Origin of the sequence: Bartonella sp. AP331QHHD, assembly GCF_042195905.1 — a bacterium.
In the GTDB taxonomy this organism is placed as follows: Bacteria; Pseudomonadota; Alphaproteobacteria; order Rhizobiales; family Rhizobiaceae; genus Bartonella.
In genome coordinates this window covers 115,344-173,014 of sequence record NZ_JBHIPG010000031.1, presented here as the reverse complement: position 1 = coordinate 173,014, position 57,671 = coordinate 115,344, and the positions used below count along the sequence as shown (strand labels likewise).

The 57,671-nt window shown below is 37.5% G+C and carries 40 protein-coding genes and 1 tRNA gene (2 of these 41 cut by a window edge); 22 read left to right on the top strand and 19 right to left on the bottom strand.

What is annotated here, in order from left to right; translation table 11 throughout:
- From ACFIMS_RS04065 to ACFIMS_RS04045, 5 genes are all read left to right on the top strand, one after another.
- Positions 1-434, top strand: partial view of a metal ABC transporter substrate-binding protein gene (locus tag ACFIMS_RS04065; RefSeq protein ID WP_375630541.1) — the 3' portion only. Its footprint begins 475 nt before the window's first position; 434 of the gene's 909 nt are visible here — the last part of the coding sequence; its start codon lies off the left edge, out of view; it ends in the stop codon at positions 432-434.
- Entirely contained in the window at positions 431-1,261 is an 831-nt protein-coding gene (locus ACFIMS_RS04060) for a manganese/iron ABC transporter ATP-binding protein (protein WP_273790252.1), read from the top strand. The genes ACFIMS_RS04065 and ACFIMS_RS04060 overlap by 4 nt, the downstream gene beginning before the upstream one ends.
- Positions 1,258-2,124 (top strand): metal ABC transporter permease, encoded by an 867-nt coding sequence (locus ACFIMS_RS04055; protein WP_375611406.1) that lies wholly within the window; start codon positions 1,258-1,260, stop codon positions 2,122-2,124. The genes ACFIMS_RS04060 and ACFIMS_RS04055 overlap by 4 nt, the downstream gene beginning before the upstream one ends.
- The gene (locus ACFIMS_RS04050; RefSeq protein WP_273790250.1) at positions 2,121-3,026 is read left to right on the top strand and encodes a metal ABC transporter permease; all 906 of its coding nucleotides are present in this window, start codon (positions 2,121-2,123) and stop codon (positions 3,024-3,026) included. Before ACFIMS_RS04055 ends, ACFIMS_RS04050 begins: the two co-directional genes overlap by 4 nt.
- 408 nt (positions 3,027-3,434) lie before the next feature.
- Complete coding sequence (locus ACFIMS_RS04045) at positions 3,435-3,821, top strand: YbaN family protein (RefSeq protein ID WP_375611405.1); 387 nt, start codon at positions 3,435-3,437, stop codon at positions 3,819-3,821.
- A 1,560-nt stretch (positions 3,822-5,381) separates the two neighbouring features.
- Here the strand turns inward: ACFIMS_RS04045 and pncB are convergent.
- The 5 genes from pncB to aroA all read right to left on the bottom strand — a co-directional run bounded on the left by pncB (position 5,382) and on the right by aroA (position 19,420).
- Entirely contained in the window at positions 5,382-6,686 is a 1,305-nt protein-coding gene (gene pncB / locus ACFIMS_RS04040) for a nicotinate phosphoribosyltransferase (RefSeq protein WP_375611404.1), read from the bottom strand.
- Positions 6,687-6,818: 132 nt separating this feature from the next.
- Positions 6,819-15,389 (bottom strand): GH36-type glycosyl hydrolase domain-containing protein, encoded by an 8,571-nt coding sequence (locus ACFIMS_RS04035; RefSeq protein ID WP_375696404.1) that lies wholly within the window; start codon positions 15,387-15,389, stop codon positions 6,819-6,821.
- Positions 15,390-15,615: 226 nt separating this feature from the next.
- Positions 15,616-17,316: a 30S ribosomal protein S1 gene (gene rpsA / locus ACFIMS_RS04030; protein ID WP_026500132.1), complete on the bottom strand. Its 1,701-nt coding sequence runs from the start codon at positions 17,314-17,316 to the stop codon at positions 15,616-15,618.
- Between the two features lie 131 nt (positions 17,317-17,447).
- Positions 17,448-18,095 carry a (d)CMP kinase gene (gene cmk / locus ACFIMS_RS04025; RefSeq protein ID WP_375611402.1) on the bottom strand — a complete coding sequence of 216 codons (648 nt, stop codon included), beginning with the start codon at positions 18,093-18,095 and terminating at the stop codon, positions 17,448-17,450.
- Positions 18,092-19,420, bottom strand: a complete 1,329-nt coding sequence (aroA, locus tag ACFIMS_RS04020) for a 3-phosphoshikimate 1-carboxyvinyltransferase (RefSeq protein WP_375611401.1) — start codon at positions 19,418-19,420, stop codon at positions 18,092-18,094. Before aroA ends, cmk begins: the two co-directional genes overlap by 4 nt.
- Positions 19,421-19,607: 187 nt before the next feature.
- On the opposite strand from aroA, the gene ACFIMS_RS04015 reads away from it, so the two are divergent.
- Together ACFIMS_RS04015 and ACFIMS_RS04010 are read left to right on the top strand one after the other, a co-directional pair.
- Complete coding sequence (locus ACFIMS_RS04015; protein WP_375611400.1) at positions 19,608-19,988, top strand: TIGR02300 family protein; 381 nt, start codon at positions 19,608-19,610, stop codon at positions 19,986-19,988.
- Positions 19,989-20,105: 117 nt separating this feature from the next.
- Positions 20,106-20,181 (top strand) — tRNA-Ala (locus ACFIMS_RS04010).
- A 1,598-nt stretch (positions 20,182-21,779) separates the two neighbouring features.
- On the opposite strand, the gene ACFIMS_RS04005 is transcribed toward ACFIMS_RS04010, so the two are convergent.
- Positions 21,780-22,367 (bottom strand): hypothetical protein, encoded by a 588-nt coding sequence (locus ACFIMS_RS04005; protein WP_375612813.1) that lies wholly within the window; start codon positions 22,365-22,367, stop codon positions 21,780-21,782.
- A 111-nt stretch (positions 22,368-22,478) separates the two neighbouring features.
- Entirely contained in the window at positions 22,479-23,660 is a 1,182-nt protein-coding gene (locus tag ACFIMS_RS04000) for a DNA recombination protein RmuC (RefSeq protein ID WP_375681208.1), read from the bottom strand.
- Positions 23,661-23,750: 90 nt separating this feature from the next.
- On the opposite strand from ACFIMS_RS04000, the gene def reads away from it, so the two are divergent.
- From def to truA, 3 genes are read left to right on the top strand one after another with little or no spacing between them, the layout of a single operon-like run.
- Positions 23,751-24,287 carry a peptide deformylase gene (gene def / locus ACFIMS_RS03995; RefSeq protein WP_375620854.1) on the top strand — a complete coding sequence of 179 codons (537 nt, stop codon included), beginning with the start codon at positions 23,751-23,753 and terminating at the stop codon, positions 24,285-24,287.
- Entirely contained in the window at positions 24,287-25,216 is a 930-nt protein-coding gene (gene fmt / locus ACFIMS_RS03990) for a methionyl-tRNA formyltransferase (RefSeq protein ID WP_375620855.1), read from the top strand. The genes def and fmt overlap by 1 nt, the downstream gene beginning before the upstream one ends.
- Position 25,217: 1 nt before the next feature.
- On the top strand, positions 25,218-25,961 hold the full coding sequence (gene truA, locus ACFIMS_RS03985; RefSeq protein ID WP_375682588.1) for a tRNA pseudouridine(38-40) synthase TruA: 744 nt from the start codon (positions 25,218-25,220) through the stop codon (positions 25,959-25,961).
- Positions 25,962-25,993: 32 nt separating this feature from the next.
- Here truA and ACFIMS_RS03980 read toward each other — a convergent pair whose 3' ends face one another.
- On the bottom strand, positions 25,994-26,857 hold the full coding sequence (locus ACFIMS_RS03980) for an LOG family protein (RefSeq protein ID WP_375611394.1): 864 nt from the start codon (positions 26,855-26,857) through the stop codon (positions 25,994-25,996).
- 106 nt (positions 26,858-26,963) lie between these two features.
- On the opposite strand from ACFIMS_RS03980, the gene dapD reads away from it, so the two are divergent.
- Positions 26,964-27,812, top strand: coding sequence for a 2,3,4,5-tetrahydropyridine-2,6-dicarboxylate N-succinyltransferase (gene dapD / locus ACFIMS_RS03975; RefSeq protein WP_375696403.1), 849 nt, complete (start codon positions 26,964-26,966; stop codon positions 27,810-27,812).
- Between the two features lie 578 nt (positions 27,813-28,390).
- Here the strand turns inward: dapD and lepA are convergent.
- The 5 genes from lepA to dnaK form a co-directional block, all read right to left on the bottom strand.
- The gene (gene lepA, locus ACFIMS_RS03970) at positions 28,391-30,196 is read right to left on the bottom strand and encodes a translation elongation factor 4 (protein WP_375611467.1); all 1,806 of its coding nucleotides are present in this window, start codon (positions 30,194-30,196) and stop codon (positions 28,391-28,393) included.
- A gap of 1,537 nt (positions 30,197-31,733) precedes the next feature.
- Positions 31,734-32,648, bottom strand: coding sequence for a DMT family transporter (locus tag ACFIMS_RS03965; protein WP_375617501.1), 915 nt, complete (start codon positions 32,646-32,648; stop codon positions 31,734-31,736).
- Between the two features lie 32 nt (positions 32,649-32,680).
- Complete coding sequence (argB, locus tag ACFIMS_RS03960) at positions 32,681-33,586, bottom strand: acetylglutamate kinase (RefSeq protein ID WP_375696402.1); 906 nt, start codon at positions 33,584-33,586, stop codon at positions 32,681-32,683.
- Positions 33,587-35,317: 1,731 nt separating this feature from the next.
- Positions 35,318-36,460, bottom strand: coding sequence for a molecular chaperone DnaJ (gene dnaJ / locus ACFIMS_RS03955; RefSeq protein WP_375611466.1), 1,143 nt, complete (start codon positions 36,458-36,460; stop codon positions 35,318-35,320).
- Between the two features lie 158 nt (positions 36,461-36,618).
- A complete protein-coding gene (gene dnaK / locus ACFIMS_RS03950; protein WP_273790233.1) occupies positions 36,619-38,511 on the bottom strand; it encodes a molecular chaperone DnaK in 1,893 nt (630 codons plus the stop codon).
- 959 nt (positions 38,512-39,470) lie between these two features.
- On the opposite strand from dnaK, the gene ACFIMS_RS03945 reads away from it, so the two are divergent.
- Positions 39,471-40,025, top strand: coding sequence for a copper chaperone PCu(A)C (locus ACFIMS_RS03945; RefSeq protein WP_375611390.1), 555 nt, complete (start codon positions 39,471-39,473; stop codon positions 40,023-40,025).
- A gap of 110 nt (positions 40,026-40,135) precedes the next feature.
- Here ACFIMS_RS03945 and lysM read toward each other — a convergent pair whose 3' ends face one another.
- Positions 40,136-40,591 carry a peptidoglycan-binding protein LysM gene (lysM, locus tag ACFIMS_RS03940; protein ID WP_375611389.1) on the bottom strand — a complete coding sequence of 152 codons (456 nt, stop codon included), beginning with the start codon at positions 40,589-40,591 and terminating at the stop codon, positions 40,136-40,138.
- A gap of 386 nt (positions 40,592-40,977) precedes the next feature.
- On the opposite strand from lysM, the gene ACFIMS_RS03935 reads away from it, so the two are divergent.
- From ACFIMS_RS03935 to thpR, 6 genes are all read left to right on the top strand, one after another.
- Positions 40,978-41,700, top strand: coding sequence for a response regulator transcription factor (locus ACFIMS_RS03935; protein WP_005774392.1), 723 nt, complete (start codon positions 40,978-40,980; stop codon positions 41,698-41,700).
- Between the two features lie 39 nt (positions 41,701-41,739).
- Positions 41,740-43,524: a stimulus-sensing domain-containing protein gene (locus ACFIMS_RS03930; RefSeq protein WP_375611388.1), complete on the top strand. Its 1,785-nt coding sequence runs from the start codon at positions 41,740-41,742 to the stop codon at positions 43,522-43,524.
- Between the two features lie 23 nt (positions 43,525-43,547).
- Positions 43,548-44,012 carry an HPr kinase/phosphatase C-terminal domain-containing protein gene (locus ACFIMS_RS03925; RefSeq protein WP_375612806.1) on the top strand — a complete coding sequence of 155 codons (465 nt, stop codon included), beginning with the start codon at positions 43,548-43,550 and terminating at the stop codon, positions 44,010-44,012.
- Positions 44,013-44,148: 136 nt separating this feature from the next.
- Positions 44,149-44,547, top strand: coding sequence for a PTS sugar transporter subunit IIA (locus tag ACFIMS_RS03920; protein WP_375611386.1), 399 nt, complete (start codon positions 44,149-44,151; stop codon positions 44,545-44,547).
- A gap of 17 nt (positions 44,548-44,564) precedes the next feature.
- The gene (locus ACFIMS_RS03915) at positions 44,565-44,858 is read left to right on the top strand and encodes an HPr family phosphocarrier protein (RefSeq protein ID WP_012754483.1); all 294 of its coding nucleotides are present in this window, start codon (positions 44,565-44,567) and stop codon (positions 44,856-44,858) included.
- A gap of 626 nt (positions 44,859-45,484) precedes the next feature.
- Complete coding sequence (thpR, locus tag ACFIMS_RS03910; RefSeq protein WP_375611385.1) at positions 45,485-46,024, top strand: RNA 2',3'-cyclic phosphodiesterase; 540 nt, start codon at positions 45,485-45,487, stop codon at positions 46,022-46,024.
- A gap of 106 nt (positions 46,025-46,130) precedes the next feature.
- Here thpR and grpE read toward each other — a convergent pair whose 3' ends face one another.
- Both grpE and hrcA read right to left on the bottom strand, forming a co-directional pair.
- Entirely contained in the window at positions 46,131-46,793 is a 663-nt protein-coding gene (grpE, locus tag ACFIMS_RS03905) for a nucleotide exchange factor GrpE (RefSeq protein WP_375611384.1), read from the bottom strand.
- 124 nt (positions 46,794-46,917) lie between these two features.
- Entirely contained in the window at positions 46,918-47,988 is a 1,071-nt protein-coding gene (hrcA, locus tag ACFIMS_RS03900; RefSeq protein ID WP_273790224.1) for a heat-inducible transcriptional repressor HrcA, read from the bottom strand.
- Between the two features lie 514 nt (positions 47,989-48,502).
- Between hrcA and rdgB the strand changes: the two genes are divergently transcribed.
- Together rdgB and hemW are read left to right on the top strand one after the other, a co-directional pair.
- Complete coding sequence (gene rdgB / locus ACFIMS_RS03895; RefSeq protein WP_375606138.1) at positions 48,503-49,150, top strand: RdgB/HAM1 family non-canonical purine NTP pyrophosphatase; 648 nt, start codon at positions 48,503-48,505, stop codon at positions 49,148-49,150.
- Positions 49,147-50,346 carry a radical SAM family heme chaperone HemW gene (gene hemW / locus ACFIMS_RS03890; protein ID WP_375638155.1) on the top strand — a complete coding sequence of 400 codons (1,200 nt, stop codon included), beginning with the start codon at positions 49,147-49,149 and terminating at the stop codon, positions 50,344-50,346. Before rdgB ends, hemW begins: the two co-directional genes overlap by 4 nt.
- Before the next feature lie 1,605 nt (positions 50,347-51,951).
- On the opposite strand, the gene dapE is transcribed toward hemW, so the two are convergent.
- The 3 genes from dapE to ACFIMS_RS03875 form a co-directional block, all read right to left on the bottom strand.
- Positions 51,952-53,124, bottom strand: a complete 1,173-nt coding sequence (dapE, locus tag ACFIMS_RS03885) for a succinyl-diaminopimelate desuccinylase (RefSeq protein WP_375611380.1) — start codon at positions 53,122-53,124, stop codon at positions 51,952-51,954.
- A 221-nt stretch (positions 53,125-53,345) separates the two neighbouring features.
- Positions 53,346-54,092 carry a M48 family metallopeptidase gene (locus tag ACFIMS_RS03880; protein ID WP_375611379.1) on the bottom strand — a complete coding sequence of 249 codons (747 nt, stop codon included), beginning with the start codon at positions 54,090-54,092 and terminating at the stop codon, positions 53,346-53,348.
- A gap of 31 nt (positions 54,093-54,123) precedes the next feature.
- Complete coding sequence (locus tag ACFIMS_RS03875; protein ID WP_375681205.1) at positions 54,124-54,903, bottom strand: alpha/beta hydrolase; 780 nt, start codon at positions 54,901-54,903, stop codon at positions 54,124-54,126.
- A gap of 196 nt (positions 54,904-55,099) precedes the next feature.
- On the opposite strand from ACFIMS_RS03875, the gene infC reads away from it, so the two are divergent.
- Together infC and ACFIMS_RS03865 are read left to right on the top strand one after the other, a co-directional pair.
- Entirely contained in the window at positions 55,100-55,618 is a 519-nt protein-coding gene (gene infC, locus ACFIMS_RS03870) for a translation initiation factor IF-3 (RefSeq protein WP_375617486.1), read from the top strand.
- Positions 55,619-56,215: 597 nt separating this feature from the next.
- Positions 56,216-57,671, top strand: the 5' portion of a protein-coding gene (locus tag ACFIMS_RS03865) for an ABC transporter ATP-binding protein (protein ID WP_375628498.1). It continues 311 nt past the right edge of the window; only the first 1,456 of its 1,767 coding nucleotides appear in the window; the start codon lies at positions 56,216-56,218; its stop codon lies beyond the right edge, outside the window.

The window sequence follows — 57,671 nt, the reverse complement described above, 5'->3', positions numbered from 1 at the left end:
AGAATGCTGAAATTTATAAACAGAAAATTCGTGCAACGATTGATCCAATTAGGGCTGAATTAGAAGCTGTACCGCAAGACAAACGTTGGCTTGTGACAAGTGAGGGGGCTTTTAGCTATTTGGCGCGTGATTTTGATCTAAAAGAACTTTATTTATGGCCCATCAATGCTGACCAACAAGGAACACCACAGCAGGTCAAGCATGTTATTGATATGGTTCGCAAATACAATATTCATGCAGTTTTTTCTGAAAGCACTATTTCCCCTGCGCCTGCTAAGCAGGTTGCCAGAGAAACAGGGGCTAAATACGGTGGTGTTCTTTATGTTGATTCTTTAAGTGAGAAAAATGGTGAGGTACCCACTTATATTGATTTATTACGTGTCACGAGTGGGCGTATTAGCAATGCTTTAGTAGAGGGAGTAAAAAGCCAATGACGGAATGTGGAATATTTGCCCAAGGAGTAACGGTAACATATCGTAATGGACATACAGCTTTGCGCGAAGTGAATTTTGAAAGTCCAAAGGGTTCTATTACGGCATTGGTTGGTGTTAATGGATCCGGTAAGTCAACGTTATTTAAAGCGATTATGGGGTTTGTACGCCCCTCAAAGGGAAAAATTCGCATGTTTGATTTACCTGTTGATATAGCTTTGAAAAAAAACCTCATTGCTTATGTTCCTCAAAGTGAAGATGTTGATTGGAATTTTCCTGTCTTGGTTGAAGATGTTGTATTGATGGGGCGGTATGGTCATATGAATTTCTTTCGCTATGCCCGTACACAAGATTATGAAGCCGTTCGTATTGCCTTAGAACGCGTTGATATGTTGGCTTTTGCCAAGCGCCAAATTGGAGAACTTTCTGGTGGACAGAAAAAGCGTGTTTTCCTAGCGCGCGCTCTTGCACAGAAAGCAAAAGCTATTTTATTAGATGAGCCGTTTACAGGGGTTGATGTTACAACAGAAGATAAAATCATTGCTTTGTTACAAGATCTTCGTAAAGAAGGAGCAGTGATCTTGGTTTCAACTCACAATTTGGGTTCTGTTCGCGAATTTTGTGATCATACAGTTTTAATAAAAGGGACCGTTTTAGCTTCTGGGTTAACAGAAAAAATCTTTACAAAGGAAAATCTGGAGAAAACTTTTGGAGGATCTTTGCACCACCATATTTTTGATCTTCAAACCACAAAAAAAAATGATGTTTTCATGGGAAGAAAGCAGTCTGCCGTTTGTGAAGATATTGAAAGAGTGGAGCACGTTGCATGATTTCTTGGTTGCTTGAGCCACTGAGCTATCAATATATGGTGAATGCAATGTGGGTTTCTGGGTTAGTTGGGTGTGTTTGTGCCTTTCTTTCGGCTTTTTTGATGTTAAAAGGTTGGTCATTGATTGGTGATGCACTTTCCCATTCGATTGTTCCTGGTGTAGCAGGAGCTTACCTTTTAGGGTTACCTTTTTCACTCGGCGCTTTTTTTTCTGGTGGTCTTGCAGCAGCAGCAATGCTCTTTTTTAACCACCGGACAAAGCTTAAAGAAGATACCATTATTGGGCTCATTTTTTCTTCCTTTTTTGCCTTTGGGTTGTTTCTCAAATCATTAAAACCAATGGCTGTTAATATTGATACGATTGTTTTGGGAAATATTTTAGCAGTGAGTTCAACAGATATTCTACAATTGGCTTTTATCGGCTTTGTTTCGTTGCTTATATTGCTTTTGAAATGGAAAGATCTTCTTGTTTCGTTATTTGATGAAACGCATGCGCATGCCATTGGATTAAACGTAAAATTTTTAAAGATTCTCTTTTTCACATTGCTTGCCGCTTGTACCGTTGCTGCGATGCAAACCGTTGGAGCGTTCTTAGTCATTTGTCTTGTTGTGACACCTGGGGCAACGGCCTATCTTTTAAGTGATCGTTTCGTAAACATCTTGGTTATTGCAGTTGTAATTGGAACCTTCACAAGTGTCTTGGGTGTTTATGTGAGTTATTTTTTGAATGCACAAACGGGGGGGGTTGTAGTGCTTTTTCAAGCATCTTTATTTGTTTTGGCTTTTATTTTTGCTCCTAAACATGGGTTTATTGCTGCGCGCTTACGCATAAATGCGGCAAAAAAGGGTGTAATATTATCATGATTGATCAATTACTGCTTCCGTTTCAGTTTTCTTTTATGCTTAAGGGTATGCTTATTGTCATGATTCTTTCTATTCCCATGGCGATGCTTTCCTGTTTTCTTATTTTGAAAGGATGGGCGCTGTTAGGCGATGCCATTTCTCATGCAGTTTTTCCAGGTGTTGTTGTTGGTTATATGACAACACCATGGGTAATCGCATTTTTAACTTCTTTGCCATTTGCTTGGTTTCAGCATATGCGTCCAGAGAATATTACAATGACTTTGATTACTTGCGGTGCTTTTGTTGCAGGAATGGTGTGTGCACTATTAACGGGTTTTTTAGGGAGCAATAGCCGTATCAAACAGGATACGGTGATGGGCGTGGTCTTTTCTTCAATGTTTGGTTTAGGGCTTGTTTTAGCCACGTCTATTTATAGTAGCTTAGATTTGAATCATATTCTATTTGGTAATCTCTTGGGTGTTAACTGGCTTGATATAACGCAGACGGCAATCATTTCTGCTGTTGTCACTTTTATTTTAGCAGCAAAATGGCGCGACTTTATGCTGTATATTTTTGACACAGTTCAAGGACGTGCAATGGGGTTACCAATATCTCTACTCCACTATACCCTGCTAACGATGATTTCTCTTACAATTGTTGCGGCTTTGAAAGCTGTAGGTATCGTACTCGTTATTTCTTTACTGATAGCACCAGGAGCAATTGCCTATCTTGTCACAAAGCGGTTTTCTTTTATGTTAATGATCGCGATACTTGTTGCAGCTTTTTCTGGTTTTTTAGGGATTTATCTCAGCTTATTTATCGGCTCTGATTCTGCTTCCACAATTGTGTTGATCTTGACGTTGATTTTTATGGCTATTTTCATGATGATTTTCTTTCGTCGAAACACAGTTCAAGAGACTTGAAAGTGTTAAAATTCATGCATATCAGCCATGCATTTTTATATATTGTTTCTCATTTTTATTTTAATTAGAGTTTGGGGTGCTAGGTTATTTTTCCTCCTAATATCTAGCAGGTGAATGCAGTAAATTTTCTCCCCCCCAACACTGCATTCTTAATTAAGAGGCTGCATTGATTTCTTCTGCAGCCTTTTTATTTTTTTGTTTTTCTAAAATCTCTCCTCTTTTCTTGAAATCATTTAAAATGATTATAATATTGTGTAAGCTATTCGGTATTTTCAAGGAACTTATAACAGCAAAGACACTTACGCATGAAGGGGTAGAGCGTAATTGTACACTCAGACATGTAAACAGAAAAAAACAGATACAATGTTTTTGTATAGGGTTTTGCGTAGAGGAAAATAGTACGAGAAAATGAAAAAAGATTTGAAGATATCGCACCCTTTACGTATCTGCTATTATATAGCAGGGTGGGCGATGGTTATATTAGGTATTATCGGTGTCGTATTACCTATTATGCCAACTGTGCCTTTTTTATTGGTTGCCTCATGGTGTTTTACGCGTTCTTCTCCACGTTTTCATCAATGGTTGAATAATCATCGTATTTTTGGTCCCCCTATTAAGCGATGGGAAGAAAAAAAAGCAATCTCTCCATTCGTTAAAGTTTTTGCAATGATGAGTATGACAGGAGGATTTTTATCCTTTTTTGTAATGCTACACCCTCCTTTGTGGATTTCTTTACTTGTTGCGGTTATATTATTGCTGATTGCCATTTATATTGTAACACGTCCATCTTCCTAATGATAAAAAAGGCTTTATGGGATACTCTTTTTAGCTTCAACTTATTTGTAAAAACTATGAGAACTTTTAAGTTTTGAATATAAGCTCTCCATTTCCAAAATGCATATGAAATAGCAAGCTTTTTGAACGCAATTAATTAATAATATGTTTGTGAAATAATTTTTATGAACACTCAAAATGTTCTCACTTGGTAAACAATGATAAATCACATTCATGGAAGAGAGTCATTATTTTTGTAAAGCATGTTTGTATGAATCTCTACATATACATCATTAAAAAGTCATTGATATGATAGTCATTTCTTTCTAAAAGACATTTCGTTTGTTTTCATATCTCTTAATGAGGATATAATACAAAGCTTACTAAACACCATCATTTTTATACTTATACAGTTAAGAAGCCGGTCTATTATATCAATCTTTAATGTTACATCTGTTATTAACTTAAGAATAATTCATAAGAAACAACAGAGTTTTTCAAATGGTTTTATATATACACGCATTCTTATTATAATATGCGAATAAATAATTTCTCTGTCTTTGTATAAAGCTTATTCGAAATAAAAATATTATTGCATTCTCTGTTTTTTAATGAAGTCATGCCCCTCACGTAAAACAAAAGGTCTCCCAAATCATGTTATTTACACATTTATTTTTAATGAAACATTTCTCAACGCTTTACTCATTTCATAATAGCAGACTATACATGGATAAAGTAAAATCTCCTGTAACATGTATAAAATCTATTTGAGCACCATCATCCTTGCCTTTCAAAATGCACACCAATAGTCACCATGCTATTTGTCATCCTCCAATTTTGCCTTAGTAATTCCTAATGCTACAATTATAGCTTGTCATCTGGTTTTGTATATTTTGACACTAGATTTTGTACCAATTTATTTTTTTCAAAGAGTTTAAAGATGTTCTCAAAGGGTTTTGAAAGCCTTTTCTCATTTTTACTTATGGAAACGCACTTTTTTCTGATTTTCGGTAATTTTTGCAATTTTAGGTGTCAAAATCTATTTTGATAAAACGCGCATTGAATGGTCAAAATTGTACATAAAAACAACAAATTACCACGTATTCCTACTTAATCCAACCTCTTCCCACTTAGTATAAAACCTACTGTCAAACTACAACAATAACCCTTAGAACTTGAAAACCTTCATACATGCAAGGAGATGAGTGTGCTTGATTTAACAGGGTTAAAATGAGAAAAATTTATGATATTCGCGCGCGCTCATTCAACATGAAAAATGATAGTATCTTGTTATGCCGTATAGCACCGTTATTTATGACAATGATATAAGAAAATCTCCTTGGCTAAACTTCCTTGGCACGTTAAGTATTTTTTTAATGCGTCGTAAATATTTTTAAGTCTTATCTATCGCGCCTTATGTAAGTGAAGCGTATGCGTGGTAGGCCAAGTAGAATCTGCTCAAAAACAGCCGAACTGTTTACAGACCAGCAAAGGTTAAGAATCCTCGTCCTTAGGGTAGGACAAAAATCAATCTTATAAACAATATGATGGATCAATATACTTGTTTTAAAGAACCGGAAACTATGTCTTTATAGGTCTAGCAATTCGCTTTTTATTACCAAAAAAATTGAGATAACGTTGTACTTCTTTTGAATCACCGATCGTTTTTTCAGGATTATCTGAAAGTTTTACGGCTGGTCGACCATTGGCATAGGTCACCTTACAAACAAGGGAAAGAGCATCAAGAGTTTCGATTTCCTGAGGTGCACAGCCTGTAAAATCATTGGTAAGATCCGTGCCCCATCCAAAACTCATGCGCACTTTACCATGGAAATGATGATAGGTTTTTTCAATTGTATTGACATCAAGAGCATCAGAAAAAATTAAAAGTTTTTTGCGTGGATCTTTTCCTTTTTCTTTCCACCATTGAATAATACGTTCACCACCTTCAATAGGAGGCGCACTATCGGGTCTGAAACCCGTCCAATCAGCGACCCAATCTGGTGCATTGCGTAAAAATTCTTCTGTACCAAAGGTATCAGGTAATACAATGAGAAGATTTCCACCATAATAACGATTCCAATCTTGCAAGACTTGATACGGAGCTCTGCGTAATTCATCATCATTGTTGCTGAGAGCCGCAATAACCATAGGCAATTCGTGTGCATTGGTTCCAAGAGCTTCTAAATCCGTATCCATGGCAAGAAGAACATTAGAAGTTCCAGTAAAAGAATGACCAATGCCTTCTTTTAATGCTTCCACACACCAGCGCTGCCATAAAAAAGAATGGCGACGCCTTGTCCCAAAGTCAGATATTTTAATATCAGGCAATTTTTTGAGACGTTCAACTTTACTCCACATTTTTGCTTTAGCACGCGCATAAAGTACATCAAGAGCAAAACGATCTAGTTTTTTGAGAGCAGCACGTGAACGTAATTCACTAATAATAGCAAGGGCAGGAATTTCCCACATGGAACTATGGGCCCAGGGTCCATGAAAATGAAGGATATATTGGCCATCTTTGCGGGTGAGTTCATATTCTGGAAGTTGAAAATTCTCAAGCCACTGAAGAAAATCCGGTTCAAAAATTTGTTTGCGTCCATAAAATGTATTACCAGCAAGCCAAATCATTTCTTTTTTTGTAAAGCGCAAACTAAGAGCATGATCAAGTTGGGCACGCAATTCACTCTCATCAATATCGTCGGCAAGACGTATTGTTTTAGAGCGATTTATGAGGGAAAAAGTAACATTAACATTAGGATATAACCCCCAAATCATCTGCACCATTAGAAGCTTATAAAAATCCGTATCAAGAAGTGACCGAATAATGGGATCAAGTTTCCAAGTGTGATTGTAAACACGTCTAGCAATATCCGGATGATTCATAACCTTTTTCTTTCATTTTCATAAAATCTAAAATATTATGCACCAACACGGCTAATATAGGCGGTGCAATATAACAACTCTACAGTTTTGGACAAGAATAAAAAGTCTGCTCTCTTTTTTCATCTTTAATCTTTAAGATTTGACAATACGTATAATTTCATGCTGACCTGTTTTTTGTAACTTTATCCCTATATGAACTTCGGTATATTCTTTGCTATTAATATAGAGCATATTTTTAGGTCCCCATTTTACTTTAATGCAATAAACGGCATCATAAAACTTCATTGTTGCTTCATATTTTGGCCAAATAAAGGGTAAATGTGGCTGCAAAAACAATAGGTCTCCCTGACGCTGTATTCCAAGAATAGCTTGTGTTGCGGCGCGATAAAACCAACCGGCTGAACCTGTATACCAAGTCCAACCGCCTTGACCACATCGTGGTTCAACAGCATAAATATCTGCGACCATTACATAAGGTTCAACACGATAAATTTCAGGATCTTGTCCATGGGTAATTGGGTTTATCATAGAAAATAAAGCATAAGCTTTATCGTTTTGTTCCATTTCAGCCAACGCAAAAATACTCCAAATGGCACCATGCGTGTATTGACCACCATTTTCTCGAATTCCTGGAGGATAACCTTTTATATAACCAGGCTCGAGCGTACTTTTATCAAAAGGCGGCCAAAAAAGGCGAATGAGTCCGCCTTTTTTATCATAGAGATGTTCCAACATTGATGTCATTGCTTGTTTTTGACGTTCAGGCGATGCCATTTGAGAAATGATAGCCCAAGATTGAGCAATGGTATCAATTTGACATTCATCATTGATTTTAGAGCCAAGAGGTGTTCCATCATCAAAATAACCACGTCGATACCAAGCACCATCCCAACCATTTTTCTCTAGGCATTTTGTTAAATGTTCAAGGTACGTACTCCATATTTGCATATGGCTATTGTCAGCACGTTTTTTGGCTAAAGAGATAAATGCTTGTAATGTGTACCCAAGAAACCATCCTAACCAAATGCTTTCGCCTTTTCCTTCCACACCGACCAAATTCATGCCATCATTCCAATCCCCACCTAAAATAAGAGGGAGACCATGTGGTCCGCAGCGTTTAATGGCAAGGTCTAAAGCTAAAACACAATGTTCATAAACTGTTGCAACCTTTGGGGATTGGGTGGGTTGAAAATAAGCATCCTGTTGCCCACTTTTGAGAACATCACCTTCAATAAAAGGAATGAGCGTATCAAGAAAAGCGTCATCACCAGTGGTAGTGACATAAAGAGCTGTTGCATATGCAAGCCAAACGATATCATCAGAAATGTATGTACGAACACCAGCATTTGTGTCAGGCAACCACCAATGTTGCACATCACCTTCAAGAAATTGGTGCGCTGCTGCATTTAACAATTGTTCACGTGCTAATTGTGGTTCCAGCAATAACAAAGACAAGCTATCTTGTAACTGGTCACGAAAACCAAATGCACCACTCGCTTGGTAAAAGCCTGCGCGTGCCATGATGCGGCATGCGTAGATTTGATAAGGAAGCCAATGGTTGACCATAAGATTAAAAGAAGCATCAGGTGTTTTGACTTGGAAAGGAGAAACAAAATCACTCCATTGCTGTTTTTGTTTTGTGAGCTGAATTTCAAAATCACTTGCACGTACTTGATTGAGTAATTTTTCAGCTTCTTGCCTATTTTCAGCACTGCCAAGATAGAAGATGATTTCTTTTGTTTGCCCTGGTTGAAGATCAATATCATAGGCGAATGCTGAACAAGGATCACATCCTGCTTCAATGGTATTTGAAAGAGCAGCGGCTTTACGGATCGCATTTGGACGTGTTACGGTTCCCGTTGCACCAATAAATTCAGCGCGATTGGTCGTCGTGCTGGTTGGCATTTCGGATGCTGATAAAAATGTAACTTGTTGAGATTTCTCGATGTGATAGGGATTTTGAATAAAATGTGCACCCCATCTGGTCTCATAAGAGGAAACAATAAAGGGGGCATATTTTGTACGGACATTTCCCAAAACCCATTCAACATAATTATAAAGGCGTAAACTGCGTGGTTTTTTCCCTTCATTCGTAAGGATAAGACGTGAAAAGCGAATAGGTTTTTCGGGATCAAGTGTATGAGTCAGTTCTAATGCGATTTCTGAATGTGTTGATTTAAAAGTTGAGAATCCAAACCCATGACACGCCTCATAGACAATATTTTCGTCACATTCAACAGTAGAAACGGGTGAGAAACGTTTTAAAGACTGGCGATCAACCAGATAAAGAGCTTCTCCTGGTCGGTTAGACGTTGGATCATTCGCCCAAGGAGTTAGTTGATAATCGCGGCTATTGTTAGCCCAAGTAAAAATTGCACCTTCAGCAGAGACATGAAAACCAAATCTGTGATTAGCAATGACATTAATCCACGGATGCGGTGTAGTGGTACGTCCATGAAGACGTATTACATAATGATTGTGCTGATTAAAACCACCGTAACCATTCCAATATCTTAGATCTTCTCCATTTGGGAGAAAAGAGGATGGTTTTTGTTGGCTAATAAGACCAATGGAAGAAAAAAGATTTTGTTCAGTTTGTGTTGTAAATTGCTGTCCTTCGTTATATCTTGGCAAGTCTAATTGATCATAAGGTTCTTGATAATTTTTACGAACTGTGAGATTAAAATCATTCTCATCAAGTCGTTTAAGTTGTTCAGATAAAGAGCCATTTTGGGCATCAAGAACGATACGCGCTGATGCAAGAAGCGTTTTAAAACTCTGTTCACTCATTTGATCGCGTCGAAGCATGAAAATATGTTGGCGTTCATCTGCTTTTTGCGTGTGGTGATAATAAGATTCACAGACCCACTCAAGAGCGCGTTGTGTACTTTGTATATAAGAAAATGTTTGTTCATTGAGAATGACCAAATCAACAATAAGACCGCGCATACGCCAATATTCGTGTGCTTTAAGAAGCTCACGCAGTACAGTTATATTTCCCTCGTTATTTAATCTAAGAAGACAGAGTGGATTGTCTCCTGAAATGGACATGGGCCAAAGATCAGACTGTTTTCCAAGCATTTTTGCTAATATTTCAGAAGGAAGACGCCATGTGCGGTCTGGATAGATAAGCGGTGTTGCATATTTTTGATAAACAATGGCTTCTTTAAGCTGAGTTCCACTCTGATACAGTGCAACTTGTGAGCGCGTCCATGCCATTGAAAGTTCTTTTTGAAACATATCAGGTTGTCGATAATGTTTAATATGATTATGCAACGCTTCTTTTGTATGAGCAGCGAAAGTCCAAAAAATAAGTTCTGCTTTGCCATGGGCTGGAATTTGTACACAGCAGCGCAATGACATAATAGGATCTAGAACACAACCTTGACTGTTACTAAAACGAGTATTTTGGTCAAATGCAGCGGGACGATGAATAGATCGCCCCCGACCAATAAACAGAGAGCGATCTGTTTCAGCTTCTGTCTCTTGGAGAGTATCTGTTGTACTAGAAACAAAATGAGCAATATGAATATCAGGGTCGCTAGGTGAGCGTTTACGCCTTTTGGCAAAAATTGTTTTGCCTTCCTCAGCAATTTCTGTCTCTATAAACATACGAGAAAAAACAGGATGAACTTGGTCTGTATCCGTCGTGGCAAGTGCTAATTCACCATAAGAAGTCACTTCAATGAGTCGGTCTTTATTTGTCGTATTCATCAGTTGAATACGTCTCCCTTCGCCACATCCTTCAGATGTAATAAGACATTCAAGTGTTGATTTAATACCATCAACCATTTTTGTATATTCAGCCTTTTCATCTGTAAAAATGCTGACAGCGTCTTCTTCAATAACACGTGTTGGCTCACCAGTAACAGACCACCACCGTCCACTATGCGTATCACGTAAGAAGAATAAAGTACCTTGTTGATCTTCTGTTGCATCAGGAATAAAGCGCGTAATCGCATAATCGTGCCAACGGCTGTAACCAGAACCGTTCGCTGTTAACATGGTAGAATAAAAGCCATTAGACAAAAGTAAAGTTGCTCGTGGTTTGAGTAACGGGTTTGTAATAATGCGCAAAGGGGCTGCGTCAAATGCTTGAGACTTATTGCGCATACGATTAACAGCTTTGGTATGAATAATAGGAATGAGATGAGGCGCTCTTTCCTGTAAGAGCAATTGTGTTGCTTCAATAACGGGATCACGGTGAAAACGATCACGCATTCGCCCTTGAAAAATAACATTGTTAAGAGCAAGGATAGACATGCCATGATGGTGCGCATAATAATTGCGTATAATGGCGTATTTTTCCCCTGTTTTCACGCGTGTTGGAGTAAAATCAACAGAGTCATAATAACCATATGTTCCTAAAGCTCCAAGATCACGGAGTCGTTTTAAATTAGCGACAGCGCAAGCAGGAGCATATTGTGCCGCTAGAAGGCTGGCATAGGGAGCAATGACAGCATTGCGTGAAAGACCACGTTGGAGTCCGAGGTTTGGAACACCAAAATGAGCGTATTGGTAATTCATTAAATGATCGCGAGCATTAAATGCGGCTTCTGAAATACCCCATGGCAATTCCCGTTTATGGGCATATTGTATTTGACAACGAATAATCAATCGATTTGTTTGATCTAGGAGAGATCCTAAAGGTTCATGCATTACGAGAGATGGCATAAGATATTCGAACATTGATCCAGACCATGATAGGAGTGCACCTTTCCCACCTATGGGTACGAGAAGTCGACCAAGACGAAACCAATGTTTAAGTTTTATATCTCCTTTTGCGATGGCAAAAAAGCTTGCAAGACGTGCTTCTGAAGCAAGTAGGTCATAACAATTTTCATCGAGTTTGTTTTCTTGAACACGATATCCTATGGATAAGAGATGCCGTTTAGGCTGTTCTAAAAAGTCAAATTTCATATCAAAGGCTATTTGCCTTGCCATTATAGCCAGCCTGTTTAGTTTTTTACGTAATTTTTCAGTATCACAATGAGCAGTCGCATCATTATGATGAGCGTTACAGGTGTCGATAAGGCATTTAGCCCAAGAAAGCGCACGAGCAGATTCTATCGTTTGAATTTTGTGGTCAAGTTCACCGACTAAGTGCACAATATCATGGGCTGCAAGTGAAAGATCTATGATGTGAGAAGGAATCGTATTTTCTTGTTCTATAAAAGTGAAGATAGAATCATGAAAACGAGTGATGTTTTCTTCGATTTTTTGGCGTAAAGAGCGTAAACTGGGTTGATGATCTGGAATTTCTCTGACAGTTTCTTCAAGAATAGCAAGAACATCCGATAAGCCTTCTCGATCACTTTGAAAAAAAACATGAGGTTTTTCAGCCCATTCACTTAAGGCAGAAGAGAGTGTTACCAAATGACCGGCAAGATTTCCTGAATCAACGGTTGATACATAAGTAGGCAAAAGAGGCCTGAGTGTATCCGTTTCATACCAATTATAGAGATGACCGCGGAACTTTTCCATTTTTGCAAGAGAGCGTAATGTACATTCAATACGGGTAATGGTCTCTTCAAAACCAATCCAACCAAAATCACGTGCAGCAATAATAGAAAGGAGATAAACCCCAATATTCGTAGGCGATGTACGTTGAGCAACAAGAGGTTCAGGATCTTCTTGAAAATTATCGGGAGGCAAATGGTTGTTTTGTGCATTGACAAAGGTTGCATAATAAAGCCATGTCCGCCGTGCAATAGAACGGAGTTTTTTTTCATCTTTTGAAGAAAGATAAAGGCTATCTTGAAAGGTTGAAGGTTGACTCACAATCCAAGCAATGAAGGGTGAAAAAAACCATGCTATCCCAAAAGGCAAAGCAACCAAGCTTGCAAAACTATCAGAAAAAAGAGGGAGTGCTATAGTAAGAATACCAATAAGCGATGCTGGTGCCATTGTAAAAACATAGAAACGCAAACTATTGGGTATTGATTTTGTTGCGGCAGAAGTTTTCCATTCAAGAAGATGCTGTTTTGAAATCGTCATACGATAGAGTGTACGAATAATCGCATCGGTCATAAAATACGCCGAATAAGCAAGAAACGTCGTTTTAAGAAATATATCAGCGCTTGTAAGAGCAATTTTGTTCCAAATTAATTGAAAATGTCCACGCAAAGAATGATCTATATTGGATGAGACAAGCGTTTTTAATACACATAGAATGGGTGAAATGAAGGAGCTAAACAACAAGAATAGTTGCCAGACGATTGCACTCTTTAAAGACAAAAAAGCCCATCCTGCAAATGCTGCGATTAACCACATAAGTGGAGTGAGAGAACGACGTAAATTATCCTGCATTTTCCAACGCGTCACGGAACTTATTTGACGGTGGGGAAAAAGATAAGGCAAAAGCTGCCAATCACCGCGGACCCAACGATGATAACGCATAACATCAATATTGTAAGCGGTTGGATAGTCTTCAATGACTTCTATGCTACTTACCAGAGCAGTACGAGCATAACCTCCCTCTAAGAGATCATGGCTAAGAATAGTATTTTCTTTAATTTTGCCATCAAGTGCTTGTTCAAATGCATCAATATTATAAAGACCTTTACCGATAAAGGTGCCTTCTCCTAAAAGATCTTGATAAGTATCAGAAACAGCAAAAACATAAGGATCAATGCCACGGTTTATAGAAAAAACCCGTTGGAGAATTGATGTTTTTTTTCCTGTTGTAAGAGAAGGAATAATGCGTGGTTGTAAAATGCTATAGCCCTTTACAACCTTTCCACTTTGTGGATCAAAAACGGGATAATTGAGTGGATGGTTAAGCTTTCCAACAAGTTTCGCGACGCTCTCTGGAGTAAGACGTGTATCACAATCCAGCGTCATAATAAAACGGCAATCCATAGGAAGATGTGGATTGGGAGGATAAAAGCTTGTATTTTTATCGCCTCTTAAGAGCCGATTAAGTTCATGAAGTTTTCCTCGCTTTCGTTCCCATCCCATCCAACATTTTTCGCTTGTATTATAAAGGCGTCGGCGATGTAAAAGGAAAAAAAGCGGAAGTTTATCACGATGATAACGACTATTGAGTTTATCAATACTCTTTTGCGCATAGTGCAATAAATCAAGATCATCTTGCGTTTCTCTCAATGGAGCATCCACCCAATCTGTAATGAGTGCAAAATGAATGGCACCTTTAGGATTGGAAAGATAGTGCACTTCAAGATTGCGCACTTGTTCATCAATGTCAGCGCGTGATGTCATCAAAGTAGGTACAACAACCATTGTCCTTGCATGTTTTGGAATACCTTCTTTATATTCATAACCAATGAGTTGTTTTGATGGGACAAACCACGAAACAACAGTGTTAAATAAAGCAAAAGCAGCATCGATAGCAGGAAAAAGCGCCAATCCAGTAAAGCAAAAAGACATCCATTGTGTCATGCCAGATAGCTGTAAAAGGGCGTAAATTACCAGCAAAAGAGCAAGCGTCAGAAAAGAGACAGGAACGGCGATGACTCTCAATTTTGAGCAACAGGAAGCGCGTGTCCATTTTATGAGAAAGGGCGGAATATACCCACAAGCCTTTTCAAATATGCCACGACCATCATCAACAAGGTACCACCCCACACAAGAATGATGAGGCATATCTTTAGAAGTGGAATTTGCCATTTCTACAACTTTATGTGCAACTTCCAGTTCACTAAGAGGCGAAAAGCGAGAAACTTTTTCAATGACTTGTCGATAAATATTGCGTGAGTGAGCATCAATTTCAGAAAAATCACTATTTTTACGCAAAATAGAATCGACACAACTCACTGTTTCAAACCATGCTGTCCAATCAACATCATCTATAGCTTTAAGAGAACGGATAATATTTCCCATGGTCACACCATCTGCTGCTTGTCGGGTATGTTCATCAGCTGTTGCAATCTCTAAGCTACTGCCTTGGCTTTTCAATTGCTTTTCAAGCCAAGTTAATGCTACGGTTGAATCGACAGATGCACTGCGCAGGCGATAGAATAAATGTGCTGAAAAAGTTGGATCAACAGTAAATGGTTTATACTGCGTAAAAAGAGAGTGTAGATTTGTTTTATTTTCTACAAGAGAAATTTTATCAGCTACTTGACTAGCAAGATGGCGCATATGTCGCGCTTTTTCGATACGTACTGAAAGACGACGGACATTTTCAATGAGCAGCATTTGCATAACTGAAGGAAGAGCCCACAATTCACCAATTGTGAGCGCACAAACTTCTTGAAATCCGTTGGTCATAGCAGTGAGTGTTTCTTGTGAAAAGCTGCTATCGGTATGCGCAATATAAAGCCAAGTTAAAGCAAAAATTCGTGGTATTCCGGCTTTGTGTGTAGAAAGAGGAAGTTGCTTTATGAAGGACTTGGGTAGATTACGACGTAGCTTTTGTATGGTTTTATCAATGGTGTAATGATTATCAATGAGCCATTGAGCAGATGGTGCGATGGTTTCATCATTTCGAGCAGCAAAATCACTGGTATGAAAGGCATGAAGAATAAGTTTAGCATTTTCATTCAATCTCTTGCGAAAATCTCCTACTCCTTCATATTCAGGGAGTAAAATTTCTTTACCAGAAGCTATATCATGCCCTAAGTTATAAAGATCTTCCTGTACCTTATAAATTGCACGAAGAGGAAAATCCGTATTAATAAAATGATCTTTTTTCTCTTTTTGAGAAAAAAAGCACTTTATGAAAGGTATTATGCACGTCATAGTGTCCCATTGTTATTCAATTACATTGTTTTTTATTTAAATTTTAAGCATTTTATCTGAATAGTGAACCGTTGTTAGACAAAAAACAAACTTTTTGTTTTTATTTGCAAGCATTTATAATTTTTGTTTCAATAATTTAAAAATAAGCAGACAATTTTTTTATAAAATAAAAAGGTCACTCCTAATGAGTGACCTTAATAATAAAACCAACTTTAATGATTGATGATTAATCTTGTTCTTGTTTTTTCAAAGCTGCACCCAGAATATCACCAAGAGAAGCACCTGAATCTGTAGAACCATATTGTGCAACAGCTTCTTTTTCCTCTGCAATTTCTAAAGCTTTAATCGATACTGAAATTTTACGTGTTTTTTTATCAAATGCTGTGATGCGAGCATCAACCTTTTGCCCAATTGCGAAACGCTCAGGACGTTGCTCATCACGATCACGCGCAAGATCAGCACGCCGAATGGTTGTCTCAAGGTTGTGGTCAATCAATTTCACACCAATGTCATTGTCGTTAACAGCAATCACTTCGCATGTTACAACTGCACCTTTTCGCAATTCGCCAGAAGCAGCTGCTTCTCCAACTTTATCGCTGGAAAGCTGCTTAATTCCAAGAGAAATGCGCTCTTTTTCAATGTCAACATCAAGGACCACAGCCTTAACGATATCGCCTTTATTATAAGTATCAATAACTTGTTCACCAGGACGGTTCCAATCAAGATCAGACAAATGAACCATACCGTCAACATCGCCTTCAAGCCCAATAAACAGACCAAATTCTGTTTTATTTTTAACCTCTCCTTCAATTTGCGAATTGACAGGAAATTTATTGGCAAAAGCTTCCCATGGATTTTCAAATGTTTGTTTTAAGCCAAGAGAAATACGCCGTTTAGAAGGATCAATCTCAAGAACAACCACTTCTACTTCTTGTGATGTAGACAGAATTTTTCCAGGATGAACATTTTTCTTTGTCCAGCTCATTTCAGAAACATGGATCAGCCCTTCGATTCCTGGTTCAATTTCAACAAAACCACCGTAATCAGTAATGTTGGTAACAGCACCCGTAATTTTTTTACCAATCGGATACCGGACACTGATGCTTTCCCAAGGATCACTTTCAAGCTGTTTCATTCCAAGAGAAATACGGTGCGTATCTTGATTAATGCGAATAATCTGCACTTTAATCGTTTGGCCAATTGTGAGCACTTCAGATGGGTGATTAACACGCCGCCATGCCATATCTGTAACGTGCAAGAGACCATCAATCCCACCAAGATCAACAAAGGCACCATAATCTGTAATATTTTTCACCACACCTTCAACGATTTGATTTTCTTCAAGATTTTGTACGATTTCTGAACGTTGCTCAGCGCGACTTTCTTCTAAAACAGTGCGGCGTGAGACCACAATATTGCCACGACGACGATCCATCTTCAAAATTTCAAAGGACTGTGAATTATGCATGAGGGGTGAAACATCACGAATGGGACGAATATCAACTTGGCTGCGAGGCAAGAAAGCAACGGCACCATCAAGATCAACTGTAAAACCACCTTTTACTTGGCTAAAGATCACTCCATCAACGCGTGCACCAGCATTGAATTTTTCCTCCAAACGGACCCAACTTTCTTCGCGCCGTGCTTTTTCACGCGATAAAACAGCTTCACCCATCGCATTTTCAATGCGTTCAATGTAAACCTCAACTTCATCGCCAACTTGCAAAGAACCATCTTTTGCTTTAGCTCCAAATTCTTTGAGAGGAATACGTCCTTCGACTTTAAGACCAGCATCAATAATGGCCATGTCTTTTTCGATTGCAATAACACGACCTTTAACAACAGATCCTTCATTAAGATCATTAGTTTGAAAAGATTCTGTTAAAAGGGCTTCAAAATCCGCTGTTGTGGGATTGTATTGTGACATAAGAACTCCTAATATATACCTTGTATTATAAGGTATGAGCGCTAGGTTAGTGTTAACATGAGTAACTCCCTAGCCTTTTCCTTGAATAAAGGAAAAAAGTTAGCGCTAGGCTGGAAGTTACCTTAACGAATTTATCCAATTATATGCATTTTTATGATTGGATCAACAAAACTGCATGCAATTTCAAATGTTGCTTCTATACTCAATTCTGACGTATCAAGCAAGTGGGCGTTTTTTGCTGGTTTTAGTGGACTTTGTTTGCGCGTTATATCGCGACTGTCGCGCTGTTCAAGTTGAGCTAGGATTTCATGATAATTTGCTTGAACACCTTTTTTTAAAATCTCTTGGTAGCGGCGTTTGGCGCGTGTTTGAACATTGGCTAGAATATAAAACTTGATATCGGCATCAGGACAAACAATCGTTCCGATATCACGCCCATCAAGCACACAGCCGGGCAAAACTTTAGCAAAGTTGCGTTGTTTTTCGACAAGAATTTTGCGTACAGCAGGGTTAATTGCTATTTTTGAAGCCGCTTCACCAAGTTCATGAGAAGAAAGAAGAGAAGGATTTAAGGTATTAAAATCAAGTTCTTTAGCATAAATAATAGCATTTTTTTCATCATTAAGAGCTAAATTTTGTTGTAAAAGCGTATGAGCAACACTACGATAAGTAAGACCAGTATCGAGATGACGAAGGCGATAATGTGCAGCAATTTTGCGTGCTAAGGTTCCTTTGCCTGAGGCAGCAGGTCCATCAATGGCGATAACAAAAGGCTTCAAGCGATTTTTCCCCCAAGTTGTTTTATAAAAGGAATAAATTCTGGAAAGCTCGTAGCGATCATTCGTTTATCATCAATGGTAACAGGTTTTTCTGACACAAGCCCAAAAATGAGAAAACACATAGCAATTCGATGATCAAGATGTGTGGCAACATACCCACCCCCCAAACCTTTGGCAGAACCTTTTCCATAAACAATAAGAAAATCTTGACCTTCTTCACAGTCTACGCAATTAATTTTTAATCCTTGAGCAACAGCAGACAATCGATCCGATTCTTTTACACGCAATTCTTCAATTCCTAGCATAACTGTTTTGCCTTCTGCAAAGGCAGCTGCTACTGCCAAAGCAGGATATTCATCTATCATCGATGGAGCACGTTCTTTGGGCACCGTAACGCCTCTAAGGACCGATGATTTTATCCGTAGATCAGCAACATCCTCTCCACCTGTTTGACGTCGGTTCAAAAATTCAATTTGAGCACCCATTTCCCACAATGTTTCGATAAGTCCTATTCGAGAGTTATTTATCAAAACATTTTCAATGGTGATATCAGAGTCTTCTATAAGAAGGGCTGCGATAATTGGAAAAGCAGCAGAAGAAGGATCACCCGGAATATGAATCGTTTGTCCAGTAAGATGGGGTTGACCATTAAGATGAATCAAACGCGCACCTTCGTTATCTTTTTCTATTTCAAGTTGCGCACCGAATGCTTTTAACATTTTTTCCGTATGATCTCGTGTCAGAACTGGTTCAATAACAGTTGTAGTGCCGGCGGTATTGAGTCCAGCAAGCAGGATTGCTGATTTAATTTGGGAGGAAGCTATTGGAACACGGTAACGAATCGGATTAGCCATTTTCGGACCATAAAGCGTTAAAGGAAGGTGATCGTCGCGCGTTGCCTCAATTTCAACCCCCATGAGACGCAGTGGATCAAGGATACGTCCCATTGGACGTTTAGAGAGAGAAGCATCACCAATAAAGGTTGTTTTCATATGATACGGACCAACCATTCCCATAACCAAACGAGCACCTGTTCCAGCGTTTCCAAAGTCTAAAGGTTTTTGTGCAGCTAAAAGGCAACCATTCCCTGTTCCTCGTATGATCCAAAAGTCTTCTTTTTTAATAATACAGGCACCCATAGCTTGCATAGCAGCAGCTGTATTGAGTACATCAGCGCTTTCAAGTAATCCATGAATATATGTCTCACCACTTGCTAATCCTCCCAATATAAGAGAGCGATGAGAGATTGATTTATCTCCTGGTATTTGAATTTTTCCAGAGAGACTACTCGATTTATAGGTGGTTATAGGGATTGCTTTTTGCATGGAAATTCTATTTAATTCTATCTAACTTTTATGAAATTGTGCATCCTTTAGCACATGCTTTAAAAGACGTCATGAAAAAATCACTGTGGAACAGTGTATTTATCTTTGACAAAGGTATTATTTTTCGATTAAGCACCATAAAATTTATCTTTTAATGGAATAATAGTTAATCAAAGAGGCACGGTTTATGGCAAAACAAGAACTTGGAACTAAACGTGTTGATCCAGAAACAGGAAAAAAATTTTACGATCTAAATCGCGATCCTATTGTGTCGCCCTATACAGGGATTTCTTATCCGCGTTCTTACTTTGAAGTTGCAGCAGCGGAAGCAAATAATGAAGAAGAAGTTGATACTGAAGAGCTTGATACAGCACTTGAAAAATCTGCTTTTATGCTTCTTGAAGATGATGATGTGGATTCTAAAGATGACGATCTTCCTGATTTAGAAGATAGTGATGTAGATCTTGGTGATGATGATGATACATTTTTGTCTCATGATGGTGACGATGAAGATGATGACGTTACTGATATTCTCGGAGGCGGTGTTTCTAATGATGACGATGCTTAAAAGAAGTAAAAGAGGACATCTTTTCTATTGAATGTAAATTCTTCTTGATCTTCAATTTTGATCGTTCTAGAAAAGCTGGAATTGTATACTGTCTTTTTGGGACAATTTGTTTTTATAGGGGCTATAGCTCAGCTGGGAGAGCGCTTGCATGGCATGCAAGAGGTCAGCGGTTCGATCCCGCTTAGCTCCACCAAAAAGACCAACTGTTCTATCAAGGGAATCAATTATAATAAAAGATGTGTGCATCAATTTAAAAGGTTTATGTGCTATTTAATTATCATTCCAATAGCGCCTGTTCCTTGCATCTTAATGATATTATAATACATTTTTAATCATTTGTTGGATTATAAAATTTACTGTCGCAACCGTGAAAGTAGATAATTTTTTATGCTTTGCACAGAAATAGAAAATGAGCTGTTTAACCTGCGCCTTGTCTTAAAGGACAAAATTTGAATTTCCTTTACCACAATATTTCCACAAATATCATAATATGTTGGTTACCGGTATCTTTTTTAAAGATATGAAGTACTTAAACAAAGAGTAGAGAATAAAATATTAAAATATACTTCTCAATTATTGCGAATCAGAACTTTTTTCGAGTATTTTTAGCCTGATCAGATGTTCTGCCAATTAAAAATTATCCACCTTGAGTAGCGTATACCTGCTCAATACTAAGGTATATTAACACTTAAATAATATATTGAATCAATTAATTTTTTTCCCTGCACGTCATAAACAAGGTCGAGGTGTAAGAGCAAAGTGGTGCTATCATTATATGTGCTAATTCCCAATGTTACGGATAATTCTTACATTTGAGAATGTATGTTCATAAAAAAACATTTTTAGTCTTTTCTTTCACAGTTTTTATCCACATACCCATTGTGCTTGTTATGTGCAAGCCAATGGTTTTATTGATTCAACCTCAAGAGATCTGAAACGATAAAACCCTACGCCATTCGAGATTCTTACTTTAATATGAATAACGATATATTATCTTTATAAATCAATATCTTAAACCATTTAAGAAAAAGAATAAAAATGCTTCTCATAAATATTCTCAAATGCAAAAGCTATCACAACATTGGAGACTGACTTGTTACTTCATAGGCGTTACAAATCTTTCTCTGAATATTCCCTACCCTGAATATTCATTGTGTATAAAGTTGCATATACCTTATCATCCTATAAACAGGAGTATTTTTACAATACAATAAGATAACTTCTTTCAATTAAGATGAACTGGATGGACGACTATGTTTTATTTCATACAATACTAAATACACTTAGTTTTTTTGAAGACTGTAGCGCCCTCTTTATACAAAACAACGTTTTTTCGTTTAATGCATTTCTCGTTTTTTTATATTGAATATTTTACCCTTTTTATGATGCCCGAATTGCATTTGTTTTAATTGCTATTTTATACGCTTAACAAAGAAAATATTCATATAATAATCAGCCAGTAATACGCATAATGAAAATAAAAAATGATATTATATTTTAAAATTTTTCTTCAATAACCTCTAGTACTTAGCCCAATGCGAAATGCCAACACTAAATAGAAAATGGTTTCTATTATAAATTTTTTTAACAAAGGAAGTAAAAATGTCGAGAGTATCTTCAAATATATTGTGTATTGCAAAAACTTTCTGTTGCTTGAGTTTATTCTAAAAAATAACAATTTATTTCATTGAACGATCGGAAAACGACACTATTTTATCATATCATGCGGAATTTTGCTTTCGAATAATTTTATCCCATCAATTCCCTGATTGAGATTTTCAAAAATCTTCCCTAATGCCATCCACATCTTTTTAATTGCTGTTCATAGAGCCTCGATATCCTTGCCATGCGCTGTGCTGTCTGTGAAAGCGCAGCACTGACATGCCCACCACTACGTGCATAAGCACCATGCCCCATATGATAATTTAAATAAAGGCTATATGCATCATCAAACCTCACCCCATTGCGTTGAACACTTTGGCTATGATACCAAGCAACAAAATCAGCAGCATCTGCGAAATTCGTACGCCATGCAAAAGACTTTCCTGTAGAGCGAAGATACATTGCCCATGTACTATCAAGCGCTTGAGCATAACCATAAGCTGTCGACCGACGCTTCCATGGGATAAAACCAAGTAGTTTTTTGCGTGGAGGGCGTGCATTGTGACGAAAGCTCGATTCCATCTTAATGGTTGCAAGAATAATAGGCATAGGAATTCCATAGCGCATTTCCGCTCTTTGAGACACCTTACCCCAATTGTCAAAAAAACCATTTTTTTGTGCTAAAATAGCACAAGCATTATTTGTGTGGATGGGAGTGGTTGTTGCGCATCCCTCTAGCAAAAACACCAGTGCCCCTAAAAACAAAAGGTGTCGCATATTCCTATTCCTCTCGTTTAAGAAATAAAACAAGATAGAGATACTAAAAAATGATTACCAATCAATAAAGAACATGATCTAACTTGTAATATCTAAGAAGCTTGCTTTGCTTTATTCCTCATCAGCAAAACGCAATGTTTGCGACTGAGCCAATGTTGTCATTTTTGTTGGTTCAGAGTAATTTTCTTTTAATTCGACAGTTTCAATGCGATTTGCCCGTTTCATGATTTTGGAGGACGATATCAAAATTCCCTCTATATCTTCACCTGCTTTATGAAAGTGCTTCTGTAGTGCGCGAACACGCGTATCCATTCGTCCAAAATCTTCCATCAATTTTGCTACTTCTGATTGAATTAAATGCGCTTGTTCACGCATACGCGCATCTTTCATAATGGTTTGTACCACTTGGACAGAGAGCATCAACAAAGATGGTGAAACAATAATCACATGGGCTCTATTGGATTTTTGTACCAATGCCTCAAAGTCCTCATAAATTGTTGCGAAAATCGATTCAGATGGCACAAAAAGGAAAGCAGTGTCATGGGTTTCTCCAGGAATCAAATATTTTTGTGCAATATCACGAATATGAACTTCCATATCGGTACGAAATTGGCGTTCTGCCTCTTGACGCTCTTGCGCTGATTCTGCCTCACGCATAGCATTCCAAGCTTCCAGAGGAAATTTAGCATCAACAACAAGAGAAGGAGCTTTATTGGGCATATGAATGAGACAATCTGGGCGCTTTCCATTGGAAAGAACAGCCTGAAAAGCATAAGCGTTTGTTGGTAAGGCATCGGCAATAATTGCTTCCATCCGCCCTTGACCGAAAGTACCACGCGTCTGCTTATTGCTTAAAATGGACTGCAACTGAACAACTTGTCCCGTAAGTGATTGAATATTATTTTGTGCTGCATCAATCACTGCTAAACGCTCTTGCAAACGATTCAAATTTTCATAAGTGGATTTGGTCTGTACCTGAAGTGTTTGGCCTAAGCTTGTTGTCATCCCATTGAGTTGCTCACTGAGTGATTTATTCAATTCAGCCTGCCGTTGACCAAAAATTTCCGCCATCGTTTGCATTCGTCCTTGCATTTCAGCTTGTGTTTTCAGCAAGGTAGCCATCTGCATTTGTGCCTCACGTGCGCGTTCAGCAATTTCATTTTCCAAAAATGCTTTTTTTCGATGAGAATGTATCAACATAAAAAATGCCAAACAGACAAGTATAAATAAAAGCAAAAGCATTAGTTTAGAAAAAAAATCACCAGCGAGTATGGAAAAAAACGAATCAAACATAAATTGTAATATAACGCTCTTATTGTAAAAAAACGCAAGAATCCGTTATTCAATATTGACCAATAACAAACCATTGATTAATCTCTACTTATGCCAATGAGATCTTTAGTTACTTTACCTGATCCGATTTTACGGGAAGTGTCCAAACCTGTTGAGCAGGTCGATTCAGCTCTCCAAAAACTTGCGGATGACATGTTGGAAACCATGTATAATGCTAAAGGCGTTGGTCTTGCTGCTATTCAAATTGGTATACCGCTACGTATGTTGGTTATAGATGTCTCTGGAAATTCTGAAGATGAGCAGAAAAAACCACTTGTTATTATCAACCCTGAAATTTTATGGCTTTCAGATGAGCGTAATATTTACAAAGAAGGTTGTCTTTCTATTCCTGATTATTTTGCAGAGGTTGAACGTCCTAAACGCCTTCGTGTTCGCTATCAGAACCGTGAAGGAAAACAAACAGAAATTGAAGCAGACGATCTCTTAGCAACTTGCTTGCAGCATGAAATTGATCATTTAGATGGGCGCCTTTTTATTGATTACATTTCAAAGATCAAACGCGATATGGTGATACGAAAATTTAAAAAACGCGCAAAAGAAAAAAACATGCAGGAAGCAGTTTTGTAATGGCTTTACGATTAAGTTTTATGGGAACACCAGATTTTTCTGTTCCTATTTTACATGCTTTATTGGATGCAGGTCATGATGTTGTTGCTGTTTATAGTCAACCCCCTCGTCCAGCAGGACGTCGAGGACTTAAATTAATCCCCTCCGCTGTTCACACCGTAGCAAAAGAAAAATCCATTCCTGTCTTCACGCCTCAAACACTCAAAACAATCGAACAACAGGAGCAATTTGCAGCACTTTCTGTTGATGCTGCTATTGTGGTGGCTTATGGACTCCTTTTACCCAAAGCTATTCTCGAAACGCCACGTTTTGGTTGTTTTAATGCCCACGCTTCACTCTTACCACGTTGGCGTGGTGCTGCGCCTATTCAACGAGCAATTATGGCTGGTGATAAAGAAACAGGTATCATGATCATGAAAATGGATGAAGGACTTGATACGGGGCCTATCGCTCTTTCTCGCTCCATCCCCATTACTGATAACACCACCACTGCTGAGCTTTCAAACAGACTTTCACATATTGGCGCAGAACTTATGGTAGAGACTTTATCCACTCTTGAAAAAGGACAACTTAAACTGACCCCACAATCAGAAGAAGGCATCACCTATGCCGCCAAAATTAGAAAAGAAGAGACCCGCATTGATTGGACAAAACCTGCAGAGTTTATTCATAGGCATATTCGCGCGCTCTCTCCCTCTCCTAGTTGCTGGTGCAATATGAATATCGGTGGACGAGAAGAACGTGTAAAAATTCTTGATAGTCGTTTAACAACAGGTCCTTCTCTTGAAATTGGACGGATAGAACCAGATTCTTTGATTATCCATTGTGGGCAAGGACGGATAGAAATAACCTCTCTCCAAAGATCTGGCGGTAAAATTCTTGAGTGCGCAACCTTTTTGCGAGGTGCTCATATTTCTGCTGTTTTTTAAGATGCCACGTTTTAAACTCACTCTTGAATATGATGGTTCAAATTATGCTGGTTGGCAGCGTCAAGCAAAACTTCACACGATACAAGGAGCTCTTGAACAAGCAATTTTTTGCTTTAGTGGACAACAATTGACCATAACAACAGCAGGAAGAACCGATGCGGGCGTACATGCTACGGGACAAGTTGCGCATGTTGATTTTGAAAAAAACTGGTTCTCCCATACTGTGCGTGACGCGCTCAATGCTCTTTTACGTAAACAGGGAGAGGCGATTTCAATCTTAAATGTAGAAAATGTCCCTGATGACTTTGATGCACGATTTTCCGCTGTAAAACGCCATTATCTTTTTAAAATACTTAATCGTCGCTCTCCACCAGCTTTAAATGCCAAACGCGTGTGGTGGATACCAAAACCTCTTCATGCTGAAGCCATGCATGAAGCTGCGCAAAAGCTTGTAGGACAACATGATTTTACAACTTTCCGTTCAGCACATTGCCAAGCCAAAAGCCCTATTCGCACCCTTGAACGTCTCGATATTCAAAGAGAAGGTGAAGAAATTTTCCTTTATGCACAAGCTCGTTCTTTTCTTCATCATCAAATCCGTTCATTCGCAGGAAGCCTCATGGAAGTGGGTATTGGACGTTGGACAGCTCAAGATCTCGAAACAGCTCTTCATGCTAAAGATCGTAAACGTTGTGGTGTTGTTGCCCCCCCCTCAGGACTTTATTTAACCAAAGTAGAGTATTAATTATCCTTCAAGAGTGAGCATCTCAAAAGTCGTTAAGGCAGTTTATAAAAAGAACGAATTTCTTCAAAAGCTTCTGCTGCTGTATTAACAAATTTCACAAAATTAATATCAGTAGGAGAAATTGTACCTTGTGCAGACAGATACTCAAAATTGACAGTATTGCTCCAAAATTCTTTGCCAAACAATAAAATTGGTACCTGTTTCATACGCCCCGTCTGTACTAAAGTTAACGTCTCAAACAGTTCATCCAGAGTTCCAAATCCGCCAGGGAAAATGGCTAGGGCTTTCGCTCGTACTAAAAAATGCATTTTGCGCATCCCCAAATAATGAAAATTGAAACATAAATGCGGCGACACATACGAATTAGGCTCTTGCTCATGTGGTAAAATAATATTCAAGCCAATCGTTGGGGCACCAACATCACAAGCACCACGATTTCCCGCCTCCATGATTCCTGGTCCGCCCCCCGTAACAACCACAAATTCACGATATTGTGTCGTAGCAGAATAGAGTGAGCACAAACGCGCAAACTCTCTTGCTTCATCGTAATAATGTGACATAGCATGCAAATTTTTCTTTTGTATTTCATTTTTTGCAGCCCACGCTGCTTGCCCAGGTTCAGGAATACGCGCACCACCAAATAAAACAACTGTTGATTGAATATCATATTCTTTAAGGGTTATTTCCGGCTTTAAAAATTCAAGACTAATACGTTGTGAACGCAGCTCTGGACGCATCATAAAATCTTGATCGATATAGGCTAAACGATAAGTAGACGAACGCACCTGTGCTGAATTAGAGACTTTATGGATCTGTTGTAGAGCATCCTTCGTATGGAGAAGTGGCGTCCAGTTTTCTTGCTCCCTTTTTCTTTTTTCTTTACAGCTTTTTTTCATGCACCTGTCCTACTTCCTCATCGTTTTATTGACTGAACACATTTCTTCGCGTAGTTCATAGAGAATAAATCTTGAAGCTTTCAACTTGTTTAACGGAACTCTCGTCATGACCCATATCACACAACTTGAAATTATTATCGAACAAGCTTTTGACGATCGCGATTCTATCGATACTACCACAAAAGGCGAAATACGTGAGAGTGTTGAACATGCATTGAACCTTCTTGATAAAGGTGAAATCCGTGTTGCAGAACGACAAAAAAATGGACAATGGCATGTTCATCAATGGTTGAAAAAAGCGGTTTTACTCTCTTTTCGGCTTAATCCTATGCAAATTATTACTGGTGGAATCAATGGGACACATTGGTGGGATAAAGTTCCTTCAAAATTCTCTGGTTGGAAAGAGGCAGATTTTAAAAGTGCTGATTTCCGTTCCGTTCCTGGAGCCATTGTACGTCATTCTGCTTATATTGCACCCAATGTTATATTGATGCCATCCTTTATCAATCTTGGTGCTTTTATCGATGAGGGCACAATGGTTGATACATGGACCACCGTTGGTTCTTGTGCACAAATTGGTAAACATGTCCATCTTTCTGGTGGTGTTGGTATTGGAGGTGTTTTAGAACCACTGCAAGCAAATCCAACAATCATTGAAGATCATTGCTTTATCGGTGCTCGCTCTGAAATTGTTGAAGGCTGTATTATCCGTGAAGGTGCTGTTTTGGGAATGGGAGTCTTTATTGGAAAATCAACAAAGATTATTGATCGTACAACAGGTGAAATTTTTATTGGTGAAGTACCAGCCTATTCAGTGGTTGTACCAGGTTCTCTCCCTGGAAAACCTTTACCAAATGGTGAAGCAGGCCCAAACCTTTATTGTGCTGTTATTGTAAAACGCGTTGATCAAAAAACACGAGAAAAAACATCCATTAATGATCTTTTACGTTCTTAGACACAAGATTAATTCATAATAATATTTCATCGTTTTTTAACTTGAATAATAACCTCGAATACAAGGATTCTCTCATTTCAAATCCTTTCATAGTGAATCAATCACTATCATTTCCTTGCACGTTACAAACGCAGTTGGTGTGTGGGTAAGAAACACTTTAAGAAAAGAGTGAAATACCTTTAATGAATTCTCTCAAGTGATAAGGACTGTCATAATATTTTGAGCGGAAAAAGAGTATGATGGGTGCGCTTTGCACCTTTCTGACGCGTAAAAGCGGTAATGCCAAATGGATTTTATATCATTCACAGTGTATTTTACATTATATTTTGTTACATCCCCCGTTGTGAAATGGAGTTTGATGTATTGAGAAATGTTTCTTTGAAACAAGTGCACAAATATGCAACATAAATGTATTTTGTTTAAAGCATTCTGTTTTACGTAAGCAACATGACACAATGAAAAACACTATATCCAAAAGTGTGAATATTGCGCAATTTCCATTAAAAAGCACTCTTGAACAACGGAACCAACCGACAAAAGCAAAACACAATTAATGAAGGAAAATACTCCTTTTTTCATTATTTGTTCATTTTGAGCGCTTGAATAAATGCCGATTGTGGAATTTCTACTTTTCCAAATTGGCGCATCCGCTTTTTGCCTTCTTTTTGCTTTTCCAAAAGTTTGCGCTTACGCGTAACATCACCCCCGTAACATTTCGCTGTTACATCTTTACGCAAAGCACGAATCGTTTCGCGCGCTATAACTTTACCACCAATAGCCGCTTGAACTGGAATCTGAAACATATGCTGAGGAATAAGATCTTTCAATTTTTCACACATTGAACGCCCGCGCTTTTCTGCAATCGTGCGGTGAACAAGCATCGATAATGCATCAATAGGCTCTCCATTCACCAAAATAGACATTTTAACTAAATCACCTTCTGCATAATCTGTCATTTGATAATCAAAAGAAGCATAACCCTTTGAAATCGATTTTAGCCGATCATAAAAATCAAAAACAACTTCATTCAGTGGTAAATCATACGTTACCATAGCACGGGTTCCAACATAGGACAAACCAACCTGTACCCCACGCCGCTCTTGGCATAGCTCTAAAATTGATCCAAGATAATTATCAGGAGTCATGATTGTCGCCCGAATCCATGGTTCTTCTATAGAAGAAATTTTAACCACATCAGGCATATCCGCTGGATTGTGCAACTCTTTAACAGAACCATCATTCATATTCATGCGATAAACAACTGAAGGTGCTGTCGCAATTAAATCCAAATTAAACTCACGCTCTAATCGCTCTTGAATAATTTCAAGATGCAGAAGTCCCAAAAAACCACAGCGAAAACCAAACCCCAAAGCCGCAGATGTTTCCATTTCAAAAGAAAAACTCGCATCATTTAAGCGTAATTTGCCCATGGCTGCACGCAAATCATCAAAATCGGCAGCATCGATTGGAAAAAGTCCACAAAAGACAACAGGTTGCGCCGGCTTAAAACCAGGTAAAGCATTTTCACAAGGACGACGCTCTTCAGTAATCGTATCCCCAACCCGTGTATCTGCTACCTCTTTGATAGAAGCAGTGATAAAACCAATCTCGCCTGGTCCTAATTCATCAACCTGTACCATTTTAGGTGTAAACACCCCAACGCGCTCAACTGGATATTTTGCTCCTGTACCCATCATACGAATGGTTTGGCCTTTTTTTAAAATACCATCTATCACCCGTACCAAAACAATGACACCAAGATATGCGTCATACCAGCTATCAACCAACATTGCTTTCAAGGGATTTGCAACATCGCCTGTATGTGGAGGTGGTAATTGTGCAACAATTGCCTCCAAAACATCAGGAACACCCAAACCTGTTTTTGCTGATATTTCTACTGCTTGAGATGTATCAATGCCTATCACATCTTCAATTTGTTCTTTAACTCGCTCAGGTTCTGCTGCTGGAAGATCAACTTTATTGAGAACAACAACCAACTCATGGGAATTATCAATGGCTTGATAAACATTTGCTAACGTCTGCGCCTCTACGCCTTGGCTTGCATCCACCACCAACAGAGAACCTTCACAAGCTGCCAGTGAACGCGAAACCTCATAAGCAAAATCCACATGACCTGGTGTATCCATAAGATTTAAAATATAGGTTTCACCATTCTTTGCCTTATAGTGTAAACGTACCGTCTGTGCTTTAATAGTAATTCCACGTTCACGCTCAATATCCATGGAATCGAGTACTTGTTCTTTCATCTCACGTGTATCAAGCCCACCTGTTATTTGAATCAAACGATCAGCTAAAGTGGATTTGCCGTGATCAATATGCGCCACGATGGAAAAATTACGAATATAATTACGATCTATTGTCATATAAGGCGATTTAGCAAAGAATAATACAAAACGCAAAGACCAATTATGCTCCGGCTTCTATCAAAAGAATATAAACCTAAAAAGCTTCTCAAAACACAACTTTTTATAGCCTAAAAAATGAGGCTTTATTTGCTAAATTAAATCCAAGGCTGCTAAAATGATCTTTTCGCATCTTATTTGATAACTCATATGCTGTAGTAAGCTAGAACCATCACACACTTTGCCAATCTCCAATATTGCGACGATCCTTTACACTTGAAAAAGTTTATAAGAGATATGCCTTTCTTGTACAGTCTTTACCCACATGCCCCCCACCCACTTGTGATGTGTAAGAAAGTGATTTGGATTGATTTAACATGAAAATGATTTGACGTGAGAAAATTTTACGGTATTCAGGGTTCTAATTCAATGTGAATAATGCTTATAATTATAAATCAATGTATTATCATATTTATATGATGTGCGTGTATATCACTTAGACTTGCAATAAAATTCGCAAGAAATGCTTTTTTATTTGTACGCAATAATCTGCTTTTTTAGTAATCTTATATAAAATAATATGAATATCGAGGGAGTTTTTTCTCAATTTTTAAAACTTTAGAAATATGCTCTATTGAGTGATGTTTTATATACTTTTTATACAACTCCTTCCTTCCTCCATTAAATATAAAACACACCAATCCTCTTCGATTCATTGGATAACGCATTGATTTATAATGATCGTTTATTGTTTTGCAATTTAAATGAAAACTCTGAATATCGCGAGCCTCTCTCATTTTAAATCTTCTCATAGTGAATCAATCAATTTTTTTGCCTCTCCATTATAAAACAGGGCTAGTGTATGGATAAGAACGTTTAAGAAAAGAGTAAAAATGCCTCTCTCTTTTAAATGCCAAAGGCTGTCGTAATATTGAGAACTGATAAAGAAAATGCTAGTGCCCTTTATTTTAAGAAAAATGATGATGGTCTGGGGTTTTTCTATACTTCATGCGGACCGTTAATGAATATGATGTATATTGAGAAAATTATCTTTTAAAAAATGATTTAATGTACAACGTTATGGGAGTACTTTGGGCGTTCTATTTTGCGTATGAAGCGTAACTCTATTAAAGGACAAAAGAAATAACGTGCGACAGTGCGTAATTTTCATTATTCAAAATATTACCGTAGATGTTTTTGAAAGTTGTAAAGCCGAATTTAAAAATGATCGTAAAGATGGGCGTTAATTTTTACCTTTATATCACCTCATGCTTTGGCTCAATGAAGGTTGTCTGCCCGTTTTAGAAACTAGGCAAAAAGATAGAAGCATACTATTTCTCCAATTTGGCATGCAAAAGCTGGAATAACTTATAGAACTTCTTANGTTTTAGAAACTAGGCAAAAAGATAGAAGCATACTATTTCTCCAATTTGGCATGCAAAAGCTGGAATAACTTATAGAACTTCTTAATCATCTTAATATTAAAAAAGCTTCAAAAATGAAAACTCTATAAGCAAAAAGCTCATGCAATAAAATCATAATAAAAAAAAATGTATAGCTAATCAATTTTTTTAATTGCTTTATTTTTTTTACGCCATTGTGAAGGTTGTAATTCAGCCACAATTATCCCAATCAGAATAAGCAAACCGCCCAATAAAGCTAAGGGAGATAAATGTTCGCCAGCCAAACGCCCAACAATACCAGCCCATACCGGTTCACCTGCGTAAATGAGTGTCGCACGCGTAGGGGAAATAGACTTTTGTGCCCAATTCATAGCTAATTGAATGATGGCACTCATTAATGCCAATCCTATACCAATATTAAACCACACCCACGAAAATTCAGGGATGCTTTCACCCATCAAAGGCATACAAGCAAATGAAAAAAAACCACTAAAAAATAACTGAATAATGGTTACACGCCGACTATCAACCTTGTTCGCAAAAATTCCGATGAGTATGACTTCTCCAGCAATCGCTAAAGCGCCTAACAAAGTTAAAATTTCGCCTTTTGAAAAATCAAAATTTCCCGGCTTTTGTCCTGAAATCAATACAAGCCCAATAAAAGCGAAAATAATACCAATCCAACAAGCTAAACGGGGAGGTTTTTTAAAAACAATCCATTGCAAGATTGGAACCATCGGTACATAAAGCGCTGTGATAAAAGCTGACTGACTACTAATAATTGTTTGAAGTCCAGCTGCTTGAAAAGCATAACCAAAAAACATGGCTAAACCTATTGCCATCCCAGCGAAAACTTCATAAACAGTTATACCTTTTATAGAGCGCCAAAAAATTACCCCACATATAAGAGATGCAACAATAAAACGAAATCCAACAAAAAACAGAGGACCACTATAGCGTACCGCAATGTGAATGACTAAAAATGTAATGCCCCACAATATTGTCGCAGTAAATATTGCCAATTCTGGCTTACTTAATAAAGGATATTTAAACTGTTTTAGATTCACCATGAAAAACTTTCTCTTCCAATTTTCCCCACAATTTATGAAACAATAAGCGTTCCAACTCCCTGTTCGGTAAACAGCTCTAGTAAAACAGAATGAGGAGTTTTACCATTTAAAATGACAACACCTTCCACGCCATTTTGAAGGGCTTTTATACAAGTCTCTACTTTTGGAATCATGCCTCCTGAAATTGTCCCATTTTTAATAAATTTCTCAGCTTCAGCAACTGTCAATTCTTTTAAAAGTTTACCCTGTTTATCCAAAACACCAGGAACATCAGTGAGAAATAAAAGGCGTTTAGCCTCTAATGCACCAGCAATAGCTCCCGCAAAAATATCAGCATTGATATTATAAGTTTTGCCATCGCGTCCTGGAGCTACAGGAGCAAGAACTGGTATCATTTCAGAAGATGCTAAAAGATCTAGCAATGTGCGATCAACTTCAACGGGCTCACCAACAAACCCCAAATCTAAAACACGTTCAATATGCGAATCAGGATCAATGACAGTTTTATAAGCCTTTTCGGCAAAAACCATATTGCCATCCTTGCCGCATAATCCTATTGCCCATTCACCCTCAGCATTGATGAGAGCAACAATTTCTTTATTTATGGAACCCGCTAAAACCATTTCAACCACTCCAACGATCCGCTCATCGGTTACCCGTAGTCCGTTTTCAAATCGTGATTCAATCCCCATTTTCATTAAAATTTCAGCAATTTGAGGACCACCACCATGAACAACAACAGGATTAATCCCCGATTGCTTTAATAGAGCAATATCACGCGCAAATGCTCGCCCCAAAGCAGGATCACCCATAGCATGGCCGCCATATTTTACCACGACCGTTTCATTTTCATATTTTTGCATATAAGGTAAAGCAGACGATAAAAATGCTGCTTGTTTTTCCAAAACATCTACATCACCGTTTTTAGCATCATCCATCAATAGAGCCTCCTCATCACTTTTTACCATCTCTTAATGAAATTTAGGAAAAGTGAAAACAATAAAACCAAACTTTACTCTATCCACCCCCTCCCCTGAAAACCGTCAATTTTCCTCTAAATTACGAAAAAGGAATAGCAAAATGAAATACAAAAAACTTCCTTTAAAAATTGACAGCGAAAAATTAAACAAAATAGACGTAAAAAAATGTCATTATTTTATGATCTTATATATAAAATTGAAAAGCAAAATTTTGAAGCTAAGCCGTACATTCAACTCATTAGTTTATCCCTACGGATACTTAACAATGAATGGGAATATATACAACCATTGATTTTATAAGATAAAAATAAAGTTTCTTATAATAATAAAATTAACATATTCCCAAGATTAAGAAATCACTCAACCGCTTTATAGCTTATCTCAATAAACTATAACTTTGGTTTTAAAAATTTGACTTTTTCTCAATCATAAAACATGAGGAAATGTCAACTGAACGCTCCTTATGGAGAATCATAATAAGTTGATTTATAATAATAATTTATCTTTTTATATCGTAAAATCGAAAAAAGGCTTTGCAACATTATCCATATATTGTGATAGCTCTTCAAAAGCATCTTCGTAAAAGCATTTAATTGTTTAGATTACTCTCTTCGTAAGATTTGATAAAATTTCTCATTTTCATGATCTGTCATTAAGTTTTTCTTTTTGCATAGCAATACATGCTTGAATTATTCAATGTTTTTTAGAATTGTTAATTCTTTTAATGTATTATTTTAATTATGTTATTTTATGAAAAAAGATTCATTTCGTATACTTCTCTTTCCATATCACTAACAATTTCAATAATATGTCGTGCTGTTTTCTAAGCATATTGTGCTATTTTTTTATTGTATTTGTTTTTTCTTTTTAAAGGTAACTTCCTCTATCTTCCCACCAACTTTTTATTATGCCAATAAATTCAATTAAGTGAATTCCATCGAATCTGTTTCCCCACAAGAGAGATACATCGAATACCTCAAAAAGTGTTTTGTTATGTCTTCTTTAGCATTCAACACACATTATCTCATTCCACAATTTCTTTGGAACAAAATAAACTTGATTATAGCGTTTTTATTATCTGGAAGAACTATTTATGACATCAGAAATACAAAACTAAATCCGCATCTAAAAAGACATGATTACTGCTAAAAGCTAAGATGAGGCATGTAAAAGCTATTCCGAACAAAATAACCCTTATTTTAAAGGAAGCAGTGATTAAAACTATGAAAAATGCCAAAAATAAAATCGGTTATAAGAAGTTGATACTTTATTTGAAAAAGATGGATTGCCTAACAGCTTATTTAGCGTTTCTTGGCAAGCCGCTACCTATTTTATAGTTTTATTATAGAGCCTTTAAAAAGAAATTTTGAGTGAAAAATAAACACCAAAAATACTGAATGCATAAAGGCAGTTATCATGACACTGGCAATATTTATTATCAATCACTCAATTGCGTTCTTATATGGATAAGCCCTTTTTAAAATGTCATAGACACTCAAAAATAAGACTTATCCATAAAACTCATGAAATATAAAAACTATCAGCAGCAGGAGTTTATCCTAAATTAGCTGTCTCTCTCTTTTCTTTTCAAGAAAAAATGCTTTTCAAAGATAATGAGACAATAGAAAGCTTAATGAAAATAACTTTCCCACAGTTCTCTCTAATTATTCTGAGAACATTCACATAATTTTAACCAGAAATATTTTCAAAAAATTCTTTCATACGTGAAAAAAAACCATGTGATTGCGGTGAATTTTCATGATTTGAGAGTTTCTCAAATTTTTGCAACAATTCACGTTGTTCTTGCGTTAATTTCTGCGGTGTCTCAATCGTGATATGGATGTAAAGATCACCCCTTGCTTGCTGACGGCGCAACATGGGCATACCTTTGCCTCTAAGGCGGAATTGACGTCCATTTTGTGTCCCTTCTGGAATCTTAACGCGTGCTTTAACACCATCAAGGTCGGAAACTTCAAACTCTCCTCCTAAAGCAGCTGTTACCATTGAAATAGGAACGCGACAGTGAAGATCTGCTCCTTCTCGCTGAAAAAACTCATGCGGTTTAATGGAAAGGAAAATATAAAGATCACCATTGGGGCCACCACGAATACCAGCATCACCCTCACCAGAAAGGCGAATACGCGTTCCATCTTCAATACCAGCTGGAACATTTACGCTTAATGAACGTTTTTTCTCTATACGCCGTGTCCCCTGACATTTGGGGCATGGATCCGTAATAGTTTCACCACGTCCATGACATGTAGGACATGTCCGCTCAATAGAAAAGAAACCCTGTGCAGCACGCACACGACCAGATCCATGACATGTTCCACAAACTTGCGGCTTAGAGCCTTTTCTCGCTCCTGATCCTTCACAAACATCACACGTAACGGAACTGGGAATATTAATTTCTGCAGTTTTTCCTGAAAATGCCTCTTCTAAAGTCACTTCCATATTATAACTCAAATCTGCGCCACGTTCGCGACTATCACCACGCTTACGGTGTGTCCCTCCCATAATCTCACCAAAAAAGTCTTCGAAAATATCCGCAAATCCACCACCAGCAGCAAAACCACCAAAGGGATTTGCTCCCCCTTGACCACCGCTATTTTCAAAGGCCGCATGGCCAAATCGATCATAAGCAGCACGCTTCTGGGGATCTTTAAGAACTTCATAGGCTTCGCCAATTTCTTTGAATTTTCGCTCTGCCTCTTTATCCCCCGCGTTGCGATCAGGATGATATTGCATTGCCAACTTACGAAAAGCAGATTTCAACTTTTTATCATCACATTCGCGAGTCACGCCAAGAATTTCATAATAGTCAACCTTCATCATGTATTCCTGATAATTTTTCTGTCATCCATCTTTATGGATAATATTGCTTTTAATTTATATTTTTAGCAACAAAGTTGCAACTTATCTCAAATAATAAAGCCCAGCCTTATATTTCAAAGGCCGGGTTTATCAATTAATCAACACATATGCTGACACTATTTCTTCTTATCATTAACTTCTTCAAAATCAGCATCAACAACATCATCATTCTTTGCCTCTGTTTCAGTGTCAGCGCTCGCTGCTTGTGAGGCTTCGTACATAGCCTGTCCAAGTTTCATACTGACTTCTGCTAATTTTTGCATCTTTGTTGTTACTTCTTCCGTATCACTGCCTTCAAGCGCAGATTTCAAATCAGATATTGCTGTTTCAATCTGTCCCTTTTCTTCAGCTGATACTTTATCGCCATATTCATTGAGCGACTTTTCAGTTGAATGAATAAGAGCCTCCGCTTGATTTCTAGCTTCAACACCTTCACGGCGTTTTTTATCCTCAGCCGCGTGCTCTTCTGCATCCTTTACCATTTTTTCAATATCAGCATCACTTAAACCACCTGATGCCTGAATACGAATTTGATGCTCTTTACCTGTTCCCTTATCTTTGGCCGAAACATTAACAATACCATTCGCATCAATATCAAAAGTAACTTCAATTTGAGGTATACCACGTGGGGCTGGAGGAATACCAACAAGATCAAATTGAGCCAATAACTTATTATCACTTGCCATTTCCCGTTCACCTTGGAAAACACGAATCGTCACAGCACTCTGGTTATCATCAGCTGTCGAAAAAACTTGCGATTTTTTCGTCGGGATAGTGGTATTGCGCTCAATAAGGCGTGTGAAAACCCCACCCAAGGTTTCAATACCCAAAGATAAAGGTGTTACATCTAGCAACAACACATCTTTGACATCGCCTTGCAATACACCTCCTTGGATGGCAGCACCCATTGCGACCACTTCATCAGGATTAACGCCTTTGTGTGGATCCTTACCAAAGAAGCTCTGCACAACTTGCTGAATCTTGGGCATACGTGTCATTCCACCCACTAAAACAACTTCGTCAATCTCACCGGCCTTTAATCCAGCATCTTTCAACGCAGCTTTACAAGGTTCAATGGTACGCTGCACTAAATCGTCAACGAGAGATTCAAATTTTGCCCGAGTCAATTTCATTGTTAAGTGCTTGGGACCTGATTGATCTGCCGTGATAAATGGTAAATTGATTTCTGTTTGCTGTGACGAAGAAAGCTCAATTTTTGCTTTTTCTGCCGCTTCTTTTAAGCGCTGTAAAGCGAGTTTATCATTTTTCAGATCAATTCCTTGTTCTTTTTTGAATTCATCGGCAAAATAACCGACCAAGCGCATGTCAAAGTCTTCACCCCCTAAAAACGTATCCCCATTGGTTGACTTAACTTCAAAAACGCCATCTCCAATTTCAAGGACTGAAATATCAAATGTACCACCACCAAGGTCGTAAACAGCAATTGTTTTTCCGTCCTTTTTGTCCAAACCATAAGCTAAAGCAGCAGCAGTTGGCTCATTAATAATCCGTAAAACTTCAAGTCCAGCAATTTTACCTGCGTCTTTCGTGGCTTGACGTTGCGCATCATTAAAATAAGCAGGAACCGTAATAACGGCTTGTTCAACTTTTTCACCAAGATAAGATTCTGCTGTTTCCTTCATCTTTTGCAAAATCATAGCTGAAATTTGTGACGGAGAATATTTCTTTCCCGCCTCTTCAACCCATGCATCACCATTGTCACCTTTAACAATTTTATAAGGAACAAGCGCTTTATCTTTTTCAACCATAGGGTCATCAAAACGGCGCCCTATCAAACGTTTAACTGCAAAAACTGTCCCTTCAGGATTTGTCACCGCCTGCCGTTTAGCAGGCTGCCCAACAAGCCGCTCCCCCCCATCAGTAAAGGCAACAACGGAAGGTGTTGTTCGCGCTCCTTCTGAGTTTTCAATAACTTTTGCGTTTTTGCCATCCATAACAGCCACACAAGAGTTCGTTGTCCCCAAATCAATACCAATTACTTTTGCCATATTATAATCTCCATTCAGCAAGCTACCTCAACCTTCATAAAGCATCTTTTTAAGATAGCTCCTCATAACACCTAAAGCCCGTATATTGCTTCAAGCAATATAAATAATAATAAACTGCAAGTCGCAACAAGCCTTGCTGCCTCGTATATAAGAACAGGCTTTTATTGCTACAAGAGAATAATGAGAGAAACATCTCCAAAATAAAAAATTTATTTTAAAATAGGCACTCTAATGACCCATAAATACCATATTTATGAGAGACTTGAGAGCATAATATATTTTTCTTGCAATTCTCAAAAAATATATCTTTCTATAAAAATTAAAAAATAAAAGAATGATTGCACTCTCGCTCTTGATCTTCTCATCATTGATAAAATCATACTCACGTAAAAGCTTTTTAAAAGGCAAATAATTTATATCACAAATATTATAAATTTTCCTTGGACTAAAATAGTCATCATATCTAATGCTCATATCAGTAAAGGTATTATCTATCGATCTCCTTTCAAAAATTCTCCTTCTAACGGTCTCATTGTTTGCGGCTATTTGAAATCTGTGCTTTAAATTCATCTAAAGCGTTTTTTCTTAACTGTATAATTTTGAACTTTGAAAATATATAAAAATACCTCTGTATAAACGCTTTAAAATGCCAAGAGCTGTCATAATATTAAAATTGGTAAAGTAGTTGATGATTGTTCTGTATTATATCTTCATTAAGTAAAATAGTAGTGCATCATAGATTTTATACCATTTGCAAATACTATTTATGAGATGAACACGGAAGCGTTAAGAGGTGTGTTGTCATTGTAAATCTTACTGTCTTCTTTTAAATTTCAAGAATTCTATGATTTTTATATTCAAATCAATTTCATTTTAGCATTTCTTTCTTTTATTTTAAATAAAAGCTCTGCTAAAATAAAAATATTCAAAGTGTGAATCTTATGAAGGAGGGTAAATCAATGATGACATCTATTATTAAAAAAATAACAAATCTCATCTTTAAGAATATAATACATACACAATATCCATACAAAAAGGTTATCATAAATATCGTGTGTGCTCTTCTCTTTGCTGGTATAACCTTGCCAGCAGGTGCTCAGCAATATAAACTTGGCGACATAGAAATTCTCAATCCTTGGACACGCGAAACACCTAGAGGTATAAGAGTTGGTAGCGGTTATCTCTACATTATTAATCACAGTAATACCCCAGACCGTTTGGTTTCTATTTCCACAAACGGAGTAAAAACAACAGAGATACACTCTATGGCTGTCGTTAATGATATTATGAAAATGGAAAAAATGCACAATGGCATTGAAATTCCGGGAAATGGCGAAATCACGCTTAAGCCTGGCGGTGATCATATTATGTTCATGGGGCTTTCACAACCATTTAAGTTAGGTGATAAAATTAGCGCAAAATTAACATTTGAGAAAGCAGGAACCATTGATGTTGATTTCTCTGTAAACGCTATGAAAGTACCATCACCTTCTAAATCCTCTCCTGTTCACTAAGCTCCTTTTATTATAAATACACACTTTATAAAATGAAGAAGCGTGAAATTTTTTACGCTTCTTCATTTTTTGTTTAATGCCATCAGTAAAAAATTATCCCCTTTGATGAATTAACTATGGTCAATTTCAGGAATACGTAAAACTTGTCCAGGATAAATTTTATCGGGAGATTTTAGCATTGGCTTATTGGCTTCAAAAATAAATGTGTTTTTATTACCTTGCCCTTTTCCATAAACCTCTTCAGCAATTTTCCAAAGATTATCACCAGATTTAACCTCATAAAAGCGAGAAGTTTTTCTAGGCGTTGTATCTATAACCTTTAATTGATTAACATCTACAGAAGAGATACCTTGTGAATTGCCAACAACCAGCAGTGCTTTTTCAAGTGTTTCCCTATCTGGAACTTCACCGCTTAAAATAGCTTTACCGTCTTCAACTTGAATATTGACTTTTTCTGTACCGAGTTGAAAATGATCAAATGCTCTCTTAAAATCCTTTTCTTTTGGTTCATGGTCCCCAATACCTAACTTTTCCCCTACGGTTTTAATAAAATTAAAAAATCCCATTACGACCTCCTTTCGTGTAGCAGAAACAAATTTTTGTGCATATATTGCCACATTCTTTTCTTTGCTCTTAAAACACATAGGCAGATTTTCTAAACTTCAACAATCAAAACTACATCTGTTCAATTATGAGACAAATACAATAATAAACTTTGTAATAAACCTTGATAAAAAAAGCCTTTATGAAAATTTTCTCTCAAATGAAGGGATCTTAATAGACGTAGAAACATTATAAATTATGAAAGCAAAACAAGATTTTACAGTAATGACAAAAGGTTTTTTACTTTGCTACAATTTGTATCATATTTGTTTTGCAAAAAAAATATGAACTCCCATATAAATAAGTGTGGGTAATTTGCTACCACAGCAATAGAAAGGTCTAAGAAACCATGAAAGATACACCAACAATCACGCAAACGATTGTACTTGTTGATGATGATCGCAATATTTTGACATCTTTATCTTTTGCGCTTGAGACAGAAGGATATCGGGTTGAAAGCTATACAGATGGAGCATCTGCACTCAAGGGTCTCACACTTCACCCTCCACACTTAGCTATTTTTGATATTAAAATGCCCCGAATGGATGGGATGGAACTTTTGCGTCGTTTGCGTCAAAAATCTGATCTTCCAGTTATTTTTCTTACCTCTAAAGATGATGAAATTGATGAATTATTTGGTCTCAAAATGGGAGCTGATGATTTTATTACTAAACCTTTCTCCCAACGTCTTCTTATTGAACGCGTGAAAGCTATTTTACGCCGTTCTAATGCACGTAACCAACCGCTTTCTACAGGAACTTCTTCCACCTCTTCTCTCAAACGCGGAGATCTTGTGATGGATCAAGAACGCCACACCTGTACATGGAAAGATAAACCTGTTATTTTAACCGTTACGGAATTTTTGATTCTGCAAACCTTAGCACAAAGACCAGGAGTTGTAAAAAGTCGTGATGCTTTAATGGATGCTGCTTATAGTGATCAAGTCTACGTAGATGATCGCACCATTGATAGTCACATTAAACGTCTGCGTAAAAAGTTTAAACAAGTGGATGATGATTTTGCAATGATTGAAACACTTTATGGTGTAGGTTATCGTTTCCACGAGGTATAAAACTACTTTGTCGCAAAAATTTGAATGGCAATCAAATCGATGACAGACAATTCTCAACTGGAAACTTTACAAAAAACAACCGTTAATGGTACATCCTCAACGCCATTTCTTATGTTCGCTCGTTTGCATCTTCGAACACAACGTCTCTTTAGACAATTGCTTTTTTCCAGCCTCACACGTCGCATTGTTATATTAAACATTGCTGCTCTTGCCGTTTTAGTTACAGGCATTTTATACCTTAACCAATTTCGCGATGGTTTAATTGAAGCAAAAATCAAAAGTTTATGTACCCAAGGAAAAATTATTGCTGGGGCTATTGCTGCTTCTGCAACAGTAGATACAAATTCTATCCTCATTGACCCTCAAAAACTCTTAGAGTTACAGACTGGTGAAAGCGTTACACCCGCTCCTCAATCAACCGATTCTTGGGATTTTCCTATTAACCCTGAGCAAGTTGCCCCTCTTTTACGGCGTCTTATTACACCTAAAACGACAAGAGCACGTATCTATGATCGTGATGCTACTCTCCTTCTTGATTCGCGCGTTCTTTATTCTAGTGGAGAAGTTTTTAGTTATGATTTACCCCCACTTAAAACAGAACAAAACATGTGGGATCGCCTTACTTCATGGTATTCAAGCGCATTTTATGGCAAAGGTATTGCTCTTGACAGAGAACAAACAAAAACCAGTGGTATTGCTTATCCAGAAGTGTACCGCGCATTAAACGGATCTCTTGCTACGGCTAAAAGACGCAACAGACAAGGGCAATTAATTGTTTCTGTTGCCGTTCCTGTTCAACGCTATCGCGCAGTGGTTGGAGCTCTTCTTCTTTCAACCACTGGTTCCGATATTGATAACATTGTAAAAGGCGAAAGACTGGTTATCTTTAAAGTTTTTGCCGTTGTAGGTAGCGTACTTTTGGTTCTTTCTCTCTTTTTGGCCCATACGATTGCCCATCCATTAAGTAAATTATCTGCCTCGGCTAATCGAGTGCGTAATGGTAATAATCAGCGTGTAGAAATTCCTGATTTTTCAATGCGTGAAGATGAAATTGGTCACCTTTCAACTTCTATTCGTGATATGACCAATGCCCTTTATATGCGTATTGAAGCCATTGAACGCTTTGCTGCTGATGTAAGCCACGAATTAAAAAATCCTCTCACCTCTCTACGCAGTGCTGTTGAAACGCTCCCTCTGGCTAAAAATGAAGAAGCACAAGAAAAATTGCTGGAAATTATTCAACATGATGTGCGCCGCCTTGATCGGTTGATTACAGATATTTCTGATGCATCGCGACTCGATGCAGAGCTTGCACGAGAAACCGCAGAGATTGTTGATATGACACCGCTTTTGGAAAGTCTTGTTCATGCTGTTCAGGAAGTGTATCGTAATACGCAAACTATTGATATAAGCCTTAATATTGTCCCACGTCCTCATGGAAAAGCTTATCTTGTATTGGGACATGAACTTCGTTTAGGACAAGTGATTTCAAATCTTCTTGAAAATGCGCGTTCTTTTATTCCTCGGAATCGTGGCAAAATTTGCATTACTATGAAAAGTCATGCTTCAACCCTTATTTTAACCATTGAAGATAATGGCCCAGGTATTCGTTCAGAAAATATTGAACGCATTTTTGAACGTTTTTATACAGATCGACCAAATGAAGATGCTTTTGGACAAAACTCTGGACTTGGCCTTTCTATTAGTCGGCAAATCATCGAGGCTCATAATGGGACAATTACAGCCGAAAATATTATCGATCCTACACTTGGGAAGTGTAAAACTGGTGCACGTTTTACTATTATGCTTCCGCTTGCTAAATAAATCTTTTATCCAAAGTAAAAGGCATGAAAACAAAATGTGAAATACTCCACGCAAATTGCCTTCAACTGGGCGGCAAGGGGCTGTTAATTATAGGTCCATCGGGATCAGGAAAATCAACCATCACCCTTTCTTTGCTTGACCGCGCTGAGTGGTCAAAACGTGAAGCGAAGCTTATCAGTGATGATTATACAATGTTGCGTGCGGAAAATGGAAAGCTTCACGGATACACTCCCGATAATTTAGAGGGCGGCATCGAGATTCGTGGCGTTGGTCTTTATATGATAGAATTCAAAAAGCACACAACTATCGATTGTGTTATTTTTCTCGGTCCGGAATATGAACGTTTTTCCACAAATAAAACTTTTCAATTTGAAAATTTGCACATTCCTCTTTTAAAACTTCCCTCTCTTCGTGAAGCCGATTGTACAGCCATTTGTCAAGCTATTGAAGCATTTTTGTTTAGAAAAATATGGCAAAAATCTGTCTAATTTTTTTCTAAAGATAAAAAAATCACAATTTTTGCCTTTTTTTTGCAAATTTTTCTTGGCAGCAAGATAAAGCCTTGTACAATGTCTTTCCCACCAACTATGGTTGGGTCTTATTAGTTAACAGGAGTTTGCGTAAATGATTGGACTCGTGCTTGTAACGCACGGTGAGCTGGCTGTCGAATTTTTACATGCCGTGGAACATGTTGTTGGAGTACAAGAAAAGTTCGCAACAATATGCGTTTATCCCGATGACGATATAGATCAGCGCCGAGGTGATATTATAGCCGCAGTAACCGATACAGATACGGATCATGGCGTCATCATATTAACAGATGTGTTCGGTGGAACACCATCAAATATAGCTATTCCTGCTATTGAAAAAGGACGCGTTGAAATGATTGCGGGTGTTAATTTGCCCATGCTTATTAAACTAATTTCTATTCGCAAATGTCCTGATATTTCATTATCAGACGCGTTAAGAATAGCACAAGAAGCAGGGCGTAAATATATTAATGTACCAAGTATGATTTTATAGCGGATAATAAAATACCAATGTTTTCCAAAGATACCCTCCCATGTATAAGTCGTCATTTCAATATCTGTAATAAACGTGGGTTGCATGCACGTGCTTCTGCAAAATTTGTACAAACTGTTGACAATTTTAATGTTACTGTTGAAGTTGAAAAGGACGGGAAAATTGTTGGCGGATCATCAATTATGGGACTTATGATGCTAGCGGCTTCATCCGGTTGCAACCTCACCATTCGTGTTTCAGGACCAGAAGCAACAGATGCTCTTAATGCTCTTGAAAAGCTCATCAATAACAACTTTGGAGAGGAAAACTAGTGCTTTTTCATCATAAACAAAGATGATAATTCTTAGAAAATAGGAACTTTCGATCATTATTTTGAATTTTAATTTCTCTTCCCGCTTTTATACCAATATTCATATCCATTATAGATTGGCATAATGATCATAAATGTAAAAGCTTATAGTAATTTTGTTATGCTCGATTTTTTTCTTCCTTTCCTAACATTATTTGACCAATTTGAATAGTTTTGCGTATTATGGCTATTCCCCGACTTAATCATATAATTAAATTTTTACAGAAAAGAGAACTCTTCACCTTGTATTAAAGTATGCTTTATTTTAGGCTAAAGATAAATGTCAAAATAATTTCGCACATCAAAAATCTATCAACTTTTCTTATTTTCTGCTAACTTTGTAGCCTTTATAATACACAAGTAATCTTCCATTGCACATCATTGTGATACAGATCCTGAAAACGCAATTCTTATCAATATCATAACCATTTTCTTAAAACGAATAAGCTTTGTACGACCATAATTATAGTAAGCATTTTTTAGACATTCTTTTTCTATACTATTGCCTTGTTTTCTGTGGTACGTGCCCCGCCCTTATTATCTATATTGCGCTTGGGATAGCATCTTTCATTATAAGGAGATAATATCATGGGTCGTCTATTTAGTGCTCTTCAGATTCCTCAACAAACAACAAAAGCCCTCGTATCATTGCAAAATGGCTTACCAAAAGCGCAATGGATCAACCCGCAAAATTTTCATGTCACCTTATCTTTTTTTGGCGAAGTTGAAAGCTCCTTAGCAGATGAAATTATGCATACCTTTAACACTATAGAACTTCCTTCTTTTACGCTACAGATAAAAGGTTTTGAAGTTTTTGGTTCAGAAAATGCTCCTCATTCTCTTGTGGTTCGCATTGAACCTTGTGAAAAGCTTACTCTTTTACATGAAAAGATGCAATATATTCGGAATAAATTAGAGTTAAAGCCTGATGAAAGACTGTTTATTCCGCATATCACTCTTGCACGAATATTTGATATTAATCTTAAAGATCTTTCTTCTTATCTATCTTTTCAAGATGATTTTTTTGTCCCTCCTTTTGAAGTTGATCATTTTGTTTTATTGTTATCGGCCTCTCCCTTAAATAAGGCTCCCTATATTGTAAAAGGAAGTTGGGCGCTTCAAAGATAAAAGGGTGTTTATAACACCCTTTAAAAACCCTTTAAGAAAAGACTTCATATATGTGTAATTGCAGGGAATACTGCATTTTATGTTGGAGATTTATTATTGATGTGTTTTAAGCCGAATCAGCTTCAACAGAAGCTTCTTTTGCTCCTCCTTTAGCTACACCCACTATAGCTGGACGTAGTACCCTTTCCCCGATAATATAACCTGCCTGAACCACTTGTTGAACAGTATTATCTGGAACATCAGCATTGGGAATTTCAAACATCGCTTGATGAAAGTGAGGATCAAATTTTTGCCCCTCTGGATGAATTTTTTGCACCCCATGACGTTCTAATGCTGCCATCATGGCACGTTCAGTCATTTCAACGCCTTCTGCCAATGATTTCAAACCAGCATCACTCTCCCGTGCACCTTCTGGAATAGCTTCCAAAGCACGATTGAGATTGTCAGAAACCGATAACATATCCCGTGCAAAATTAGCAATGGAATAAGCTCTTGCATCCGCCACATCTCGCATAGTACGGCGTCGAAGATTTTCCATATCTGCAACAAGACGTAAAAGCTGATCTTTCAGTTCTTTATTTTCATCCTGCAAAGACGCTAAAAGATCACTAACCTCATTGCTTTCTGTTTCAACGACTTCGTGTTCCTCTGTTTTATGTGTTTTTAAAAATTCATCGGCTGCCTGTTTAAGTGTATTACGATCAGCTGGATTTTTTAAATCACAATTTTCAAATGAAGCGTCAGTAAATTTGTTTTTTTCATCAGACATAAAAATTTTATTCCTTCATAAGATTCGTTATTCTCGATATCGAAATTCTACAGACAAAAATCAAGGGGTAGCGATGTATATAATACAATGAGCTTTTATAGTACAAATACTTACTTGCATCGTTTTAACGCAATAACTGTGACACAAGTTGAGCTGTATAATCAACCATGGGCACAATCCTTGCATAATTAAGCCGTGTAGGACCAATAACACCTAAAGCACCAATGACTCTTTGTTGTGAATCTCGATAAGGTGCTACAACTAAAGAAGAACCAGAAAGTGAAAATAACTTATTTTCTGAACCAATAAAAATTCTAACCCCAGAACCTTCATCCGTTAAATCGAGAAGCTGTGCCATACTCTCGCGCGTTTCAAGATCATCAAACAAATGGCGTAACCGTTCTAAATCTTCTTCTGCTTTCACATCTTCAAGTAAATTGCTACGCCCGCGAACAATGAGGTGTATTTTATGATCAGCATCTTCTCCTCCCCAAAGAGCTAATCCCGTTTCAACAAGATGATGTGATAAATCATCAAGTGCGGCCCTTGTTTCTGCGCATAAGCGGGCAATTTCCCCTTTAGCTTCACTCAATGTACGCCCTTGAATATGGGCATTGAGAAAATTCGTTGCTTCCGTCAATTGTGCATGGGTAACCCCTTCTGGTAAATGAACAATACGATTTTCAACTTCACCTTGTTGAGTCACCAAAACGGCAAGAGCGTGCTCCCTATCAAGGCGCACAAATTCAATATGTTTCAATGTTCCTTCTTGTTTTGTTGCTAAAACAAGCCCTGCCCCACGTGAAAGATCTGAAAGAACTCGGCTTGCTTGAACAAGAAAATGTTCAACCGATTGTGCATGACCAGCCTCTTTGACTTGCATTTCAATATTTTCTCGCTCTTCGTTTGGCAAATCACCCGCTTCCATAAATGCATCAACAAAAAAGCGTAAACCTGATTGTGTTGGCATTCGACCCGCAGAAACATGTGGTGCATAAATCAAACCGAGGTGTTCAAGATCACTCATCACATTGCGAATCGTCGCAGGCGATAATGTCTGTTGTAAAAGCCGCGAAAGATTACGTGATCCTACAGGTTCACCATCATTAAGATAAGCTTCAACAATATGGCGAAAAATATCACGCGAACGTTCATCAAGATATTTTAGTTCATTATCAATAGTTTTGTGCTTCATCACAATTGTTTCACTACTTTTAAAATCCTCATCTCTTATATAAGTTTTGCCAAGGTTTGGTCAAATAGTCTAAAGTAGTATAAAAACATATTATCCTATTGAGCTGTAAAATGCTACCTTTCAGAGTGATGCTTGATAAATTACGCAGGAAATATTTTTGTTAGAGTGTGTGAGAAATATTTAAGATTAAGAATTGATCTGTAAAGTGGTCTGCTGTAGGGACTTGTCAAAAGAATCTAGCTTGATTAAAAACCGCTGTAAGTAGAAAATTTTACCCTTTAGAGCAAGCAGAAAATTGGAAATTTACCATAAAAATGCTATCATAAAAAAGACATGTCTTTCCTATCTTTGCAAGGTTATCTTCGTACAAGATAAAAAATTTTATTGGAACAAAATATCATAAAACATGTAAAATAATCATATCATGTAAAATCAAGCAGAATATGTGTGTATGAGCATTTAAGCCGATTTTTAGCACAAAAATAATTCCCCTTTCATTTTTGGAGAAATCTATATGAGAAGCATAGCAGATAAAAAACTTGTCATTGCTACACATAACACCGGAAAATTGCATGAAATCACTACTTTAATTACGCCTTTCGGTTTAATAATACAATCGGCAAAAGAACTGGGCTTGCCAGAACCAAAAGAAACAGGAAAAACATTTGAAGAAAATGCTTATATTAAAGCTTTTTCAGCAGCAAAAAAGACAGGACTTCCTGCCCTCTCTGATGATTCAGGCTTAGAGGTAGATGCATTGGAGGGTGCGCCAGGCGTTTATACCGCTGATTGGGCAATTCAAGCCGATGGTACACGTAATTTTCCAAAAGCTATGAAAAAAATAGAAAATGAACTCCAAAAAGTCGGAGCACGAGAAAAAAACCAACGGAAATGCCGTTTTATATCCGTCATTTGCATTGCATGGCCTGATGCTCATGCAGATTACTTCCGCGGATGCGTTGAAGGAACGTTCATTTGGCCTCCACGGGGAGACAAAGGCTTTGGTTTTGATCCTATTTTTTTACCCGATGGATATGAAAATACCTTTGGAGAAATGTCAACAGAGCAAAAACACAACTGGAAATGTAATGATATTCCCCCTCTTTCACATCGCGCACGTGCTTTCAAACTTTTGGCAGAAAACCTTTTAGCATTCTCATGAATGAACCTTTTGGCATTTACATTCATTGGCCCTTTTGTGCAGCTAAATGTCCTTATTGTGACTTTAATTCGCATGTTCGCATCCATGGTGTTGATCAACCACGTTTTGTCACCGCCTTTAAGCGCGAAATAGAAACGCAATACCACAAAATAGGCCCACGCCATATTACAAGTATTTTTATTGGTGGAGGAACCCCTTCTCTTATGGAGCCGCAAACTGTCGATGCCCTATTGCAAGCACTTGCAAAAAAATGGGTAGTCGATGATAAAGTTGAAATTACATTAGAAGCTAATCCATCCAGTGTGGAAGCAGAGCGCTTTCGTGGATACCGTGCGGCAGGTGTTAATCGCTTATCTCTAGGGATACAAGCGCTCAATGATAAAGTATTGCGCAAACTTGGCCGACTCCATAATGTGGAACAAGCTCTTTGCGCTATTACTTTAGCACGGCAAATTTTTCCACGTTTATCTTTTGATCTCATTTATGCCCGCCCCGAACAAACCCTTGAACAATGGAAATCTGAACTTGTACAAGCAATTGATTTAGCAGCGGACCATCTTTCTCTTTATCAATTGACGATCGAAGAAGGAACCGCCTTTAAACGGCTTCATGATGCAGGAAGACTTATCCTTCCCCCATCAGAGCTAGCAGCAGATCTGTATCATCTTACTCAAGAAATAACGGCACTACATGGACTTCCTGCCTATGAAATCTCAAACCATGCAATGCCCGGTGCCGAATCAGCACACAATCTTCTTTATTGGCGTTATCACCAATATGCAGGCTTTGGTCCAGGAGCACATGGACGTTTCATTGAGCATACACCGAATCATTCCTCTTTCTGTTCAAAAACATTGTCATCACACCTTGAAAACCGCGAACGTTATGTCACAATAAATGAAAAGCATCCCGAACAGTGGCTTAATTTGGTAGAAACAACAGGACATGGCTGTATTGAAACGGAACATTTAACCACTGAACAACAGGCAAATGAAATGCTCCTTATGGGATTACGCCTTTGCGAAGGCTTAGAACTTATACGCTATGAAACCTTAAGCCCTAAACGCATTCCAATGGAAAAACTGATCGATTTACAACACCAAGAATTGATAGAAATGGTGGATAACCAACGCTTAAAAGCAACAACCAAAGGACGTATTGTTCTTGATCACATCATCAGCCAACTCGCAAACTAAAGTTTTTATAACAACATACTTATTTTAATCATAATTATCATTTTTCACAGCAAAGGTGAGATTAGAATATCGTGAGATTCTCTCATTTCAAAACTATTTATAGCAAGCTAGTTACCGCCATTTGCTTACACCTTAAAAAGGGAGAAGCATGTGGATAAAAACTATAAAAAAGGAGTAAAAAGGCCTCTTATGAACACTCTTAAGTGCTAAAAGCTATTGCAATATTTTGAGCTAGAAAGTGTATGGTGCTCTAACTTTATTTTTCATAAACATAAAGATGGGGAGGCATTATAGATTTTATATTACAACATTCATAAGCACCGTAGTAGCACAAATGTGACAAACATTGAGAAAATTTCTTTAAAACAAGTATGTGAATGCATAATACGATAATGTATTGTTCTTTATGAAATCGTGGCACCATTTAAAGAACCAGAGAAATAAGCATGAAGCCATGCATCAGTCTCTGATTATTTAAAAAGATATTACTCTAGTTACTTTTGAAAACCGTAAAGCCGAATAAAAAAGAAAGTAAAAAAAGCACGCTGATTTTCACCTTTATACCTTTTATATTTTCCCTCAATGAGGTTATGTTTGTATGTCTGTTTCAGAGATTATAAAAAATAGATATACACAATGCTTTTATCCTATTCTGGCATGTAAAAGCTGTTATCGCAAAAAATACTGAACCAATATTTATTTGAGATACGCGGCCGTATGATCGGTATTAATTTATAGGTAACAGCAACATCATGAGCTTTACTAAACAAATAATGCACTCAAATGACAAATATACTAAATATGAATCGGTATTGCTTTGTTAGCGAGTGAAACGATGTTAATCTCATATGATCTTACTTGTATGCGTATATGCTTATAAGTGTCTATACGCGTCCTTTAAAGTTATTTAATTAAAAAATTGAGAATAATACTAGGACAATCCTTGGCTAAAGAAGTCAACGTGATGCTACAAAAGAATTTCTGTGTACCTTTATCATAACCAATATTAAAGCTGATTAAATAACCTCACCTTCTATCTCGTAATGATATTGCAACGGAAGTTCTTGGGGACAAAAAAAGCAGAGCAAAATATATGAAATAAAATAAACTTAAAGCGCTTTTCCTATAGTCTTTATTCTAAGAGAGTCTAATTGGAACAAGAAGTGCCTTTTGTGAGAGCTCAGAAACCATATTAAAACATGAGCTGTGAATGAGCGCATTTATGTTGTACGAACTTTTTACAATAGCAGCATGTTTTTGTGTGTCTTCATGGCTTCAACCTGTCACTACACAATGATGATATAATATTCATTGTTTTCCATATATGATTGCACCGCCTTTCTACACCTTAAAGAACGAATATTTTCAATCCAATATGGTCTAAACAGTTCTGCTTCTTCAAGCAGGTCTCTTTTGGCTTTTCAATTATGTAATTCACTTAACTTAAAGACTCTACAGGCAAGAATCCCAACTTAAGAATATTCATTACTTACTCTAAGACTACTTAATATATTAAGTTTTACGAGTCTCGTATCACCACACCATAAATGGCAATATCTTATGGCACAACAAGATAAAGGTATTTTTGAACCAGCAACCTTTTCTTTATGCAAAAAATTCAATAATAAAACGCTCATAAATAGTAGTAAGTGTTTCCATTGCATCAAGGGCTACACACTCATCTACCATATGCATCGTTTGCCCTGGTAAGCCAAATTCAACCACTGGGCAATAATCCTTAATAAATCGCGCATCTGAAGTACCACCAGAAGTGGAACATTCTGGTATATTCCCTGTTACACTTTTAATAGCATTGGATAAAGTTTGAATGAGTTTATCATTTTTGGTCAAAAAAACATCTCCTAAACTTGGAATCCATTCAAGCTGATAAGAGGGATATTGATCACCATTGTTTTTTGATTGCACCAAAGCAAGACGCTTTTCAATTTCCTTCATCAGTGTTTCTTTTGTCCAAAGATCATTGTAGCGTATATTAAAATGAACTGTTGTCTGCGCTGGGATAACATTGACCGCTAAATTACCGGTATCGATGCTTGTTAGCTCTAAATTACTGGGTTGAAAATTTTCTGTCCCTTTATCTAAGACGATTTGTGTCAATGCTTGAATAAGCTTACTTGCCAAAGGCAAGGGATTGGCAGCCCTCTCTGGAAAAGCAACATGACCTTGACGACCCTTCACGGTAATGACACCAGAAATCGATCCGCGGCGACCAATTTTGATAATATCACCAACAGTCTTTACGCTTGTTGGTTCTCCCACAAGAGCCGCAGTCCATTTTTCGCCTTTTTTTTCTGCCCATTTGAGAAGTTTTACCGTACCATTAACAGCAGGCCCCTCTTCGTCACCAGTAATTAAAAGGCTTACCCTTCCTTTAATGGGTCGTTTCTCAAGAACTCGCGCTAGAGCCGCAATAAAACAAGCGATACCACCCTTCATATCAACAGCACCCCGCCCATATAATTTCCCCTGATCTATAACAGCTTCAAAAGGTGGGTAAGTCCAATCTTCCAATGCACCTGGCGGTACGACATCCGTATGACCCGCAAACATAAGATGGGGTCCTTCACTCCCCATTTTTGCATAAAGATTTTCAACATTATCTGTATTTTTATCCGTAAAAACAGGGCGATCGACGTGAAATCCCATTTTTTTCAAAAATTGTTCCAAAGTTGATAAAGCCCCTGCTTCATGAGGTGTAACAGAAGGACAACGAATAAGTGCCTGTAATAGCTGAAGTGGATCTGTAAGAACAGACATAAAAAACCTTCCCATTTTTTATAAGTCATCGGAACTTAGGGTTATTACGCTGAATTACAAAAAAGATAAAGCAAAACATTGAAGACACTCAGCAAACCAAGCAGGGGAGAACAATCGTGCTGAGAGCTTCAATGGCTTCCTCATTATACATGAGCAAGCACACACTCAACAAAACACTCAACAAAAAGTTCCGTTAAATATTGCCTTCATTTGAAAGTTTTTTACGCCTCTAAATTATATGAATCAAAATTAATTGCATGCAGTCTAGGAGCATTTTCTTTCAACCAAGCACGATATGTTTTACTATCAGGACATAGCTCTTCACAAAGAGCCCAAAATCTTGGCCCATGATTCATTTCAACAAGATGAGCAACTTCATGGGCAACAACATACTCAACAACTTCTTTTGGTGCCATAATAAGGCGCCAAGAAAAAGAAAGACGCTTATCGATTGAACAAGAGCCCCAACGACTTCTCGTATCTTTATAACAAATGGATTTGACTTTACGCTCTACCTGATGAGCATAATGTGCCACCAAAGGCGTTATAATAAGCGCCGCTTGTTTTTTCAAAACGTCAGCAATGCGTCTTGGGAGATATTCTAATTGACCATAAACAATAATTTCAGGCCCTTGCTCCGCATCTGCTGTAATGATTTCTGTTACCCCACGTCCCTCTCTATGCTTTATGGTATGAGAAACACCCAATAAGGGAATTGTCGCCCCCTCTTTGAGATAAGCATTTTTATGAGAGATTTGTACATGAGCAAGACGTGCCTCAATCCAAGATCGATGCTTTTCAATAAAATTTTCAACCGCATAGAGATTTATTGCTGGTGGTGTTGTTACACAAATCTCCTGACTTCTGGCATCAATACGTAAGGTAAGACGGCGCGCATACTTATTTTCCCGCACCCGTACAGGTACAGAGCGCTCAGAAAAAATAAAATGCTGTTTAGAAATGCTCATATATTTTTATCTTCATCAATAAATGTACCCCTTACTTTGCATTAATCTGATTAATAAAAGATCTCAATACTGTTTCAAGGCAATCTAAATCTTGTGGACGAGAAAAGCGATGATCCGCATCACGAACAAGTGTCAATGTTACATCATGGAGAGGTAAATGATCAAGTAAAGTCAATGTATGCTGATAGGGGATATCTTCATCTTCCATCCCTTGTAGAATATGGACTGGACATCCAACATCAATGCATCCTTTCATAACACAATTTTCGCGCCCATCTTCAATCAATGTTTTTGTAAAGGGCATTGGCTCTGTATCATCAACTGCAGGTCGTTCAATATAGCCTTTCTCCTTCAAAATCTTCCATTCTTCTGGGCCTAATTTTGGTTCCACCAATGTTTGTGTAAAATCAGGTGCTGGAGCAATCAATATCATGCCAGCAAGCTTCTTATTTTTCTGTGCTAGCATCATTGCAAGCCTTAGCGCAATCCACCCCCCCATAGAGGAACCAATCAAAATTTGTGGACCCTCACAATAGGTTTCAAAAGTCGCTAAACTTTCCTTAACCCAACGCGAAATTGTTCCTTGAAAAAAATCACCTTCAGATTCTCCATGTCCAGAATAATCAAAACGTAAACAAGACAAATCATTCTTCTGAGCAAACTGATCAACTAACGTTGCCTTACTTCCTAACATATCGGATTGATAGCCAGGAAGCCAAACCAAACCTGGAGATTGGCGCCCCTTGCGATAGCGTACTGCAAGTGCGGTGTTCTCAAATGAAAAAAACTGACAAGGAATATTTTGATCCATGATTCTTTATCCTCCATAAAATAATTTCTTTAAATTAAGAGAAAAACTTTTATAATCTAAATCATCCCAAAAAGTAATAAATCAAATAATGAAAATAACACGAATTATAGTTGTTTTTAGGTACATAATTGTATATTAAATTAACTGTAGTTGAATCAAAATTTAAGGAGCATAAACCATTCGTAAACCGTTTAAAATGACACCTACCCAAAAAGACGGACCACGTTCAAATCAGGATATTCGGGTACCTCATGTTCAGCTTATCAATGATGAGGGACAACATCAGGGAGTTGTTTCGATACAAGAAGCTCTTGCTATGGCTGCAGATGCGGGACTTGATTTGGTTGAAATTGTACCAAATGCGGAGCCACCTGTATGTAAAATCATCGATTTGGGAAAATTAAAATATCAAACCCAAAAAAAAGCTGCTGAAACACGTAAGAAGCAAAAAGTCATCGAAATCAAAGAGATTAAGATGCGCCCAAATGTTGATGTCCATGATTATGGAGTCAAACTCAAGGCTGTTCATCGCTTTATTGATCATGGTGATAAAGTAAAGATTACTTTGCGTTTTCGTGGTCGTGAGATGGCTCACCAAGATCTTGGATTAAAGCTTCTTCAGCGTGTGAAAGAAGATACAAGTGAAATTGCCAAAATCGAATTGGAGCCAAAGCTTGAAGGCCGGCAAATGATGATGGTGATAGCACCTAAATAGTTTTGCATTGGAATAATATTCGCATGCAATTCATCAAAATGATGTGTATAGTATTATTTAGAAGCACCACATAGAGTTTTTGTGGTGCTTTTAAGGTTTTATAAATGTGTATAAATCCTTTTAAGAGTTTAATAATGCTTGATCGATTTATAAGAAGAATTCATTATTTTGCATATTAAATGAGAAAACTCAAACATCGTAAGGTCTTCTTATTTCAAGCTCTCTGTATCATGCAATGCGGCAAAATTGTTTGCTTACACATCACAAATGGAGATGATACATAAAAATTATCAAAAAAGCAGAAATGTTTTTTGTGAACTATTTCAAGTGCCAAAGACTATCACAATATGGAAATTGGTAAATACAATAGTGAAACTTGCCGGTACCTTTTATTGAAAACTAAAAATAATGATGAACAACGAATTTTCGTTATACCTTTCACAGAAACTTTGCACTACATTCTTCACTCTCACCATCGTGAAATTGATGTGATGAACCTTGAAAGAAAAAGCTATTTTTGTAAAAAAGATTAAGGGGCTTCTTAATTAAGAGTGTTTCAATCTTGCATAAAATAATGAGAGAATATAGAAGCTCTTCATGGCTAAAAAACAAATTTCCTCTTTTGACAAACATCTTATTATCCGCCTTTTGCGAGAAAATTTTCGTAAACATATGCGTTGGTATAGTGCGGCTATCTTCTCAATGATCATCATTTCTTGTACCACAGCAACCAGTGCATGGATTATGCGGGATGTTGTTAATCAGATTATTGATGCACAAAATTTTCCTATGATTGTTTTGATTTCTAGCTTCATTGCTTTTATCTTTATTCTCAAAGGAGTTGCAACTTTTTTCCAAACTTACTTTCTAAACAAAGCAGGCAATAGTATCATTGCTGAACAACAGCGTAAAATTTTTGCACGACTTATGGAACAAGGAGTCTCTTTTTATCATAATAACACTTCATCTGATCTTCTTGTTCGTGTAACTCATAACGCGACAGCCGTACGTAATATAATTGATACTATTATCACAACTTTTGTACGTGATTTGCTTTCCGTTAGTGGTCTGTTGCTTGTCATGTTCATTCAAAACTTTGTGTTAATCTCCATTACTTTAATCGTAGGACCACTAGCTTTTTTAGGCGTTCGAATGGCTTTAAAACGCGTTCGCAGCTTGATGGAAAAAGAGCTCCTTTCACTTGGTGAAATTATCAAAATCGTACAGGAAACGGCTGTTGGCATTCGAATCATCAAGGCCTTTTCACTAGAAGAAGTCATGAAAAAACGGATGGACAAAGCCATTTGTGATGTTGAAAAACAAACAAACAGTATTGCAACACTCGAAGCTATTACCAATCCAATTATGGAAACACTCACGGGTGTTGCCATTGCAGGTATTATTTGTTTTTCCGGTTATCTTGCAACCCAACGCGCAGGTGTTCAAGGTGAATTTATGTCCTTTATTGTTGCTTTACTTTTAGCTTATGAACCCGCAAAAAGACTAGCAAATGTACGTGTTAAAATTGAATCTGGCTTGGTCAATATCCGTACGATGTTTGAAATACTCGATTGTCCCCTTACAGTTGTAGAACATAAAGAAGCTAAAGATCTGAATAAAACGCAAGGAACTATTCGTTTCGAACATGTTTCTTTTGCATACACTAATAACAAAATGATATTGAAAGACATCAACCTAGAAATAGAAGCCGGAAAAATGACAGCATTGGTGGGACCATCCGGTTCGGGAAAATCAACCCTTATCAACCTTATTATGCGCCTCTATGACCCCACAAAAGGACGCATATTGATTAATGATCAAGACATTCGCTACACAACATTTCGCTCTCTGAGAAACCTGATGGCCTATGTAGGACAAGATACTTTTCTCTTTCAAGGAACTGTTAAATATAATATCGGGCTTGGAAAAGAAGGGGCTAGTGATGACGAAATTATCGAAGCAGCAAAAGCAGCAAATGCTCATGACTTTATTATGAGTTTGCCAAATGGTTATGATACACAGATAGGTGATAATGGCTGTAATCTTTCAGGGG

What these genes read in the sequence shown, in the direction of transcription:
- ACFIMS_RS04060 (WP_273790252.1), top strand. Translation starts at nt 431, where the DNA reads ATGACGGAATGTGGAATATTTGCCCAAGGAGTAACGGTAACATATCGT.
- ACFIMS_RS04055 (WP_375611406.1), top strand. Translation starts at nt 1,258, where the DNA reads ATGATTTCTTGGTTGCTTGAGCCACTGAGCTATCAATATATGGTGAAT.
- ACFIMS_RS04050 (WP_273790250.1), top strand. Translation starts at nt 2,121, where the DNA reads ATGATTGATCAATTACTGCTTCCGTTTCAGTTTTCTTTTATGCTTAAG.
- ACFIMS_RS04045 (WP_375611405.1), top strand. Translation starts at nt 3,435, where the DNA reads ATGAAAAAAGATTTGAAGATATCGCACCCTTTACGTATCTGCTATTAT.
- pncB (WP_375611404.1), bottom strand. Translation starts at nt 6,686, where the DNA reads ATGAATCATCCGGATATTGCTAGACGTGTTTACAATCACACTTGGAAA.
- ACFIMS_RS04035 (WP_375696404.1), bottom strand. Translation starts at nt 15,389, where the DNA reads ATGACGTGCATAATACCTTTCATAAAGTGCTTTTTTTCTCAAAAAGAG.
- rpsA (WP_026500132.1), bottom strand. Translation starts at nt 17,316, where the DNA reads ATGTCACAATACAATCCCACAACAGCGGATTTTGAAGCCCTTTTAACA.
- aroA (WP_375611401.1), bottom strand. Translation starts at nt 19,420, where the DNA reads ATGCAAAAAGCAATCCCTATAACCACCTATAAATCGAGTAGTCTCTCT.
- ACFIMS_RS04015 (WP_375611400.1), top strand. Translation starts at nt 19,608, where the DNA reads ATGGCAAAACAAGAACTTGGAACTAAACGTGTTGATCCAGAAACAGGA.
- ACFIMS_RS04005 (WP_375612813.1), bottom strand. Translation starts at nt 22,367, where the DNA reads ATGCGACACCTTTTGTTTTTAGGGGCACTGGTGTTTTTGCTAGAGGGA.
- ACFIMS_RS04000 (WP_375681208.1), bottom strand. Translation starts at nt 23,660, where the DNA reads ATGTTTGATTCGTTTTTTTCCATACTCGCTGGTGATTTTTTTTCTAAA.
- def (WP_375620854.1), top strand. Translation starts at nt 23,751, where the DNA reads ATGCCAATGAGATCTTTAGTTACTTTACCTGATCCGATTTTACGGGAA.
- fmt (WP_375620855.1), top strand. Translation starts at nt 24,287, where the DNA reads ATGGCTTTACGATTAAGTTTTATGGGAACACCAGATTTTTCTGTTCCT.
- truA (WP_375682588.1), top strand. Translation starts at nt 25,218, where the DNA reads ATGCCACGTTTTAAACTCACTCTTGAATATGATGGTTCAAATTATGCT.
- ACFIMS_RS03980 (WP_375611394.1), bottom strand. Translation starts at nt 26,857, where the DNA reads ATGAAAAAAAGCTGTAAAGAAAAAAGAAAAAGGGAGCAAGAAAACTGG.
- dapD (WP_375696403.1), top strand. Translation starts at nt 26,964, where the DNA reads ATGACCCATATCACACAACTTGAAATTATTATCGAACAAGCTTTTGAC.
- lepA (WP_375611467.1), bottom strand. Translation starts at nt 30,196, where the DNA reads ATGACAATAGATCGTAATTATATTCGTAATTTTTCCATCGTGGCGCAT.
- ACFIMS_RS03965 (WP_375617501.1), bottom strand. Translation starts at nt 32,648, where the DNA reads ATGGTGAATCTAAAACAGTTTAAATATCCTTTATTAAGTAAGCCAGAA.
- argB (WP_375696402.1), bottom strand. Translation starts at nt 33,586, where the DNA reads ATGGATGATGCTAAAAACGGTGATGTAGATGTTTTGGAAAAACAAGCA.
- dnaJ (WP_375611466.1), bottom strand. Translation starts at nt 36,460, where the DNA reads ATGAAGGTTGACTATTATGAAATTCTTGGCGTGACTCGCGAATGTGAT.
- dnaK (WP_273790233.1), bottom strand. Translation starts at nt 38,511, where the DNA reads ATGGCAAAAGTAATTGGTATTGATTTGGGGACAACGAACTCTTGTGTG.
- ACFIMS_RS03945 (WP_375611390.1), top strand. Translation starts at nt 39,471, where the DNA reads ATGATGACATCTATTATTAAAAAAATAACAAATCTCATCTTTAAGAAT.
- lysM (WP_375611389.1), bottom strand. Translation starts at nt 40,591, where the DNA reads ATGGGATTTTTTAATTTTATTAAAACCGTAGGGGAAAAGTTAGGTATT.
- ACFIMS_RS03935 (WP_005774392.1), top strand. Translation starts at nt 40,978, where the DNA reads ATGAAAGATACACCAACAATCACGCAAACGATTGTACTTGTTGATGAT.
- ACFIMS_RS03930 (WP_375611388.1), top strand. Translation starts at nt 41,740, where the DNA reads ATGACAGACAATTCTCAACTGGAAACTTTACAAAAAACAACCGTTAAT.
- ACFIMS_RS03925 (WP_375612806.1), top strand. Translation starts at nt 43,548, where the DNA reads ATGAAAACAAAATGTGAAATACTCCACGCAAATTGCCTTCAACTGGGC.
- ACFIMS_RS03920 (WP_375611386.1), top strand. Translation starts at nt 44,149, where the DNA reads ATGATTGGACTCGTGCTTGTAACGCACGGTGAGCTGGCTGTCGAATTT.
- ACFIMS_RS03915 (WP_012754483.1), top strand. Translation starts at nt 44,565, where the DNA reads ATGTTTTCCAAAGATACCCTCCCATGTATAAGTCGTCATTTCAATATC.
- thpR (WP_375611385.1), top strand. Translation starts at nt 45,485, where the DNA reads ATGGGTCGTCTATTTAGTGCTCTTCAGATTCCTCAACAAACAACAAAA.
- grpE (WP_375611384.1), bottom strand. Translation starts at nt 46,793, where the DNA reads ATGTCTGATGAAAAAAACAAATTTACTGACGCTTCATTTGAAAATTGT.
- hrcA (WP_273790224.1), bottom strand. Translation starts at nt 47,988, where the DNA reads ATGAAGCACAAAACTATTGATAATGAACTAAAATATCTTGATGAACGT.
- rdgB (WP_375606138.1), top strand. Translation starts at nt 48,503, where the DNA reads ATGAGAAGCATAGCAGATAAAAAACTTGTCATTGCTACACATAACACC.
- hemW (WP_375638155.1), top strand. Translation starts at nt 49,147, where the DNA reads ATGAATGAACCTTTTGGCATTTACATTCATTGGCCCTTTTGTGCAGCT.
- dapE (WP_375611380.1), bottom strand. Translation starts at nt 53,124, where the DNA reads ATGTCTGTTCTTACAGATCCACTTCAGCTATTACAGGCACTTATTCGT.
- ACFIMS_RS03880 (WP_375611379.1), bottom strand. Translation starts at nt 54,092, where the DNA reads ATGAGCATTTCTAAACAGCATTTTATTTTTTCTGAGCGCTCTGTACCT.
- ACFIMS_RS03875 (WP_375681205.1), bottom strand. Translation starts at nt 54,903, where the DNA reads ATGGATCAAAATATTCCTTGTCAGTTTTTTTCATTTGAGAACACCGCA.
- infC (WP_375617486.1), top strand. Translation starts at nt 55,100, where the DNA reads ATGACACCTACCCAAAAAGACGGACCACGTTCAAATCAGGATATTCGG.